The sequence below is a fragment of the Burkholderia sp. AW33-5 genome, assembly GCF_053427615.1.
In genome coordinates, this window is record NZ_JBSAXA010000006.1 from 1 (window position 1) to 55418 (window position 55418).

53 protein-coding genes (1 of these 53 running past the window's edge) are annotated in these 55418 nt (G+C 69.0%); 19 read left to right on the forward strand and 34 right to left on the reverse strand.

Features of this window, described 5'->3' with window-relative positions; all coding sequences use genetic code 11:
- The 4 genes from glmU to ACV22V_RS12885 form a co-directional block, all read right to left on the reverse strand.
- Positions 1 to 1361: bifunctional UDP-N-acetylglucosamine diphosphorylase/glucosamine-1-phosphate N-acetyltransferase GlmU (gene glmU / locus ACV22V_RS12870; protein WP_059691377.1), on the reverse strand; the 1361-nt coding region annotated here is incomplete at its 3' end.
- 134 nt (positions 1362 to 1495) lie between these two features.
- A complete protein-coding gene (gene ttcA, locus ACV22V_RS12875) occupies positions 1496 to 2491 on the reverse strand; it encodes a tRNA 2-thiocytidine(32) synthetase TtcA (protein WP_448014099.1) in 996 nt (331 codons plus the stop codon).
- Positions 2488 to 2892, reverse strand: coding sequence for a dihydroneopterin aldolase (locus ACV22V_RS12880; RefSeq protein WP_059450683.1), 405 nt, complete (start codon positions 2890 to 2892; stop codon positions 2488 to 2490). The genes ttcA and ACV22V_RS12880 overlap by 4 nt, the downstream gene beginning before the upstream one ends.
- Before the next feature lie 78 nt (positions 2893 to 2970).
- Positions 2971 to 3714 carry an SDR family oxidoreductase gene (locus ACV22V_RS12885; RefSeq protein WP_448014100.1) on the reverse strand — a complete coding sequence of 248 codons (744 nt, stop codon included), beginning with the start codon at positions 3712 to 3714 and terminating at the stop codon, positions 2971 to 2973.
- Positions 3715 to 3727: 13 nt separating this feature from the next.
- Between ACV22V_RS12885 and ACV22V_RS12890 the strand changes: the two genes are divergently transcribed.
- A complete protein-coding gene (locus ACV22V_RS12890) occupies positions 3728 to 4918 on the forward strand; it encodes a class I SAM-dependent methyltransferase (RefSeq protein WP_448014101.1) in 1191 nt (396 codons plus the stop codon).
- A gap of 13 nt (positions 4919 to 4931) precedes the next feature.
- Positions 4932 to 5126, forward strand: a complete 195-nt coding sequence (locus ACV22V_RS12895; protein ID WP_059523874.1) for a DUF2905 domain-containing protein — start codon at positions 4932 to 4934, stop codon at positions 5124 to 5126.
- Between the two features lie 77 nt (positions 5127 to 5203).
- Here ACV22V_RS12895 and ACV22V_RS12900 read toward each other — a convergent pair whose 3' ends face one another.
- The 6 genes from ACV22V_RS12900 to ACV22V_RS12925 all read right to left on the reverse strand — a co-directional run bounded on the left by ACV22V_RS12900 (position 5204) and on the right by ACV22V_RS12925 (position 12086).
- On the reverse strand, positions 5204 to 5425 hold the full coding sequence (locus ACV22V_RS12900; RefSeq protein ID WP_059523876.1) for a hypothetical protein: 222 nt from the start codon (positions 5423 to 5425) through the stop codon (positions 5204 to 5206).
- A gap of 98 nt (positions 5426 to 5523) precedes the next feature.
- Positions 5524 to 6432: a carbohydrate kinase family protein gene (locus ACV22V_RS12905; protein WP_175981844.1), complete on the reverse strand. Its 909-nt coding sequence runs from the start codon at positions 6430 to 6432 to the stop codon at positions 5524 to 5526.
- Complete coding sequence (locus tag ACV22V_RS12910; protein WP_175981842.1) at positions 6429 to 7709, reverse strand: AGE family epimerase/isomerase; 1281 nt, start codon at positions 7707 to 7709, stop codon at positions 6429 to 6431. The genes ACV22V_RS12905 and ACV22V_RS12910 overlap by 4 nt, the downstream gene beginning before the upstream one ends.
- Complete coding sequence (locus ACV22V_RS12915) at positions 7706 to 8725, reverse strand: LacI family DNA-binding transcriptional regulator (protein WP_448014104.1); 1020 nt, start codon at positions 8723 to 8725, stop codon at positions 7706 to 7708. The genes ACV22V_RS12910 and ACV22V_RS12915 overlap by 4 nt, the downstream gene beginning before the upstream one ends.
- A gap of 271 nt (positions 8726 to 8996) precedes the next feature.
- Positions 8997 to 10835 (reverse strand): EAL domain-containing protein, encoded by a 1839-nt coding sequence (locus ACV22V_RS12920; protein WP_448014105.1) that lies wholly within the window; start codon positions 10833 to 10835, stop codon positions 8997 to 8999.
- 207 nt (positions 10836 to 11042) lie between these two features.
- Entirely contained in the window at positions 11043 to 12086 is a 1044-nt protein-coding gene (locus tag ACV22V_RS12925) for a bile acid:sodium symporter family protein (protein ID WP_059523886.1), read from the reverse strand.
- Positions 12087 to 12433: 347 nt separating this feature from the next.
- Between ACV22V_RS12925 and ACV22V_RS12930 the strand changes: the two genes are divergently transcribed.
- From ACV22V_RS12930 to ACV22V_RS12940, 3 genes are all read left to right on the forward strand, one after another.
- Positions 12434 to 12931: a hypothetical protein gene (locus ACV22V_RS12930; protein ID WP_059691467.1), complete on the forward strand. Its 498-nt coding sequence runs from the start codon at positions 12434 to 12436 to the stop codon at positions 12929 to 12931.
- A gap of 346 nt (positions 12932 to 13277) precedes the next feature.
- A complete protein-coding gene (locus tag ACV22V_RS12935) occupies positions 13278 to 14354 on the forward strand; it encodes a porin (protein ID WP_059523888.1) in 1077 nt (358 codons plus the stop codon).
- Positions 14355 to 14525: 171 nt separating this feature from the next.
- A complete protein-coding gene (locus tag ACV22V_RS12940) occupies positions 14526 to 15488 on the forward strand; it encodes a LysR family transcriptional regulator (protein ID WP_059523890.1) in 963 nt (320 codons plus the stop codon).
- Between the two features lie 119 nt (positions 15489 to 15607).
- On the opposite strand, the gene ACV22V_RS12945 is transcribed toward ACV22V_RS12940, so the two are convergent.
- Positions 15608 to 16567, reverse strand: coding sequence for an NAD(P)H-dependent flavin oxidoreductase (locus tag ACV22V_RS12945; protein WP_448014107.1), 960 nt, complete (start codon positions 16565 to 16567; stop codon positions 15608 to 15610).
- 279 nt (positions 16568 to 16846) lie between these two features.
- On the opposite strand from ACV22V_RS12945, the gene ACV22V_RS12950 reads away from it, so the two are divergent.
- Positions 16847 to 17743, forward strand: a complete 897-nt coding sequence (locus tag ACV22V_RS12950) for an alpha/beta fold hydrolase (RefSeq protein ID WP_059691383.1) — start codon at positions 16847 to 16849, stop codon at positions 17741 to 17743.
- 48 nt (positions 17744 to 17791) lie between these two features.
- Here ACV22V_RS12950 and ACV22V_RS12955 read toward each other — a convergent pair whose 3' ends face one another.
- A complete protein-coding gene (locus ACV22V_RS12955; RefSeq protein ID WP_059523896.1) occupies positions 17792 to 18286 on the reverse strand; it encodes an Lrp/AsnC family transcriptional regulator in 495 nt (164 codons plus the stop codon).
- A gap of 113 nt (positions 18287 to 18399) precedes the next feature.
- On the opposite strand from ACV22V_RS12955, the gene ACV22V_RS12960 reads away from it, so the two are divergent.
- Positions 18400 to 19302, forward strand: a complete 903-nt coding sequence (locus tag ACV22V_RS12960) for a DMT family transporter (protein ID WP_223964895.1) — start codon at positions 18400 to 18402, stop codon at positions 19300 to 19302.
- 273 nt (positions 19303 to 19575) lie between these two features.
- Here ACV22V_RS12960 and ACV22V_RS12965 read toward each other — a convergent pair whose 3' ends face one another.
- From ACV22V_RS12965 to ACV22V_RS12995, 7 genes are all read right to left on the reverse strand, one after another.
- Complete coding sequence (locus ACV22V_RS12965) at positions 19576 to 20061, reverse strand: hypothetical protein (protein WP_448014109.1); 486 nt, start codon at positions 20059 to 20061, stop codon at positions 19576 to 19578.
- Entirely contained in the window at positions 20061 to 20813 is a 753-nt protein-coding gene (locus tag ACV22V_RS12970; protein WP_448014111.1) for a hypothetical protein, read from the reverse strand. Before ACV22V_RS12970 ends, ACV22V_RS12965 begins: the two co-directional genes overlap by 1 nt.
- Before the next feature lie 294 nt (positions 20814 to 21107).
- Positions 21108 to 21314, reverse strand: coding sequence for a DUF1289 domain-containing protein (locus tag ACV22V_RS12975; RefSeq protein WP_006762224.1), 207 nt, complete (start codon positions 21312 to 21314; stop codon positions 21108 to 21110).
- Positions 21311 to 21817: a YbaK/EbsC family protein gene (locus ACV22V_RS12980; protein WP_059523903.1), complete on the reverse strand. Its 507-nt coding sequence runs from the start codon at positions 21815 to 21817 to the stop codon at positions 21311 to 21313. Before ACV22V_RS12980 ends, ACV22V_RS12975 begins: the two co-directional genes overlap by 4 nt.
- A 22-nt stretch (positions 21818 to 21839) precedes the next feature.
- Positions 21840 to 22772 carry a hydroxymethylglutaryl-CoA lyase gene (locus ACV22V_RS12985; protein WP_059523908.1) on the reverse strand — a complete coding sequence of 311 codons (933 nt, stop codon included), beginning with the start codon at positions 22770 to 22772 and terminating at the stop codon, positions 21840 to 21842.
- Positions 22773 to 22801: 29 nt separating this feature from the next.
- Positions 22802 to 23743 carry a 2-hydroxyacid dehydrogenase gene (locus ACV22V_RS12990; protein WP_448014112.1) on the reverse strand — a complete coding sequence of 314 codons (942 nt, stop codon included), beginning with the start codon at positions 23741 to 23743 and terminating at the stop codon, positions 22802 to 22804.
- A gap of 4 nt (positions 23744 to 23747) precedes the next feature.
- A complete protein-coding gene (locus ACV22V_RS12995) occupies positions 23748 to 24185 on the reverse strand; it encodes a VOC family protein (RefSeq protein ID WP_059599989.1) in 438 nt (145 codons plus the stop codon).
- A 214-nt stretch (positions 24186 to 24399) separates the two neighbouring features.
- Here ACV22V_RS12995 and ACV22V_RS13000 point away from each other — a divergent pair, with 214 nt between their 5' ends.
- Positions 24400 to 25023 (forward strand): RBBP9/YdeN family alpha/beta hydrolase, encoded by a 624-nt coding sequence (locus ACV22V_RS13000; protein ID WP_059523910.1) that lies wholly within the window; start codon positions 24400 to 24402, stop codon positions 25021 to 25023.
- Between the two features lie 54 nt (positions 25024 to 25077).
- Here the strand turns inward: ACV22V_RS13000 and ACV22V_RS13005 are convergent, their stop codons facing one another.
- The 3 genes from ACV22V_RS13005 to ACV22V_RS13015 form a co-directional block, all read right to left on the reverse strand.
- Entirely contained in the window at positions 25078 to 27198 is a 2121-nt protein-coding gene (locus ACV22V_RS13005; protein WP_059523911.1) for a phosphocholine-specific phospholipase C, read from the reverse strand.
- Positions 27199 to 27249: 51 nt separating this feature from the next.
- Positions 27250 to 27534 carry a hypothetical protein gene (locus tag ACV22V_RS13010; RefSeq protein WP_448014114.1) on the reverse strand — a complete coding sequence of 95 codons (285 nt, stop codon included), beginning with the start codon at positions 27532 to 27534 and terminating at the stop codon, positions 27250 to 27252.
- Positions 27535 to 27694: 160 nt separating this feature from the next.
- Positions 27695 to 28615: a LysR substrate-binding domain-containing protein gene (locus ACV22V_RS13015; protein WP_059691389.1), complete on the reverse strand. Its 921-nt coding sequence runs from the start codon at positions 28613 to 28615 to the stop codon at positions 27695 to 27697.
- 114 nt (positions 28616 to 28729) lie between these two features.
- On the opposite strand from ACV22V_RS13015, the gene ACV22V_RS13020 reads away from it, so the two are divergent.
- Complete coding sequence (locus tag ACV22V_RS13020) at positions 28730 to 29368, forward strand: glutathione S-transferase family protein (RefSeq protein WP_059523917.1); 639 nt, start codon at positions 28730 to 28732, stop codon at positions 29366 to 29368.
- Positions 29369 to 29465: 97 nt separating this feature from the next.
- Here the strand turns inward: ACV22V_RS13020 and ACV22V_RS13025 are convergent, their stop codons facing one another.
- Positions 29466 to 30722, reverse strand: a complete 1257-nt coding sequence (locus tag ACV22V_RS13025) for an MFS transporter (protein WP_448014116.1) — start codon at positions 30720 to 30722, stop codon at positions 29466 to 29468.
- 108 nt (positions 30723 to 30830) lie between these two features.
- On the opposite strand from ACV22V_RS13025, the gene ACV22V_RS13030 reads away from it, so the two are divergent.
- The 3 genes from ACV22V_RS13030 (at position 30831) to ACV22V_RS13040 (ending at position 32532) form a co-directional block, all read left to right on the forward strand.
- Entirely contained in the window at positions 30831 to 31877 is a 1047-nt protein-coding gene (locus ACV22V_RS13030) for a LysR substrate-binding domain-containing protein (RefSeq protein WP_448014117.1), read from the forward strand.
- A gap of 104 nt (positions 31878 to 31981) precedes the next feature.
- The gene (locus ACV22V_RS13035; protein WP_059691391.1) at positions 31982 to 32191 is read left to right on the forward strand and encodes a hypothetical protein; all 210 of its coding nucleotides are present in this window, start codon (positions 31982 to 31984) and stop codon (positions 32189 to 32191) included.
- A complete protein-coding gene (locus ACV22V_RS13040; RefSeq protein WP_448014119.1) occupies positions 32191 to 32532 on the forward strand; it encodes a type II toxin-antitoxin system VapC family toxin in 342 nt (113 codons plus the stop codon). The genes ACV22V_RS13035 and ACV22V_RS13040 overlap by 1 nt, the downstream gene beginning before the upstream one ends.
- 92 nt (positions 32533 to 32624) lie before the next feature.
- Here ACV22V_RS13040 and dapA read toward each other — a convergent pair whose 3' ends face one another.
- On the reverse strand, positions 32625 to 33518 hold the full coding sequence (gene dapA, locus ACV22V_RS13045) for a 4-hydroxy-tetrahydrodipicolinate synthase (RefSeq protein WP_448014120.1): 894 nt from the start codon (positions 33516 to 33518) through the stop codon (positions 32625 to 32627).
- A 452-nt stretch (positions 33519 to 33970) separates the two neighbouring features.
- Here dapA and ACV22V_RS13050 point away from each other — a divergent pair, with 452 nt between their 5' ends.
- Positions 33971 to 34990 carry a sulfate ABC transporter substrate-binding protein gene (locus ACV22V_RS13050; RefSeq protein WP_448014122.1) on the forward strand — a complete coding sequence of 340 codons (1020 nt, stop codon included), beginning with the start codon at positions 33971 to 33973 and terminating at the stop codon, positions 34988 to 34990.
- Positions 34991 to 35146: 156 nt separating this feature from the next.
- Positions 35147 to 36115 (forward strand): ion channel, encoded by a 969-nt coding sequence (locus ACV22V_RS13055; RefSeq protein ID WP_448014124.1) that lies wholly within the window; start codon positions 35147 to 35149, stop codon positions 36113 to 36115.
- Between the two features lie 74 nt (positions 36116 to 36189).
- On the opposite strand, the gene ACV22V_RS13060 is transcribed toward ACV22V_RS13055, so the two are convergent.
- Positions 36190 to 36804: a glutathione S-transferase family protein gene (locus ACV22V_RS13060; RefSeq protein ID WP_059523931.1), complete on the reverse strand. Its 615-nt coding sequence runs from the start codon at positions 36802 to 36804 to the stop codon at positions 36190 to 36192.
- Positions 36805 to 37186: 382 nt separating this feature from the next.
- Here ACV22V_RS13060 and ACV22V_RS13065 point away from each other — a divergent pair, with 382 nt between their 5' ends.
- The 3 genes from ACV22V_RS13065 to ACV22V_RS13075 all read left to right on the forward strand — a co-directional run bounded on the left by ACV22V_RS13065 (position 37187) and on the right by ACV22V_RS13075 (position 43303).
- On the forward strand, positions 37187 to 37744 hold the full coding sequence (locus ACV22V_RS13065) for a sugar O-acetyltransferase (RefSeq protein ID WP_448014126.1): 558 nt from the start codon (positions 37187 to 37189) through the stop codon (positions 37742 to 37744).
- Entirely contained in the window at positions 37741 to 37875 is a 135-nt protein-coding gene (locus tag ACV22V_RS13070; RefSeq protein WP_448014127.1) for a hypothetical protein, read from the forward strand. Before ACV22V_RS13065 ends, ACV22V_RS13070 begins: the two co-directional genes overlap by 4 nt.
- 1855 nt (positions 37876 to 39730) lie before the next feature.
- Positions 39731 to 43303, forward strand: a complete 3573-nt coding sequence (locus ACV22V_RS13075) for an indolepyruvate ferredoxin oxidoreductase family protein (protein WP_448014128.1) — start codon at positions 39731 to 39733, stop codon at positions 43301 to 43303.
- A gap of 90 nt (positions 43304 to 43393) precedes the next feature.
- Here the strand turns inward: ACV22V_RS13075 and ACV22V_RS13080 are convergent, their stop codons facing one another.
- Positions 43394 to 45061, reverse strand: coding sequence for a Na+/H+ antiporter (locus ACV22V_RS13080; RefSeq protein WP_448014130.1), 1668 nt, complete (start codon positions 45059 to 45061; stop codon positions 43394 to 43396).
- A gap of 291 nt (positions 45062 to 45352) precedes the next feature.
- On the opposite strand from ACV22V_RS13080, the gene ACV22V_RS13085 reads away from it, so the two are divergent.
- Both ACV22V_RS13085 and ACV22V_RS13090 read left to right on the forward strand, forming a co-directional pair.
- A complete protein-coding gene (locus ACV22V_RS13085; protein WP_059691398.1) occupies positions 45353 to 46639 on the forward strand; it encodes a sensor domain-containing phosphodiesterase in 1287 nt (428 codons plus the stop codon).
- 76 nt (positions 46640 to 46715) lie between these two features.
- Positions 46716 to 47441 (forward strand): copper homeostasis protein CutC, encoded by a 726-nt coding sequence (locus ACV22V_RS13090; RefSeq protein ID WP_448014132.1) that lies wholly within the window; start codon positions 46716 to 46718, stop codon positions 47439 to 47441.
- Positions 47442 to 47537: 96 nt separating this feature from the next.
- Here the strand turns inward: ACV22V_RS13090 and bioB are convergent, their stop codons facing one another.
- From bioB to can, 8 genes are all read right to left on the reverse strand, one after another.
- Entirely contained in the window at positions 47538 to 48557 is a 1020-nt protein-coding gene (bioB, locus tag ACV22V_RS13095) for a biotin synthase BioB (protein WP_059523944.1), read from the reverse strand.
- Between the two features lie 36 nt (positions 48558 to 48593).
- The gene (gene bioD, locus ACV22V_RS13100; RefSeq protein ID WP_448014133.1) at positions 48594 to 49313 is read right to left on the reverse strand and encodes a dethiobiotin synthase; all 720 of its coding nucleotides are present in this window, start codon (positions 49311 to 49313) and stop codon (positions 48594 to 48596) included.
- Complete coding sequence (gene bioF, locus ACV22V_RS13105; protein ID WP_448014135.1) at positions 49310 to 50539, reverse strand: 8-amino-7-oxononanoate synthase; 1230 nt, start codon at positions 50537 to 50539, stop codon at positions 49310 to 49312. Before bioF ends, bioD begins: the two co-directional genes overlap by 4 nt.
- Positions 50540 to 50562: 23 nt before the next feature.
- Positions 50563 to 51909 carry an adenosylmethionine--8-amino-7-oxononanoate transaminase gene (gene bioA, locus ACV22V_RS13110; RefSeq protein ID WP_448014136.1) on the reverse strand — a complete coding sequence of 449 codons (1347 nt, stop codon included), beginning with the start codon at positions 51907 to 51909 and terminating at the stop codon, positions 50563 to 50565.
- A gap of 525 nt (positions 51910 to 52434) precedes the next feature.
- The gene (locus ACV22V_RS13115) at positions 52435 to 53694 is read right to left on the reverse strand and encodes a dienelactone hydrolase family protein (RefSeq protein ID WP_223965428.1); all 1260 of its coding nucleotides are present in this window, start codon (positions 53692 to 53694) and stop codon (positions 52435 to 52437) included.
- A 107-nt stretch (positions 53695 to 53801) separates the two neighbouring features.
- A complete protein-coding gene (locus ACV22V_RS13120; protein ID WP_059691402.1) occupies positions 53802 to 54239 on the reverse strand; it encodes a YchJ family protein in 438 nt (145 codons plus the stop codon).
- Positions 54240 to 54278: 39 nt separating this feature from the next.
- On the reverse strand, positions 54279 to 54956 hold the full coding sequence (locus tag ACV22V_RS13125) for an SDR family oxidoreductase (protein WP_059524034.1): 678 nt from the start codon (positions 54954 to 54956) through the stop codon (positions 54279 to 54281).
- 116 nt (positions 54957 to 55072) lie between these two features.
- Positions 55073 to 55418 carry the final stretch of a carbonate dehydratase gene (gene can, locus ACV22V_RS13130; RefSeq protein ID WP_059691403.1) on the reverse strand. Its footprint extends 422 nt past the window's final position, so only the last 346 of its 768 coding nucleotides appear in the window; the start codon falls outside the window, past its right edge; its stop codon occupies positions 55073 to 55075.

A 55418-nucleotide genomic window follows, 5' to 3' on the forward strand; every position in this document is an offset into this window, starting at 1 on the left:
CAGCTCTTCTTCTTGACCGGGCGGACGTAGCCGCTTTTCGCGGTCTGCGTCTTCTCGTTCAATGCGAGGACGCCTTCGGCGACGTCCTTCCAGATCGTCGTGCCGGCAGCGATCGTCACGCCGCGGCCGACGCGCACCGGCGCGACGAGCTGCGTGTCGGAGCCGACGAACACGTCGTCCTCGATCACGGTGCGGAACTTGTTCGCGCCGTCGTAGTTGCAGGTGATCGTGCCCGCGCCGATGTTCACGCGCGCGCCGATGTCGGCGTCGCCGATGTAGGTGAGGTGGTTCGCCTTCGAGCCGTGGCCGATCACCGCGTTCTTCACCTCGACGAAGTTGCCGACGTGCGCTTCGTCGGCGAGCTGCGCGCCCGGACGCAGCCGCGCGTACGGGCCGATCACGGTGTTCGCGCCGAGCTCGGCGCCGTCGATGTGCGTGAATGCGTCGATGCGCGTGCCCGCGCCGATCGAGGCGTTGCGGATCACGCAGTTCGCGCCGATCGTCACGTTGTCGGCGAGCGTCACGTTGCCTTCGAACACGCAGTTCACGTCGATCGACACGTCGCGGCCGCAGCGCAGCGTGCCGCGCACGTCGAGCCGCGCCGGATCGGCGAGCGTGACGCCGTCGACGAGCAGCGCATCGGCGACGTTGCGCTGATGGATGCGCTCGAGCTCCGCGAGCTGCGCCTTGCTGTTCACGCCGAGCGTTTCCCATTCCTCGTCGGGCTGCGCCGTGACGATCTCGAAGCCGGCCTCGATCGCGAGCTCGACGACGTCGGTCAGGTAGTACTCGCCCTGCGCGTTCTCGTTCTTCAGCGCGCCGAGCCACATCGACAGCTGCGCCGTGGGCGTGACGATGATGCCGGTGTTGATCTCGGCGATCCTCAACTGCTCGGGCGACGCGTCCTTCTGCTCGACGATGCGCGTGACGAAGCCGGACGCGTCGCGCACGATGCGGCCGTAGCCGGTCGGGTCGTCGAGCGTGACGGTCAGAATTCCGTAGCGGCCCTCGCGCGCGGCGTCGACGAGACGCCGCAGCGTCGACGCGCGGGTGAGCGGCACGTCGCCGTACAAAACCAGCGTCGGTTGCGCGGGATCGAGCAGCGGCAGCGCCTGGCGTACCGCGTGGCCGGTGCCGAGCTGCTCGGCCTGCACCGCGAACTGGACGTCGGGCGCGGCGACGGCGGCCTGGACCTGCTCGGCGCCGTGACCGACGACGACGACGAGCCGCGACGGCTGCAGCGTGCGCGCGGTGGCGATGACGTGGGAGAGGAGCGGCCTGCCGGCCAGGGGATGGAGCACTTTCGGCAGCGCGGAACGCATGCGCTTGCCGGTGCCTGCCGCCAAAATCACGATATTCATGGCGCCAGCTTGTCAGAGGAGTTCGAAGCCGTCCATTTTAGCATGCGGCCCCCGTCGTTCCGGGCCTGTCGCTGCGGGGCGACAGCGCCGGAACGAGGCCGCGGCCCCGGTTCCGGCGGGTGTTCGGACCCTGCTTACAGGTCGTCGAACTGGACGATCGAGATCGGTTTCGCCGAGCCCGGCGCGGCGGTCTCGTCGCCGGACGCGCACGGCTCCTCGTCAAACGCGATGTCGCCCTGCGGATCGGCCTCGCCGGTCGCGCGCAGCGACGCGAACGGGAACTGGGTCGTATCCATCAGGTGCGACGGCACGACGTTCGCGAGCGCGCTGAACATGTTGTCGACGCGGCCCGGGAAGCGCTTGTCCCATTCGCGGATCAGCGCCTTCATTTCCGCGCGCTTCAGGTTCGGCTGGCTGCCGCACAGGTTGCACGGGATGATCGGGAATTCGCGCAGCTCGGCGTATTTCTCGAGATCGGTTTCCTTCACGTAAGCGAGCGGGCGGATCACGACGTTCCTGCCGTCGTCCGACTGCAGCTTCGGCGGCATTCCCTTCAGCTTGCCGCCGTAGAACATGTTGAGCAGCAGCGTCTGCAGGATGTCGTCGCGGTGGTGGCCGAGCGCGATCTTGGTCGCGCCGAGCTCGCCGGCCACGCGGTACAGGATCCCGCGGCGCAGCCGCGAGCACAGCGAGCAGGTCGTCTTGCCTTCGGGCACGAGCCGCTTGACGATGCTGTAGGTGTCCTGGTTCTCGATGTGGAACGGCACGCCGACCTGCGTCAGGTATTCGGGCAGCACGTGCTCGGGGAAGCCCGGCTGCTTCTGGTCGAGGTTGACCGCGACGATGTCGAAGTCGATCGGCGCGCGCTCGCGCAGGCGCAGCAGCACGTCGAGCATCGCGTAGCTGTCCTTGCCGCCCGACAGGCACACCATCACCTTGTCGCCCTGCTCGATCATGTTGTAGTCGCCGATCGCCTGGCCGACCTGGCGCACGATCCGCTTGAACAGCTTGTTGTTCTCGTACGCTTCCTTCTGCTCGCGGCGCGTCAGCGCGCGGCGGCCGGTGTCGGCGGCGATGGCTTCGATGGCGGCGCCATCGGCCGCCGTGTCGTTCATGTGGGGGGCGTTCATGCGCGCTCCTCGTCCTTGATGCGAAAGACTTCGACGCCGACGGCGTCGCAGTCCGGATAGGCGTCCGGTTTCTCGGTACAGACGCGTACCGCGCGCACGGCGTCGTGCGCCAGCAGGTTCGCGGCGATCGCGTCGCACAGTGTTTCCTGCAGGTGGATGTGGCCGCGCGCCACGCACTGCGCGACGCTCTGCTTCATCAGGTCGTAGTCGACGACTTCATGCAGCCGGTCGTCGACGGGGGTGGACAGCGCGAGCGGCACGAACAGGTCGACGTTGATGACGACGCGCTGCTCGCCGCGCTTCTCGTGTTCGAAGGCCCCGATGTTGATGTGCACCTCGTAGTCGCGCAGGTAGAGCCTGCGGCAGTCCGCGAGGCGGGGGTGCAGGAGAGCGGAAAACATGGTCGTCCCAGTCAAATTGGCGTGCGCGCACGCAAAGCGGCGCGGGCGGCGGCGATCAGGCCGCGCGGTCCGCGCAGTTCATTCATTCGGGCCGGCGGCGTGCGGCACCAGGTGCTCGCCGCCGTCGACGGTCAGCGTCGCGCCCGTGACGCCGGGCGCGCTCGCGAGATAGCAGGCCGCCGCCGCGATGTCGTTCGCGTGCGGCGCATGGCCGCGCACGAGCGCCGCCACGCGCACTTTCGGCGCGAGGGCCAGCGCCAGCGCGGCGGTCGCGCGGTTCAGCGCGGCCTGCATCAGCGCATGCGACAGCCGCGCCGGCGCCGGGTGAAACAGGGCCTGATCCAGCACGTGGATCGCGCACGCGCGCAGCGATTCGTCGTCGCGCGCGGCGTCGGGCGTCGCGTCGGCAAGCGCCCGGGCCAGCGCGAGCGGCGCCGTCACGTTGCGCGCGAGCGCAGCGGCGAGCGATGCGCCGTCCACGGTGTGCGCGTCGTCGGTGCCGGCGCAGGCACTCACGAACACCGCGCAGGCGGGCCGGCCGAGCGCCGCGCCGCACGCGGCGACGAGCGCGGTCGCGTCGGTTTCCAGGGCCAGATCGGCGTCGAGCACGGCTGCACGGCGGCCGTGGGCGGCGACTTCGGCGACGAGCGCATCGGCGGCCGCGCGCGGCGCGCCGGGGCTGCGCTGCAGCGCGACGTCCCAGCCGCGCTGCGCGAATCCGGTCGCGAGCGCACGACCGAGCGACGCGGCGTCGGCCGCGCTGCCCAGCGCGCCGGCGACGAGCGCGATGCGCGGGGTCGACGTATCGGCTGAAACGGTCATTTACAATGCCGGGATGAACCCGAAAGCTCACGAACCCGCTAGTTTACCTGCTCCCGGCCCTGACGCGCTCGCGCAGTCCGAAACCCTTGCCGCGCAACTGCGCGACGAGATCGCGGCGGCCGGCGGCTGGCTGCCGTTCGACCGCTTCATGGAGCGCGCGCTGTATGCGCCCGGCCTCGGCTATTACAGCGGCGGCGCGCGCAAGTTCGGCCGCCGCGCCGACGACGGCAGCGACTTCGTGACGGCCCCCGAGCTGTCGCCGCTGTTCGCGCAGACGCTCGCGAATCCCGTCGGGCAAGCGCTGGCGGCAAGCGGCACGCGCCGCGTGATGGAGTTCGGCGCGGGCACGGGCAAGCTCGCGGCCGGGCTGCTCGCGGCGCTCGATGCGCTCGGCGTCGAACTCGACGAATACCTGATCGTCGACCTGTCCGGCGAGCTGCGCGAACGCCAGCGCGACACGATCGCGGCGGTCGCGCCGGCGCTCGCCGGGAAGGTGCGCTGGCTCGACGCGCTGCCCGAGCGCTTCGACGGCGTCGTGGTCGGCAACGAGGTGCTCGACGCGATGCCGGTGCGCCTCTTCGCGAAAGCGGACGGCGCGTGGCTCGAGCGCGGCGTCGCGCTCGACGCGCGGCACGCGTTCGCGTTCGACGACCGGCCCGCCGGTGCGGCCGGCCTGCCGCCGGTGCTCGCGACGCTCGACGTCGACGACGGCTACGTGACGGAGACGCACGAAGCCGCGCTGGCGTTCACGCGTACCGTATGCACGATGCTCGGGCGCGGCGCGGTGCTGCTGGTCGACTACGGGTTCCCCGCGCACGAGTACTACCATCCGCAGCGCGACCGCGGCACGCTGATGTGCCATTACCGCCACCACGCACATGACGACGCGTTCCTGTACCCGGGGCTGCAGGACATCACCGCGCACGTCGAATTCACCGGCATCTACGACGCGGGCGTCGCGACCGGCGCGGACCTCCTCGGCTACACGTCGCAGGCGCGTTTCCTGTTGAACGCGGGCATCACCGACGCGCTGGCCGCGATCGATCCGTCCGACATCCACCAGTTCCTGCCGGCCGCGAACGCGGTGCAGAAGCTGATCTCGGAAGCCGAGATGGGCGAGCTGTTCAAGGTGATCGCATTCTCGCGCGGGATCGACGGCACGCTCGACGCATTCGCGCGCGGCGACCGCTCGCACGCGCTCTGACGGGGAGTCCGGGATGCTGCGCTGGCTGATGGCGTCGTTCGTCGCGGTGATGATCCTGACGCGCTGCTGGCCGTGGCTCGGCAAGGTCGGCATCGGGCGGATGCCGGGCGACGTCACGCTGACGCTCGGCGGGCGGCGCTACCCGTTCCCGTTCATGTCGACGCTGGTGCTGACGATGCTGGTGTCGATGGTGGCGCGGCTGCTCTGAGCCGCGCCGAATGCGGCGGCGCGCCGCGACCGCGCCGCGGCGCGCGTGTGAGGGTTCGGCGCGTCACGGTTCGCGCGTCACAGCTCGATTTCGCCGAGGATCCGGTGCGCGAGCGCCTTCGCTTCGTTGAACGCCTCCTCCTCGCTCGGACTCGTCGTGTGGACGTCGTAGCGCATGTTTTCCGTCTCGTCGCCGTCGTCCCGGGCGAGGATCACGTAACCCTGGAACTGTCCGTTGGCGGCGTGCTGCGTGTGCGCCTTGGCCGTGTAGATGCCTTTCGTGAACGTGTTCGTGTCCATCGTGCCTCTCCCGCAATAGGACACTTCATCGTAGCACTGCGGCGCAGCATGTACAGCGCCGCTAATCGGCGACCGATCAGCGCGCCGTCATCGTCCCGTCACCGTTCGAGCAACGCGACCACCTCGTCGAGCGTCGGCGCATGCGCGCCCGTATGCCGGCACGCGGCGGCGCCCGCCGCGAGCGCGAACGCGAGATGCTCGCGCCACGACCGCTGCGGCGCGGCCATCAGGCTGAACAGCATGCCGCCGATCGACGCGTCGCCCGCGCCGACGGTATCGACGACCTCGACGCGCGGCGGACTGGCTTCGAGCACGTCGCCGTCCGCGTAAAGCGTCGCCGGCTGCGCGCCGCGCGTGACGAGCACGGCCGCGCGCGGATTCAGCGCGCGCACCGCGGCGACCGCATCCGGGCCGTCGCCGCCGAACAGGTGGCGCAGGTCCTCGTCGGACACCTTGATCAGGTCGGCGAGCGCGGCCATCTTCTCGAGCGTCGGCCGGTACGCGGCCGTCATCAGGTTCCGGTAGTTCGGATCGAAGCTGATCTTCACGCCGCGCGCGTGCAGCTCCGCCGCGAGCGCGACGAGCGTGCCCGCGAGCGGTTCGCGCACGAGGCTGATGCAGCCGAAGTGCGCCCACTTCACGTGTGCGGCCCAGCCGGCCGGCAGCCGCGCCGGGTCGAACGCGAGATCCGCGCTCGCTTCGCCGATGAAGAAGTACGCGGGCGGCCGCGTCTCGTGGACGATCGCGAGCAGCGGCGCACGCGGCACGCGCTGCAGGAAGCGCAGGTCGAGCCCGGCCGCCTCGCTGGTGCGCCACAGCACGTCGGAGAAGCAGTCTTCGCCGATCGCGCCCGCGAGCGCGCTCGGCACGCCGAGCCGCGCGACCGCGCGCGCGACGTTCCAGCCGGCGCCGCCCGGCACCGAGGTCCACTGCGCGTCGCCCGCGCGCACCATGTCGGTCAGGATGTCGCCCGCCGACACGAAGGCCGGAAAGGTGCCGCCGCTCATTGCGTCGGCTCGCTGCGCGCCGCGCGCGCGAGGGTCGCGAGCACGTCGTAGCATGCGCCCATCGTGTGATAGTCGGTCTTGCCGGCCGGGCTTTTCTCGTCGCTGTACTTGCGGTTGTCGCAGGTGAGGATCCGGTACCACGCGCCGTAGCGGTGATCGACGAAATGTGCCCAGCTGTAGCGCCAGATCTCGTCGTACCAGTCCCAGAAGCGCTCGCTGCCGGTGCGCGCGCCGAGCATCGCGGCCGCCGCGAAGGTTTCCGCCTGCACCCAGAAATACTTGTTGTGGTCGCAGATCGTGAAGTCGGGGCCGAAGCCGTAGCAGAGACCGCCGTGATCGGCGTCCCACGCATGCGTGAGCGCCGCGTCGAACAGCTCGGCCGCGCGCGGCACGAGCCAGTCGAGCGGGCGGTGCCGCTCCAGGATCAGCAGCAGCTTCGCCCATTCGGTCTGGTGCCCGGGCTGGAAGCCCCACGGACGGAAGATGTTCGAGCTGTCTTCCTTGTTGTAGTCCCAGTCGACCGACCAGTCCGCATGGTAGTGCTCCCACACGAGGCCGCCCGACAGCGAAGCCTGGCGCTGCGTGATGTGGGTCGCGAGTTTTTCCGCGCGATCGAGATAGGTGAGATGGCCGGTCGCCTCGTATGCCGCGAGCAGCGCTTCCGTCATGTGCATGTTCGCGTTCTGGCCGCGGTACGACGACACGTTCCAGTTCGGCGTCGCGTCGTCCGCGTAGAGGCCGGCGGCCGCGTCCCAGAAGCGGTGCTCGGCGAGCTCGTAGGTCGACGCGATCAGCGCGCGCGCTTCGTCGATGCCGGCCATCGTCGCGTGCGCGGCGGCCAGCAGCACGAACGCGAGCCCGTAGCAGTGGCGCGTGCCGTCGAGCGTCGCGCGTTTCGTGCCGTCGCGCCAGTCGAGTTCCCAGTCGTAGCCCTGCAGCGCTTCGTCCCAGTGCGCGTCGCGCAGGAAGCGCAGCCCGTGGCGGGCGTAGTCGAGGTGGCGCGGATCGCCGAAATGCCGGTACGCCATCGCGTAGTTGAAGACGAACCGGCAACTGCTGACCAGATGCCGCGACGTGCGGTTGTAGATGCTGCCGTCGTCGCGGAAGTAATGGTAGAAGCCGCCCGTCGGGTCGAACGCGTTCTGCGCGTAGAAGCGCAGCGTGTCCTCGATGTGCGACAGCAGGAACGACGGATCGCGGAAGCTCGCGACGAACGGTGCCGTTTGCGCGTGGGCGGCCGGCGCGGCCGTGCTGGATTGGACCGGGGGCATGTTCATGATTCGGTGACCGTGGCGGTATCGAGTGCCGGTGAGCCGGCGGGCTGGCTGCTGGCCCGTACGATCAGTTCGACGGGCAGGGAGATCTCGGTGCGCTCGGGCGATTCGGCGAGCAGCAGTTCGACGCCGCGGCGGCCGAGCGCTTCCTTGTCGACGGCGAGCGTCGTGAGCGGCGGATTCGCGTGCGCGGCGGCCGGGATGTCGTCGAAGCCGACGATCGCGATGTCTTCCGGAATCCGCACGCCGCGCGCGATGCACACGCGCTGCGCGGCCAGCGCGGCGGCGTCGTTGTACGCGAACACGGCGTCCGGGCGCGGGCCGGGCGCGTCGAGCAGTTGCTGCATCGCGTGCGCGGCGCCGGTGTCGGGGTCGAGCCCGGCGTCGATCGTCACTTCGTACGCGGGATCGAACAGCCGCCCGGCCTCGAAGAACGCGCGGCGATAGCCGATCGCGCGCTGCGCGATGCTGAAGTGCGCGGCCGAGCCGCCGATGAACGCGATCCGCGAGCGGCCGATGGCGAGCAGGTGGCGCATCGCGAGCGCCGCGCCCGTCGCGTTGTCGATGTTCACCGAGCGCAGGCCGGGCGCCCACAGGTCGATCAGCACGAGCGGCCGGCCGGTCGCGGCGAGCGCCTCGATCGTCTCGGGCTCGATGAAGCCGGCCACCGCGATCGCGTCGGGCGCGTGCGGGCGCATCTGGCGCAGCACGTCGTCGTTGGGGCCGACCGTGAGCAGCGTCGGCACGATGCCGCGCTCGCGGCACGCGTCCTCGACGCCGTGCAGCACGTGCGAGAAGAACGGGCTCGCGGGAAAGCGGTTGTGCTGGCGGTGCAGCAGGAAGGTGAGCCGGCGGATGCGCGGGCGCAACTGGGCCGGGTCGTAGCCGAGCTGCTGCGCGATCTCGACGATGCGCGCCCGCGTGGCTTCCGACAGGCCCGGCTGGTTTTTCAGCGCGCGGGAGACGGTGCCGATCGAGACCTCTGCCGCCCGCGCTACGTCGCGAATGGTGGTGCCCATCGTTCGGGTCCGGTTTGTTTAGGGTGACGGCGATTGTATAGTAAAACGCCGAGCCAAATTCGGGCCGGATAACCGGGGAATACCCGGAAATAACGGGTTTTTACGCGCTAATCTGCGAAAACGACGTTACTAAAAATACTAAACAAAACGCGGAAAAGGCAAGGTGATCGCACGAACGGCAGGCCGTTACCGGCAATCGGGCGCGCGAGACACCGTCGTCGCCGTTCTTGCCGGCCGGCAGCCCGCTTGCATCCGGCAACCGCCCGCCGGTTCAGCCCGCCGCCGCCTGCGGCGGCCCGCCGCGATCGCGCAGCGCCGCGCGTCCGGCATCGAGATCGACGACCGCGAGCCCGCCCGGCTGCTGTTTCGCGCGCCGCTTCGCGAGCGCCGCGACCGACGCGATCTCGTCGCTGCCGTAGCGCATCGCGCCGTTCGCGCCGGCCGGCACGCCGACCGCGCCGATCGCCATCGTGACGAAACCGAAGAATGCGGGGTTGCCGTGGCGGTCCTCGCCGCGCAGCCCGCCCGCCAGCCGGTCGGCCTGCGTGTAGAAACGCCGCGCGCCGTCGTTGAAGTGCGCGATCGCGTCGGCCGCGCGCGCGTGCCAGTCGTCGCGCTGGAACAGCACGAGGAAATCGTCGCCGCCGACGTGCCCGAGAAAGTCGCGCTGCGGATCGCACACGCCGGCCAGCACCGTCGCCGCGAACTTCAGCACTTCGTCGCCCTGCCAGTAGCCGTACTGGTCGTTGAACGGCTTGAACTGGTTCAGGTCGACGTAGCACGCGTGGAAGCCGGCGTCGCGCGCCAGCAGGCGCTCGATGTGCGCGCTGATCGGGATGTTGCCGGGCAGGAAGGTCAGCGGATTCGCATAGCGCGCGGCCTCGATGCGCATCTCGGTCACCGCGCGCACGAGGCTCTCGCCGGTGCCGAGCCCGACGTAGCGGCCGTGCTCGGTGATCACGAAGCCGTCCGCGAGGTAGCGCTGGTCGTGGCTCGCGAGCAGCATCGCGAGCTGCTCGACCGTCGTCGCATTGTCGATCATCAGCGGCGCGTCGTTCGCGAACTGCAGGCACGGCTTCTTTCCGAACACCTCGCGGTGGTAAGGCAGCGTGAAGCGGTCGATGAAGCCGCGCCGGTTCACGAGCGCGACCGGCCGCCCGCGTTCGACGAGCGCGACCGCGTGCAGGCCGGGCATCCGGTTGAACAGGTCGAGCACGTCGTTGCTGGTCGCGTCGCGCGGCAGCGCCGGCGCGGGGACGAGCATCTTCGCCGCGATCGTGCTCGCGGGCCGCACGGCGCGGGTCGCACCGGGGAACACCGCGATGTGCGGCGCGCGGATCGCGTCGCGCGCGGCCGGCGCGACGACCCGCGACGGTTGCGCGTCCGGCCGGCCGAGCAGGAAGCCCTGCACGCAGCAGATGCCCATGTCGCGCACGACGATCAGGTCGCACTCGTTCTCGATCCCTTCCGCGATCAGCTTCGCGCCGCTCGCGTGCGCGAAGTGCTGCATCGCCCGGACCGCCTCGAACTTGAGCGGATCGCGCGCGATGTCGTGGATGAAGAAGCGGTCGATCTTCACGACGTCCGGGTGCAGGCGCAGCCACAGGTTCATGCTCGCGTTCGCGGTGCCGTAGTCGTCGAGCGCGAACTGGATGCCGGCGTCGCGCAGCGATGCGACCGCCGGCCCGATGTGCGCGACGTCCGGCATCGCGGTCTGCTCGGTCAGCTCGATCACGATGCGCTCCGCGCCGACCCGCGCGCGACCGAGCAGTTGCCGCGCGCGCTCGCGTTCGCGCGCGAGTTGCAGGATCGTGTTCGCGCTGAAGTTGAGGAACAGCTTGCCGTCGCAGCCGAGCGCCGCGAACGCGTCGAGGCAGGTGAGGGCAGCCGCCTGTTCGAGCGCGACGGTCGCGCCGTCGCGGGCGGCCTGCGCGAACAGCGCGGCCGGCGTCTCGAGGTCGGTGCCGCGCGGGCCGCGGATCAGGCCTTCGTAGCCGACGACCGTGCCCGACCCGAGGTCGACGATCGGCTGGAACACGGCCGCGAGCGCACGCTCCGCGATCAGGCGCGTGGTGGAGACGGCGGACGGGACGGGATGAGGCGCGGGCATGGGCGAGGGCGGCCGAGGCGACGGGACGCCCGACTTTAACGGCAGCGCGCGCGGAGAATTGAATGAAGATTTCGTGACGCGATGCGCGTCGATGGTGCATGCGTCGCTTTGGGCGGGCGGTGGGGCGGCGGAGAAAGCGGAAAGCGTAACGAGAAAGACGCGAATCCACCCGCGCGGCCAGCCATGCCGGCCGCGCAGCCTCCCGCGTCAGCGTTTGCCCGCGCTCAGCGCGCCGCGTCCGCGTGCGGCGCCGGCCGCACCCTCGTCGCCGTCACGCTCGCCGCGCATGTCGCGCGCGCCCCAGCGCTGCGCGAGCGCCGCGCACGCCATCAGCTGGATCTGGTGGAACAGCATCAGCGGCAGCACGATCGCGCCGACCGCCTGCGCGGAGAAGATCACCTTCGCCATCGGCACGCCGGCCGCGAGGCTCTTCTTCGAGCCGCAGAAGATGATCGTGATCTGGTCGGCGCGGTTGAAGCCGAGCCGCTTGCTGACGAACGTGGTCAGCACCAGCGCGATCGCGAGCAGCACGACGTTGACGACCAGCAGGCCGCCGAGCGCGCGCGCCGGCATCTGGTGCCAGAGCCCCTGGTTCACGGCCTCGCTGAACGCGACGTAGACGACGAGCAGGATCGAGCCCTGGTCGACGAAACGCAGCACGCCGCGATTGCGTTCGATCCAGCCGCCGATCACGGGCCGCAGCAGCTGGCCGGCGACGAACGGCACGAGCAGCTGCATCACGATGCTCCCGACGGTGCTCCACGGCGACGCGGCCGCGGCCGACTGCGACGTGATCATCAGCCCGACGAGCGCCGGCGTCACGAAGATTCCGAGCAGGCTTGACGCGGATGCCGCGCACACGGCGGCCGGCACGTTGCCCTTCGCGATCGACGTGAACGCGATCGACGACTGGACCGTCGACGGCAGCGTGCACAGAAACAGCACGCCGGCGTAGAGCGCCGGCGTGACGAGCGGCTGCAGCACGGGCTTCAGCGCGAGGCCGAGCAGCGGGAACAGCGCGAACGTGCTGAGCAGCACGACCGCATGCAGCCGCCAGTGGGTCGCGCCCGCGACGACGGCTTCGCGCGACAGCTTCGCGCCGTGCAGGAAGAACAGCAGGCCGACCGCGATGTTGGTCGCCCAGTTGAACGCGTGGGCGGCCGGGCCGCGGCACGGCAGCAGGCTCGCGAGCACGACGGTGCCGACCAGCGCGAGCGTGAAGTTGTCGGGAAGGAAACGGGGACGGGCCATCGGGGAACTCGATTCGGAAACGGCAGGCGCGCACGTCGCGCGCGCGAAGCCGATATTGTCCCGGTTGGTCATTCAATACACAAATTCATTGTGCGAATCGATTGATGAATCGACGGCATAGGGCGGCGGGCGCCAGGGAGGGGTGGCCGATGCGCAAAACGGCAGAAGAATGTTCTGCCGCGATTGCGCCCTGAAGTGAAAAAACCTAGCAGTAACATGGTGTTACACCGATGCCCGCGACCTAACACTTTTTGGCTCGACACCGTTTCAGGCCGCTCATAAATTACTGCTGAAAGGCTTGCGTCGGCCGGAAACGCCCGGCGGCGAGCGGTAACAGGCACTGAATGATGACGGAACGGGTGAAACGGAAGGTCGGACGATGGGTGGCAGGCGTGCTCGGCGCACTGCTGATGCCGCTCGCGCTCGCGCAACCGCCGCACGGCGGTCAGGCGTTCGGCGGCGGTCACGGCTTCGGTCACGGTTTCGGTGGCGGCGACATGCGCGCTTTCGGCCAGCCGGCCGGCAACGCGCCGGTCTGGCGCCGGGCGCTGCCGCCGGGCGGCGCGCGTGCCGGCGGCGTGAGCGGTTACGGTTCCCGCTGGGGGCTGCGGCCGACGCCGTCCTACGGCCATTACGCCGCGCAAAGCCCGTATCGTCCGATCAGCGCCGACTCCCGCCAGATGCCGCGCCCGCAGGCCGGCGGCAACGTGCCGCTGCGCGCCGGCTCGATCCGCGCCGACGTCGCGCGCTACAACGAGGAGCGCGGCGGCCGTCCGATGCCGCCCCCCCGCGCGCAGGAAGAACCGTCGCACTCGCCGTTTTTCTCCCCGTTCTACCGAAACTGAGCGCCCCGCGCGTTCGTCCCCCCGCCGGCTGTGATGCGAATTCGCCACAGTCGCGCGCATATTTCCGCTGATTTTCCCGCCGCATTGCGCTATCTTTCGCGCCCGGCACGCGCGCGCCCCGCGGCCGTCCCGTCGCGTGCCCGCTCCGCGCGCGGCCGCTGCGGCGCGCCTGGCCATGTGCCGATTCCGCGAAGTTAATGCCGCTGCTATACCCGCAATAAGTGTGCGCAATTTTGACCGGACGCACGATCCGTAAAGATGGCTGCGCCCCGAACGACGCAAGCAATCGGCTCCAAAAAACAACGCTCGCGCCACTCATCGACATTCGACAAAACCTGGAGATCCCATGAAAGCATTCGCTCGCCGTGCGTCGCGCACGTCCGTCAAGCTGATCGCCGCGGCCGCCTGCGTGGCCGCAACCGCACCCGTCCACGCGCAGTCGAGCGTCTCGCTCTACGGTCAGGTCGACGAATGGGTCGGCGCAACCAAGTTCCCGGGCGGCGATCGCGCATGGAACGTGTCGGGCGGCGGGATGTCGACGTCGTACTGGGGCCTGCACGGCGCAGAGGATCTCGGCAACGGCTACAAGGCGATCTTCACGCTGGAGAGCTTCTTCCGTGCGCAGAACGGCCAGTTCGGCCGCTTCCAGGGCGACACGTTCTTCGCGCGCAACGCATACGTCGGCGTCAGCTCGCCGTACGGCACGGTGACGGCAGGCCGCCTGACGACGCACCTGTTCCTGTCGACGATCCTGTTCAACCCGTTCTACGATTCGTACACCTTCTCGCCGATGGTGTACCACGTGTTCCTCGGCCTCGGCACGTTCCCGACCTATCCGAGCGACCAGGGCGCGGTCGGCGATTCGGGCTGGAACAACGCGCTGTCCTACACGTCGCCTTCGTTCGGTGGCCTGAATTTCGCGGCGATGTACGCGCTCGGCAACACGGCCGGCGACAACCGCTCGAAGAAGTGGAGCGCGCAGTTCAACTACGCAAACGGCCCGTTTGCCGCGACCGCCGTCTACCAGTACGTGAACTTCAACAACGGCCCGCAGGACCTGAGCTCGCTCGTGACCGGCATGAAGAGCCAGGGCATCGGGCTGGTCGGCGCGACCTACGACCTCAAGTACGTGAAGCTGTTCGGCCAGTACATGTATACGAAGAACGACCAGGTTGCCGGCAGCTGGCACGTGAACACCGCGCAGGGCGGCGTGTCGGTGCCGCTCGGCGTCGGCAACGCGATGGCGTCGTATGCATACTCGCGCGACGGCGGCGGCCTCGACCAGACGCGCCAGACCTGGGCCGTCGGCTACGACTATCCGCTGTCCAAGCGCACCGACGTCTACGCTGCCTACATGAACGACCACATCAGCGGCCTGTCGAGCGGCAACACGTTCGGCGCGGGCATTCGCGCGAAGTTCTGACGATTCGTTCGCCGGACGCGCACACGCAGCGCGTCCCGCCTGCCGGTCTTCCGCCCCCGAAACGGCGCCGCTTCCCGCGGCGCCGTTTTGCCTTTGTTGACCTTCTTGTTTCCTTGCCTTTGTTACCCTATCTCGTAATTGCATGATTACCAGGAATTGCGAGCTAGTTCGATGGATACCCTCGTCAGCATGAATGTGTTTCGCTACGTCGTCGAAGTGGGCAGCTTCGTCGGCGCGGCCGAGCGCATGCAGATGTCGGCCGCGATGGCGAGCAAGCACGTGATGCATCTCGAGCAGCAGCTCGGCGCGCGGCTGCTGCATCGCACGACACGACGTGTCGCGCCGACCGAGGCGGGACGCGAATACTATGAGCGCCTCGTGCAGGCGCTGTCGGAACTCGACGAAGCCGGACAGGCGGTCGGCGCCGCGAGCGTCGTGCCGCAGGGCCGCCTGCGCGTGACGTCGCTGTCCGCGTTCGGATTGCGGCACGTGATGCAGGCCGTCACCGATTATGCGGGCCGGTTCCCGGACGTGACCGTCGACATGACGCTGTCCGATCGCGTGGTCGACCTGATCGAGGAAGGCTACGACGTCGCGGTGCGCGCGGCGCCGAACGGGCTGAAATCGTCGTCGCTGGTCGCGCGGCAGATCGCCACCGCACACATCCTGCTGGTCGCGTCGCCCGAGTATCTGGAGAAGCACGGCACGCCTCAGACGATTGCCGATCTCGCGCATCACAATTACCTGCGCCGCGATTCGAATTCGACGATGCTCGATTCGCTGGTGATCGACGCGGCTGCCGCGTCGCGCGTGAACCTGAACGGCAACCTGATCGTGAACCATCTCGAGGGGCTGCGCGCGGCGGTGCTCGCCGGCGCGGGCATCGCGCTGCTCGGCACCGAGGTGATCGGCGACGACATCGAATCCGGCCGTCTCGTGCCGGTGCTGCTCGACTCGGTGCCGCCGCACGAGGCGCCGATCTACGCGGTGTATGCGAGCCGCCGCCACGTATCGGCGAAGGTGCGTTCGTTCGTCGACTTCCTCGCCGCACGTTTCGAAGGTCAGTCGCTGTGCCCGTCGATCGAGGCGCGCTTGCGCGTGCTGCCGATTACGCGGATCAAGCGCGCGGGCTGATCGCCGTCTGCCGCCCGCGCGGCGGACATGAAAAAAGCGCGAGCCGTTGCGGTTCGCGCTTTTTTGTTTTTGCCCGACGTCATGCGCGGCCGCGACGCAATCCGCCGCCCGCGTCAGCGTCAGCGTGCGATGCCGAGCCGTGCCTTCGCGTCGTCGTACTCGCGCTTCAGCCGCTCGACGAGCGCGCCGACGCTCGGCAGGTCGTCCATCAGCCCGACGCCCTGGCCGGCACCCCAGATGTCCTTCCACGCCTTCGCCTTGTCGCCGCCGAAATTCATCTTCGACTTGTCCGATTCCGGCAGCGCGTCCGGATCGAGGCCGGCCTTCTCGATGCTCTCGCGAATGTAGTTGCCGTGCACGCCGGTGAAGAGGTTCGTGTAGATGATGTCGGACGATTTCGCATTGACGATCGCGCGCTTGTAGTCCTCGGCCGCGTGCGCTTCCTGCGTCGCGATGAAGCGCGTGCCCATGTACGCGAGGTCGGCGCCCATCGCCTGCGCGGCGAGGATCGAGCCGCCGTTCGCGATCGAGCCCGACAGCACGATCGGCCCGTCGAACATCTTGCGCACTTCGCCGACGAGCGCGAACGGCGACGTCGTGCCCGCGTGGCCGCCGGCGCCGGCCGCGACGAGGATCAGCCCGTCGACGCCGGCTTCGAGCGCCTTCTGCGCGTGGCGCAGGTTGATCACGTCGTGCAGCACGATGCCGCCATAACTGTGCACGGCGTCGACGATCTCGCGCGCCGGCGCGCGCAGGCTCGTGATGAAGATCGGCACCTTGTGGTCGACGCACACGCGCACGTCATGCTCGAGCCGTACGTTCGACTGGTGGACGATCTGGTTGACCGCGATCGGGCCGATCACCGCATCCGGGTGCTTCGCCTTGTGGTCGGCGAGCTCGGACTGGATCTGCGTGAGCCACTCGTCGAGCAGTTCGGCCGGACGGGCGTTGAGCGCGGGAAATGATCCGACGATACCCGCCTTGCACTGCGCGAGCACGAGTTCGGGGTAGCTGACGATGAACATCGGCGACGCGATGACGGGCAGCGTCAGGTTCTGCAGGACGGCGGGCAATGCCATGTGATGTCTCCAGTCTCGAGGGGCGGCCGGATGCGGCGCGGTCGCGCCGATGCCGGCATCAATGCTTGGCGGTCGAACGGTGCTTCGAGTGTAGCGGTGCAGCGATGCGCTCATATTAATACGAACGGTCGTGCGATTCTACGCGAGCTTAGCAAACGGCGCGGCATGGCGACAATCGAGTGAGTGTTCTCTTTCTACGCATTCGGGCATCTGCCGCGCGCAGCAGTCGGCCGGGCGCTCCTACAATACCCGCCATAACAAACCAATGAGAAACAAACCATGTCGTTTGAGGCGTTTGCACCGTTTCGCGTGACGGTGCAGGACACCGACATCTTCGGTGTCAAAGGAGGCGCGGGGCCGCCGCTTCTGTTGCTGCACGGCCATCCGCAGACCCACATGATCTGGCATCGCGTCGCCGCGACGCTGGCGAATCACTTCACGGTGATCGCGACCGACCTGCGCGGCTACGGCGCGTCGGGCAGGCCGCCGAGCGACGCGCGGCATGCGCCGTATTCGAAACGCGCGATGGCGGCCGACCAGGTCGCCGTGATGCGGCATTTCGGCTTCGAGCAATTCCACGTCTGCGCGCACGATCGCGGCGCGCGCGTCGCGCACCGGCTCGCGCTCGATCATCCGGCGGCCGTCGAACGGATGATGCTGCTCGACATCGCGCCGACGCTCGCGATGTACGAACAGACCGACCGCGCGTTCGCGACCGCGTATTTCCACTGGTTCTTCCTGATCCAGCCGGCGCCGCTGCCCGAAACGCTGATCGAAGGCCGCACCGATGCGTACATCGAGCGCGTGATGGGCAACCGGTCCGCCGGGCTCGCGCCGTTCGCGCCGGAGGCGCTCGCCGCGTATCGCGCCGCGCTCGCGCAGCCGGGCGCGGTGCATGCGATGTGCGAGGACTACCGCGCGTCGGCGACGATCGATCTCGAGCACGACCGCGCGGATCTCGAGCGCGGCAACAAGGTCGCGTGCCCGCTGCGCGTGCTGTGGGGCGAAAACGGGATCGTCGGGCGCTGCTTCGATCCGCTCGACGAATGGCGGCGCGTCGCGCGCGACGTCAGCGGCCGCGCGCTCGATTGCGGGCACTACATTCCGGAGGAGGCGCCCGTCGCGCTGATCGACGAGCTGCTGGCGTTCTTCGAGGCGCGCGACGCGGCCGCGTGAGCGACGCCGGCCGCCGCGGCCAGCGCGGTGCTTGCCGCGCGGCGACGATCAGCGGCGCGTGGCGGCATCGTCGTCGACGAGCGGCGGCAGGCGGCGCGGCACCGGCGTCGATTTCACGATCGCCGTGCTCGTTTCCGCGCGCTCCGTCACCTTCGACAGGATGTCGTCGAGGTGCTCGATCGTGCGTAGATAGAGCCGGCAGATGAAGCAGTCCTCGCCGGTCACCTTGTCGCATTCGACGAACTCCGGAATCCGCCGCAACACTTCCTCGACGAGATGCAGCTGCCCGGGCAGCGGCTTCACGCGCACGATCGCCTGCAGCGTGTAGCCGAGCGCGCGCGGGTCGAGCTCGACGGTGAAACCCGCGATCACGCCCTGCGCTTCGAGCCGTCGCACGCGGTCGGCGGTCGCGGGCGCCGACAGCCCGATCTGGCGCGCCAGTTCGCTGGTGGCGATGCGCGCATCCTCGGCGAGCGCGGCGAGGATCGCGCGGTCGGTCGCGTCCAGCGACGCGACGGCGGGCGGGGAAAGGCGTTTCGACATGATCGCTTTGCTTTCGAAGGTGAATCGATGTTTTCGCTTCAGTTTAGTCGTGGATGCGCGGAAAGCAAGTTCCTAGAATCGAAGTCATCCCCTCTCGTCAAACGGAGTCCATGATGGCCTCGAACGAAATCCGCCGCGGTGCCGCCGAGATGGTCGTCGCGATGATGATGTCCGGCACGATCGGCTGGCTCGTGATGTCGTCGCAGCAACCGCTCACCAACGTCGTGTTCTTCCGCTGCCTGTTCGGCGCCGCGACGCTCGCGATCGTCTGCGCGGCGCTCGGCTTCCTGCGCCGCGCGCTGTTCTCGCCGCGCATGCTCGTGCTCGCGACGCTCGGCAGCGTCGCGATCGTCGCGAACTGGCTGCTGCTGTTCGCCGCGTATTCGCGCGCGTCGATCTCGATGGCGACGGCCGTCTACAACACGCAGCCGTTCATGCTCGTCGCGCTCGGCGCGATCGTGTTCCGCGAACGGATCAGCGCGTCGACGATCGCGTGGCTCGCGCTCGCCTTCTTCGGGCTCGTGTGCGTGGTGCGCGTCGAGCCGGCCGTGCTCGCGGTGCCCGGCGAATATCTCGAAGGCGTCGCGCTGTCGCTCGGCGCGGCGTTCCTGTACGCGGTGTCGTCGATCGTCACGAAGCATCTGAAGGGCACGCCGCCGCACCTGCTCGCGCTGCTGCAGGCCGGCCTCGGCATCGTGCTGCTCGCGCCGTTCGCGCACTTCGACACGTTGCCCGCGACGGCCGCGCAGTGGGTCGATCTCGTCGTGCTCGGCGTCGTGAACACCGGCGTGATGTATGTGCTGCTGTACGGTGCGATCCAGAAGCTGCCGGTCGCGATGACGGGCGCGCTGTCGTTCGTCTATCCGGTCGTCGCGATCATCGTCGATCGCGTCGCGTTCGGGCAGACGCTCGCGTGGACGCAGGTGCTCGGCGCGCTGCTGATCCTGCTCGCGGCGGCCGGCGTGAACCTCGGCTGGCGCATCGTGCCCGCGCGTCGCGCGGCGGTCGGCAACTGAAACGGTCGTGCGATTCGGCTTGCGGCCACGGCAGGTTGCCGACACCCGCCGGCGCCGCGTCCGGGAACGAAGGTTGCGCGCGCAAACCGCTGTAAGAAGTTGTAGGGAAACACCCGATGCGACGCTGCAGCGTCGCTCGTATGATGCGGGCTGTGACGTTGATCACGTTCACAGGATTCCGATCTCATGCCGTTCGCCAAGCAGGCCGAACGGCATTTTTTTATGCGTGAACCTGGCGTCGGCCGTGTACGGCCAGTTCGATGCCGGATCGCTTTACGCGAGCGAGTCGGGGTCGATCCGGCCACCCTCGATCACAAAGTGCGGACCGTCGATACCCGGCGCAAAGAGCCGCCAGTCCTCTTCGTCCGCCGTGCCGATGGGCGTGACGACCAGGCTCAGGCCAGCGGACAGCGTAAGCCATACTTGCCCCGATTCGCCTCCAAGCGCACGTTCAACGGTCGTCGGGCCGTGCTTGATTAATAGCGCATCGAGACGTTCCAAGATTTTGCGCGCTTCGTCGTCGGACCCGGAAACATCGTCCTGGGTCGCGACGATGTCATTTTGTCGCCGTATTTGCCAGTTGCATTGAATGTGCAGCGCCCATGCTCCGACCCATTTCAGCGTACCTTTTCGTGTGTTGGTTTGCCGCATCGGACCGAACTGCATCGTAAGCATGCCGGCTGCATGATGGATACCGCCTATGTCGAGACCCTCGAGAACGGCAAGGTGCCGGGTGATCCGTTCGTGAACGCTGGCCATTAGCTTCCCCCAAACATGTCTTGTGCGCGCTCGAGGATTTCACGGTATCCGAGCCCTTCTCCGCTTATTTCTTCGTGAAGCAGTCGTGCCTGACGCTTATTCAGTTCCATCATTTTGACAACGGCTTTGAATTGCCTGTTCTGTGCCTGATTATTGCCGGGCAGGCCGTCGCTGCCGGCCAGTTGAACTGCTTCATTAACAATCGATACGCCGGATTGATAGTCGAACGGTTGCGTACAACCGAGTGCTCTTGCCGTGGTGCCGTCCGGCAGACTGTCTCCCGGATTTGCTTGCCATACTGCAATTCCATCTTCGGCGGGAAGCTTGTGTCGCGTTCGGAGGGGAGCGCCGAAATTGGCCGCCTTACGGGGCGTGCGCTTGAATAACTGAGATGGCGTAAATGTGATCGAGTACGGCCGCGGTTCGTCGCTGGTGCGGCCGGGCGCTCCGGACGGGTGTGCCAGTTCGAAGAGCACGACGACATCACCGTTGCCGACAGCGCGCTGTAACGCCTGCGACAGTCGCTGCGGATCGGCACTATCGACATAGTGGTCGAGGCGGCAATCCTGAAGAAACCTGTGAAGGCGTGCCAATTGCGTCGTATCGCGCGTCAGGTCTCCCGCGCCGATCAACTGCGCCCGTTCCTTCCCCGCCTTTTCATCCGGTGAGCCGGCGGGGAAGCGCGAACAATATTCACTGCGACTGTAAAGCGAACAGCGTTGACCAACTCCCACAGAAAGTTCAAAGGACACGGACCCTCTCTTCGAGGAGGGTTCAACAACATATGACGCTCGTTGTTATCCCTCGTCGTAATTCACAGAGAGGGGCATCGTGAAGCAATTACCCGTGCCGCCAGTATTCGCGGCGTCGATCGTGCTGGCCAGGATCCATGACCGGATTCACGAAATGCCGGCGCGGTGCGGCTGCACACGATTTTTTTGAGTTCGATGCCGGGTAATGCCAAGGTTAGCGAGTGTCATGGTCGTTATCGTGCGGTAGCGGCGCGGATGGTCCTGTTCTTGGACGACACTCACGTCCGGACATTTTTATGCGCCGCTCCGCGCGAGCAGGCGCCGCCGCGCGTCGAGCCGGGCGAGCAACGCGCGCCTCGCGTCGTCGTCCGACGCGCGCCATCCCTTGATCTCGTCGCGCGTGCGCAGGCAGCCCGCGCACCAGTCGGTGCGCGGATCGATCCTGCATACGTCGGTGCACGGCGACGCGACCGTGCCGACCGGTACCGGCACGTCGCTCATGCGTCGTTGCGCAGCGCGACGTCGGCGACCGGCGCGCCGGTCAGCGAGACGAGTTCCTGCGGCGACAGGTTGAACACCGCGTGCGGATGGCCGGCGGCCGCCCACAGGCTGTCCAGTTCGAGCAGGTCGGCGTCGATCAGCGTGACCGGTTCGACGAGATGGCCGATCGGGCAGACGCCGCCGATCGCGTAGCCGGTGTTGTCGCGCACGAACTTCGCATCGGCGCGGCCGACCGCGCCCACTTGCGCGGCGACCTTCTTCTCGTCGACGCGGTTCGCGCCGCTCGCGACGACGAGCACCGGCAGGCCGTCCGATTCGCGGCGAAACAGGATCGACTTCGCGATCTGCGCGACCTCGCAGCCGAGCCCGGCCGCGGCTTCGGCGGAAGTCTTGCCGGTTTCGGCGAGCATCACGATCCCTTTCGCGTGCCCGCGTTCGCGCAGCAGCAGCGCGACGCGTCGCGCGGAATCGGGGAGAGAGTCGAATGAAGCGGGTGTCGTCATGGAGAATCCGTCAGTGTCGGGGTCAGACGCAGCTCGGCGTGTCGGCCGCGCTCTGCGCCTTGGCGAGCAGTGCGCGACCGGCGCGCGACACGTTCGCGCGGCCGATCGCATTGGAGATGAAGTCGCCGGCGGCGACCACCTGCGCGAGGTCGATGCCGGTGTCGATGCCGAGGCCCTGCATCAGGTACAGCACGTCCTCGGTCGCGACGTTGCCGGTCGCGCCCTTCGCATACGGGCAGCCGCCGAGGCCGGCGACCGACGCGTGAAAGATCTCGATCCCTTCGAACAGCGCCGCGTAGATGTTCGCGAGCGCCTGGCCGTAGGTGTCGTGGAAGTGGCCCGACAGCCGCTCGCGCGGAAACACCCGCGTGACGGCCGACAGCACTTCGCGCGTGCGCTTCGGCGTGCCGACGCCGATCGTGTCGGCGATGTCGATCTCGTCGCAGCCGAGCGCGGCGAAGCGTTCGACGACGTCGACGACCGAGGCGACCGGCACCTCGCCCTGGTACGGGCAGCCGAGCGTGCACGACACGCTGCCGCGCAGCCGCAGGCCGGCATCCTTCGCGGCCTTCGCGACCGGCTCGAAGCGCGCGATGCTCTCGGCGATGCTGCAGTTGATGTTCCGCTGCGAGAACGCCTCGCTCGCCGCGCCGAAGATCACCACTTCGTCGGCGCGCGCGGCGAGCGCGTTCTCGAAGCCCTTGAGGTTCGGCGTGAGCACCGAATACACGGTGCCCGCGCGCCGCTCGATGCCGGCCATCACGTCGGCGCCGTCGGCCATCTGCGGCACCCATTTCGGCGACACGAACGACGCGGCCTCGATATTGCGGAAGCCGGCGCGCGACAGCCGGTCGACGAGCGCGATCTTCACGTCGGTCGGCACGAAGGTCTTTTCGTTCTGCAGCCCGTCGCGTGGGCCGACTTCGACGATCTTGACGGCGGTGGGGAACGTCATGGTTGTCTCCAGTTTGGTATAGGCGGAATTCAGTAGCCGCGCGCGTAGTCGACGATGCCGCCGACATGCTCGCCGCGCTCGAGCGCGCGGATCTTGCCGGCGATCTGCTCGACGGCTTCGTCGCGCAGCGTCTCGGCCGAGCTGTGCGGCGTGATCGTGATGCGCGGCGCGTGCCAGAACGGGTGATCGACGGGCAGCGGCTCGTGCTGGAACACGTCGAGCGTCGCGGCGGCGATCCGGCCGCTCGCGAGCGCGTCGAGCAGGTCGGCCTCGACGAGATGCGCGCCGCGTGCGACGTTCACCAGGTACGCGCCCGGCGCCAGCCTCGCGAAGGTCCGTGCCGACAGGATTCCGTCGGTATCGCGCGTGCTCGGCAGCAGGTTCACGAGCACCTTCGCGCCGTCGATGCACGCGTCGAACGCGCCGTCGCCCGCGAAGGTCTCGACACCGTCGAGCCGTTTCGGGCTGCGGCTGTAGCCGCGCACCGGCAGGCCGAGCGCCGCGAGCGCCTGCGCGACCTGCCCGCCGAGCACGCCGAGACCGAGCACCGCGACGGTGAAACTCGCGCGCGGATGCGGCTCGAGCACCTGCCAGCGGCGCTCGCGCTGCAGCGCGTCGTATTCGTCGAAGCGGCGCAGGTAGCGCAGCACCGCGTGCGTCACGTATTCGATCATCTGCCGCGCCATGCCCGAATCCTCGAGACGCACCAGCGGCACGTCGCGCGGCAGCGTGCCGGGATGCGCGCGGTCGAGCGCGAGCAGCGCGTCGACGCCCGCGCCGAGATTGAAGATCGCGCGCAGGCCGTCGCGCGGCGCGAACAGCTCGCGCGGCGCGCGCCAGACGAGCGCGTAGTCGGCGGCGCCCGCGTCGCCCGGCTGCCACGCGCGCAGCTCGGCCTCGGGCAGCGCCCGCGCGATCGCGTCGCGCCATGCGTCGGCTTCCTGATGCGGCGAGTAGAACAGGATCTTCATGCGCCTACTTCGCGAACAGCTGGCCGATGTCGGCGAACGCCTTGAACTCCAGCGCGTTGCCGCACGGATCGAGGAAGAACATCGTCGCCTGCTCGCCGACCTCGCCCTTGAAGCGGATGTGCGGCTCGATCACGAAGCGCGTGTGCGCGGCCTTGAGCTTGTCGGCGAGCGCCTGCCATTCATCCATCGACAGCACGACGCCGAAATGGCGCACGGGCACGTCGTCGCCGTCGACCGGGTTCACCGCGCTCTTGCCGGTTTCGTCCGGCGCGAGGTGCGCGACGAGCTGGTGCCCGAAGAAATCGAAGTCGACCCAGTGTTCCGAGCTGCGGCCTTCGGGGCAGCCGAGCAGGCCGCCGTAGAACGCGCGCGCGCCGGCGAGGCTCGACACGGGAAAGGCGAGATGGAACGGGCGCAGCGCGCCGGCGGGCGTAGCGGACATCGGGCGTCTCCTGTCGATCGAACCGGCGCGGCGGCGCCCGGTTCGATCCGATGCAAGGCAAGCGGGAAGCCCACATTCTACGGTTTCGTGGCGCGTTGCGCCGCCGCGAGGCGGCCGGCCCGCGCAAAAGCAAAGCACAAAATATTGGTTCGGCCGCCGCGCGCGGCACGCCACAATCGAATCCCGTCTTCAAGCAAAGCAAGCGAGGGCAATCATGCGCGCATGCAGCAAATCGGCGTGGCCGCCGCGGCTCGTGACCGTTCCGGGCCTGCACGGCAGCGAAGGCGCCCACTGGCAGACCTGGCTGGAGCGGCAGTTCCCGCGTTCGCTGCGGGTCGAACAGGCCGACTGGGATGCGCCGGACCTCGCGCGCTGGGCGCAGTCCGTACGCGCGCTGCTCGACCGCGAGCGCGGCCCGTTCGTGCTGGCCGCGCACAGCTTCGGCTGCCTCGCGGCCGCGCATGCGCTCGCGCAATGGCCGCCGACGGCCGACGTCGCGGGCGTGCTGTTCGTCGCGCCGGCCAGTCCGAAGAAATTCACCTTTGCCGGGCCGTTCGACGCGCGCCGGCTCGCGGTGCCGTCGATCGTGATCGGCAGCGAGACCGATCCGTGGATGCCGCTCGCCGATGCGCGCACGCTCGCGCGGCGGCTCGGCAGCGCATTCGTCAACCTCGGCGACGCGGGACACATCAACACCGCGGCCGGCTTCGGGCCGTGGCCGCGCGCGAAGTACTTCATCGACACATTGGTGCATTGCGCGGCGCCGCTGCGCTTTCGCGACGCGGACGACGGCTTCGACGCCGCGCTCGTCGACCGCGCGCTCGCGCACGCGATCTGACACTCACACGCACGCGGTGCGCGGCCGGGGCCGCGCACCGCCGTGCCGCTGCGCTTACGACGCGGAAACGGGCCGCACCGCGGCCGGATCCGAGTAGCTCGGCCGGCCGTTCTCGACGTGGCCCGCGAAGCGGCGCGAGAACGTGCCGTTCGCGCCGTCGCTCACCGTCACGTCATACCAGTGATGGCTCGACGCGAGCGCCCATTGCTCGACGTGTTCGTCGCCGCCGTGCAGCGTCACCTGGCGCGCGGGCGTGCCGTATGCGTTGTCGGCCAGCGTCAGCGTCACGTGGCCCGCGCCATGGTTGCGCAGCTTCAGGTACAGGTTGCCGTTCGCGATGTCGTAGCCGGCCTTCACTTCCGGCTGCGCATGGTTGCGGCGGCGCGCCGTCGCGGCCGACACGTTGCCCGCGAACATCCGCACGAAGCCGTTCGGCCCGTACACCGAGAACGCATACGCGCCGTTCGTCTCCGTCAGGTCGAAGTCCGCGTGCAGCACGCGGCGCGCGCCGACCGTGTAGCGCCACGGGCCGTCGGTGCGGTTCGTCGCGTACACCTGGAAGTGCGCGCCCTGGTTGCCGCGGTTCGCGAACTCGATGCGCAGCGTGTTGCCGCCGTAGAGGCTCGCGTTCACGTGCAGTTCGTACGGCAGCGCGCGCGCGGGCCGCACGCCGGGTTCCTGCGGATCGATCGGCGACGGCGTCGCGGGCACGGTCGGCGCGGGTTGCGACGTGCATTGCTGGTCGGCGATCGAGCGGTACTGGCTCGTGTCGGGCAGCGTCGGGAACGACGCGTCGGACGAACGGAAGTCGAACGCGGCGGTGAGGTCGCCGCAGACGGTCCGGCGCCACGGCGTGATGTTCGGTTCGTCGACGCCGAAGCGCTCGCCGATGAAGCGGATCACCGACGTGTGGTCGAACACCTGCGAGCATACGAAGCCGCCTTTCGACCACGGCGACACGACCGTCATCGGCACGCGCGGCCCGAGGCCGTACGGCAGGCCGTCGGCCGTGTAGCTGCCGCCGCGGCCGGGATTCACGACCGTGTGCAGCTCGCCGTCGGTGGTCACGGTCGATGCGCCCTGCGCGGCCGACGTCGGCGGCTGCGGCGGCACGACGTGATCGAAGAAGCCGTCGTTCTCGTCGTACATGATGAACAGCACCGTCTTCGCCCACACGTCCGGATTCGCCGTGAGCGCGTCGAGGATCTGCGACGTGTAGTTCGCGCCGTATGCCGGCGTGTATTTCGGGTGCTCGGAGAACACGGCGGGCGGCAGCAGCCACGACACCTGCGGCAGGCGGTCGTTGATCACGTCGTCCTTCAGGTTGTCGAGCGTGCGCACCGTCTGCGCGCGCTGGTACAGCGACGAGCCCGGCTTCGCGTTGATGAAGTTCGTGAAGTTCTGCAGGATGTTCGTGCCGTAATTGCCGTTGTACGGATCGGCCCACGTGAGCCCCTGCTGGTAGATCTGCCACGACACGCCGCGCGCCTCGAGCCGTTCGGGGAAGGTCGTCCACGACAGCAGCTGATACGCGGGCGGCAGGTCGCCGTCGACGTAGTCGGCGTTGTCGAGCAGCGGGCCGCCGAACTTGCCGGTCGGGTCGACCGTGCCCGTCATCAGGTACGAGCGGTTCGGGTGCGTCGGCCCCGGCAGCGAGCAGAAGTAGTTGTCGCACACGGTGAACGCATCGGCGAGCGCGTAGTGGAACGGGATGTCCTCGCGCACGTGATAGCCCATCGTCATGTCGGTCTTGTTCGCGGGCCACTGGTCGTAGCGGCCGCCGTCGATCGCCGCGTGGGTTTTCGCCCACGAGTGGTCGAGCGCGCCGAGGCACTGCGCGCTGGTCGTCTTCGTGTCGAGCCGGAACGGCAGCACGGGCTTCGCCGGATCTTCCTTCGACGGCTGGTACCACACCGGCTTGCCGTTCGGCAGCGGGATCGGGAAGCGGTCGTTGTAGCCGCGCACGCCGCGCAGGTGTCCGAAGTAATGGTCGAACGAACGGTTTTCCTGCATGAACACGACGATGTGCTCGACATCGCGGATCGTGCCGGTGCCGCGCGCGGCCGGAATCGCGAGCGCGCGGCGGATCGACTCGGGGAACGCGTTGAGCGCGACGGCCGCGCCCGCGGATTGTGCGACGGTATGCAGGAAACGGCGGCGGCTGGATGACGTCATGTTATTTCACCTCGGTTCTGCGATCGGGGGGCAGGGACAGGAACGGCGGGATCAGTGCGCCGACGATGCGGCGACGCCGGACGCGCCCGCGTTCGCCGCGGGCTTCGTGTCGTCGTCATCGTCGGGCGGGTAGTGGACGACGGGCGGCGCGAGCGGTGCGGCATCGGACGCGGCGGCGTGCGCGCCCGCGTCGCTGTTGAACGCGCTCGCGGAGCCGGGCGATGCGCCGGCCTGTTGGGAGGTGTCGGCCGCGTGCGCGTCGTGCGGCGCGTCGTCGCTGCAGGCGGCGATGACGGTGGCGGCACATAGAACGACGACGAGGGCAACGCGACGCATGACTTCTCTCCTGGCAGGCGGATCGGGAAACGTTTTCGAGTATGCCGGTGTGATGCGACGATTCGGTGAATCGTTTGCGACCGGAGCATGATCGCGAACGGCTTTCGTCGAGCCGACTAAATGCTTTCGCGCGCTTCGCCGCGCAGGCGGGCGCCGTGTGTCAGCGGCGCGGCGTCCGGCGCCGCACTTCGCTGCGCAGCCAGTCGAGCCACGTACGGATCGCCGCTTCGCGCGGATGATCGGGGCGCCACACCACGTAGTGCGCATACACGTCGGTCACGCGCACCGTCGACACGCGCACGAGCGTGCCGGCCGCGAGTTCGGGTTCGATCAGCGAGCGGCGCGCAAGCGCGACGCCGCGTCCTTTCAGCGTCGCGTCGATCAATGCGTTCGCGTCGGTGAAGCGCGGCGCGCGCGCGGATTCGGTCAGGTCGAGCCGCGCGGCCTGGAACCACGGTTCCCAAGGCTGCGCGGGATGGCGCAGCAGCGTCGCGCGCACGAGATCGGCCGGCGCGCGCGGCGCGATGCCGTCGCGATTGCGGTACGCGGGGCTCGCGACCGGGAACACCGTCTCGTTCATCAGCTTCTCGGCGACGACGCCCGGCCAGCTGCCGGGCCCGTAGCGCAGCGCGACGTCGATGCGGTCGCGCTTGCGCAGCGGCGCGAGCGCCGCGTCCGGATGCAGCACGATCGCGATGTGCGGATGCGCGGCCGCGAAGCGCGGCAGGCGTGGCACGAGCCAGCGCTCGGCGACGCTCGGCAGCACGCTCACGTTCAGCGTGACGTCGCAGGTACGCGGGCGGTTGCGCGCGGCGAGCGCCGGCTCGAACGCGCGTTCGAGCACACTCAGGCCCTGGCGCACCTGCAGCACGAGCGCATGCGCGGCATGTGTCGGCGTCGCGCCGCTGCGCTCGCGCGTGAACAGCGGATGGCCGAGCTGCGCTTCGAGCGCGCGGATGTGCTGGCTGACCGCGCCTTGCGTGAGCGCGAGTTCGTCGGCCGCGCGCGTGAAGCTCTGCAGCCGCACGGCGGCTTCGAACGCACGCAACGTCTGCAGCGGGGGAAGGTGAATGCGTCGCATCGCGCATTAGTATCACTAATGCCCGAGCACGACAATTCATCGTTTGCGGCGGCGGTCGATGCGTTCCTACACTCGGTGCCGTCTTTCAACAGGGGCCCACCGGGCAACGCCATCATGAACGCCTATCGTCTCTATCTTTCTCCGGGCGCATGTTCGCTCGCCGCTCACATCGCGCTCGAGGAAACCGGCGCGCCGTTCGACATCGAGATCGTGTCCGTGCGCGAGCAGCAGAACCTCGATGCGCGTTATCTCGCGATCAACCCGAAGGCGCGCGTGCCCGTGCTCGCGATTCCGGGCGAGCCGCGCGTGCTGACCGAAACGCCCGCGATCCTCACGTATCTCGCGCGCCGTCATCCGGACGCGCGGTTGCTGCCGCTTGACGATCCGCTGCGCGAGGCGCGTTGTCACGAATGGCTCGCCTGGCTGGTCGGCTGGGTGCATGGCGTCGGCTACGGCACGCTGTGGCGGCCGGGGCGCTTCATCGGCGATCCGGCGCTGCACGGTGCGGTCAGCGCGCACGGGCGTGACGTGATCGATGCGGCGAACGCCACGATCGAAGCCGCGCTCGCCGACGGACGCACGTGGGCCGAGCCGGGCGGCCATTCGATCGTCGATCCGTTCCTGCTGGTGCTGTATCGCTGGGGCGTCGCGATCGGGCTCGACATGGCGCGGCATCCCGCGTGGACCGCGCACGCGCAGCGCGAGGCCGAGCGGCCGGCCGCGCGGCGTGCGCTGGCGCGCGAGGCGGCATGACGGTGGGCGGACTTCGTGGCATGCGCGCGATGGGCTGAATGCATGTGCCGCAAGCGGGACGGCGTCCGCGCGTGCCGCGCGCTGGCGATCGTGGTCGTTACCGCGCGAACAGCGGCCAGGTCGCAGCCGCGATCAGCGCGGCCGCGAGCCAGACCACGCTCCACGAGCTGACGGCGAGCAGCGGCGGAATCGCGAGCGGCGTCGCGAACAGCCCGAGATAGACGATCGTGTTCGCCATCCCGAGCGCGGTGCCGGCGTGGTTCGCGCCCGCGAGCGTCGCGAGTTCGGTATACGCGACGCCGTGCCACGCCGACACGCAGATGCCGGCGAACACGAGGATCGCGACGATCGCGGCGAGCGGCACGTGCGGGCTGCCGGCGGTGGCGGCCGCGAGCAGCGCGAACGAACCGGCCGCGACGCACACCGACCCGCGCAGGTACGCCCGCCGGTTGCCGTGCCGGTCGGTATGGCGGCCGCTCCACACGCGCATCACCATCGCGCCGAGCTGCAGCGCGACCATCGCCGCGCTGATGCCGGCCAGGCCGAGCCGGCCGAAATCGTGCAGGAATACGGTCGCGAACGTGAGCACCGCGAACTGCGGCGCACACAGCGCGCCGATGCCGAGCACGATGCGCCACACGCGGCCGCTCGCAAGCGGGCTGCGCGCGGGCGCGGCCGGCTGCTGTTGCGTGACGGGGCGGTGCGCGCCGGCCGGCGCGTCGGGCGGTTCGTGCAGCCAGCGCCACGTCAGCGCGGCCGATCCGGCGCACAGCAGCATCAACGCGCCGTACACCGCGGCGAAGCCCGCATGCGACGCGAGCGACGGCAGCAGCGCCGCGCCGACACCGCCGCCGAGCGGCACGGCCGTCTGGCGGATGCTCATCGCGAGCCCGCGTTCGCGCTCGCCGAACCAGCGCATCACCGCGCGTCCGCTCGATCCGTTCACGCTGCCGCCGAGCAGGCCGACGCAGCACATCGCCGCGACGACCCGCATGAGCGGCGGCACCGCGTGCGCGGTCGGGACGATCGCGGCCACCATCAGCGCAAGCATCGCGGCCGTCGCGACGAGGCCCGTGAGGAGCACGCGACGATCGCCGAAGCGGTCGGCGGCGATGCCCCACGGCAACTCCGACAGCGCGACGCCGAAGCCGAGCGCGCCGAGCACGAGGCCGAGCGCGCCGTTGTCGAGGTGATAGGCCGAGCGCATCCACACGGCGGTGGTCGGAATGCCGGCCGCGGCCGCGGAAAAGCTCATGTTCGCGGCGACGCCGGCCGCGAGCACGCGCCAGCGATGGGCCGGGCCGCGCGCGGCGTGCGCGGGCGAGGACGGGGAAGCGAGGCAGGAGGTATCCATGGCGACAGGGCCCGTTCGGGAAATTGACATCGCCAGTGTGGCGACCTACATTCATCCTGAAAATCGGAAAGTTTTTGATGAATCATTCGATAAAACGGGATGATTGAAATGTCCGGACAAGACAATGCCCACGGCGCGGCGGCGCTCGCGGCACCCGACGCCACGCTGGCCCGGCCGAACTTCGACGTCGCGGCGTTGCGCAGCCTGGTGGCGGGCGTGGATCTCGGCAGCTTCGCGAAGGCCGCCGATCGCGTCGCGCGTTCGTCGTCGGCGGTGAGCGCGCAGATCCGCAAGCTTGAGGAACAGGCCGGCACGCCGTTGTTCGTGAAGGCCGGACGCGGGCTCGCGCTGACCGACGCCGGCGACGCGATGCTGCGCTATGCGCGGCGGATGATCGAGCTGAACGACGAAGCGGCCGCGGCGGTGCGCGGCGTGAATCTCGACGGCTGGGTGCGGGTCGGCCTGCAGGAGGACTTCGGCGAAGCGATCCTGCCGGACGTGCTCGGGCGTTTCGCGCGGGCGCATCCGAAGGTGAGGATCGAGGCGCGCGTCGCGCGCAATGCCGAGTTGCTCGAGCGGCTCGACGCGAACCAGCTCGATCTCGCGCTCGTGTGGGGCGATCCGGCGTCGGCGACGCTCGTGTCGCGCGCGGGCATCGGCAGCGACGCGATCGCGCAGGTGCCGATGCAGTGGATCGCGGCGGTCGGCGCGAGCGGCTTCGGGATGCCGGACGGCGACGGGCCGGCGGATGCGGCCGACGACGACGGCGCGTGTCTTCGTGCGATGCGCGCGTCGGGCGAGCCGCTGCCGCTCGTCGTGTTCGACCGGCCGTGCCGCTTCTTCGGCGCGGCGACCGATGCGCTCGATCGCGCGGACGTGCCGTGGCGCGTCGCGTTCACGACGCCGAGCCTGGCCGGGTTGTGGGCCGCGGCGGCGGCCGGCCTCGGGCTGACGGTGCGCTCGCATTACGGGCTGCCCGCGTCGGTGCGCGTGCTCGACGCGGCGGCGTCCGGGCTGCCGGTGCTGCCGAGCCTGCCGTTGATGCTGCTGCGGCGGACGTCGTCGGCGACGCCGACCGTCGAGCGGCTCGCGCGGATCGTCACGCAGGCGGTGCGGGACGCGACGGCGGGGGAGGGGGTGGCGCTGGCGGCGTGACGAAACCTTTCGTGGCAGCGCGTCGGCGTCCCTCTGCTGATCGGCCGAATGGAACGATCGGGTGAACCCGACTACAGTGATGGACACCTGTACCGGAGGTCATCATGCAAAACGCGAAGCTGCCTAATGGATGTTCGATCGCCTCGTCCCAACTGGGCGACGTATCGAGCCCGGCTGACGGAATTCCCGTCGATCCCGTCGAATCGGCGAAGCTGCCGGTGCGATTCGGCGTCCTGCAAGGTCAGGCCTGGATCGCAAACGACTTCGATGCACCGCTGCCGGATTATCTGCTGGACGCATTCGAGGGACGCTGATGCGCTTGTTGCTCGATACGCACATCTTTCTATGGATCGTGACCAATGACCCGAAGCTGAGCACGCGGGCGCGCAAACTGATTTCCGCAGCCGACGAGCGCTTCGTCAGCAGTGCGAGCATCTGGGAGGCCGCCATCAAGGCGGGCCTCGGGAAGCTCGACATCGACGTGGGGCGATTGATCGGCTCGATCGGCACGAGCGGGGTGCGCGAACTGCCGGTTCGTGCCGTGCACGGGGCCGCAGTGCGTGATTTGCCGCACCATCATCGCGACCCGTTCGATCGCTTGCTCGTCGCGCAGGCTCGGCATGAACCGCTGAAACTCGTGACGGCCGACGCCTAGCTTGCACGCTACGGCCTGTCGGTGATTCTGACTGTTTGAAACAATTCGGGTGCAGAACTCGTTGGTTGCCGAGCCGCGCAGCGCGTCGCTGCCTATGCCACGGCAATGTCCGGCTCGATCTCGTCGAGTGCAGCAAGCGTTGCTGCCAGCCTCTCCTGCAACCCCTCGCTCGCCGGCACGAACGGCAACCTCAGCCCGTCCTCGCACCACCCCTGCGCAGCCAGCACCGCCTTCACCGGCGCCGGATTCGGCTCCGCGAACAGGGCCGCGACGAGCGGCTGCAGCGCGACCGACAGCCGTCGCGCGTCGGCGAGCCGGCCGTCGCGCAGCAGCGCGTGAATGCGCACATGCCATTCGGGCAGCACGTGCGCACTGCTGGCGATCGCGCCGTGCGCACCGGCACATAGCGCGGCGAAGTTCTGGTTGTCGTCGCCGGAGAGGATCGCGAGCGGCGTGTCGTGCACGAGCCGGCTCATCCGGTCGAGCGTCCCGCCGCACTCCTTGATGCCGGCGACGCGCGGATCGCGCGCGAGTGCCTGCAGCGTTTCCAGTTCGACGTTCACGCCGGTGCGGTACGGGATGTTGTAGACGAGGACCGGCAGGTCGGCCGCATCGACGATCGTTTCGACGTGGCGGCGGATTCCGTCCTGCGTCGGCCGAACATAGACGGGCGGCGTGACGAGCAGCCCGTCGGGTCGCAGCGCGGCGAGTTCGCGTGCGCGGGCGGCCGCGAAGTGCGTTGCGCTCGCAGTGAGCCCGACGACGATCGGCAGGCCGGGCACGGCATCGCGCAGCGTCGCGAACACGGCGTCCTGTTCGCGCGCGTCGAGCAGCACGCCTTCACCGGTCGTCGCGCCCGCGACGAAACCCGCGATGCCCGCCGCCGCATAGCGACGCGCGAGCCGCGCGAGCGCACCGTGGTCGACCTCGCCGTCGTGGAACGGCGTGATGATCGGCAGCCAGATACCTTCGAAACGTGTGTGCATGAAAAGCCTCAAGGTGGAAACGGAGTGGGAAGGAACCGTTCCGCCGGCGGTGCGCCGGAGCGAGGCATGCGAGCAAGGAGAATGAAACGACCTGCGTGCATCCCGTCCGGCATTCGCCTGACGGGACGCGACGTCCCCGTCAGTCGAGGAGTCGTTTTTTCAGTTTCAGCCCGGCCGCGCGCGCACCGGCCGCGATGGCGGCAAGGATCGAGGGCGAGCGCAGGGCAGCGGACATGGATGAACCGTGAAATGGGCTGAGCGGCGATCTTAACATCGGATCCGGCGCGTACGCGAGCGACGCGCGCCGTTTAGCAGAATTCGAGATTTGCTTTGCACGACAGATTGGAAAGCGCGCGGCGTCCGGCCGCTAGAATGCCCGCTTACGTTTCGATGACAGCGCGTACGCGTGCCGTCACGCACATTCACCACCACTGGAAACGGGGCATATCACGATGGCAAGCATCAACGGGATCGGCCGCTGGCTGCATACGGGCGCCGCAGCGGCGCTGGTCGTGGCGGCAACGGCCGCGCACGCGGACACGTCGATCCTGAACGTGTCGTACGACGTGACGCGCGAGCTGTACAAGGACATCAACACGAGCTTCGCCGCCGCGTACAAGCAGCAGACAGGCGAAACCGTGACGATCAAGCAGTCGCACGGCGCGTCGAGCGCGCAGGCGCTGTCGGTGCTGCAGGGGCTGCAGGCCGACGTCGTGACGATGAACCAGCCGAACGACATCGACCTGCTCGCCGAGCGCGGCCAGCTGCTGCCGAAGGACTGGCGCGCGCGCTTCCCCGACGGCAGCTCGCCGTACTCGACGACGATGGTGTTCCTCGTGCGCAAGGGCAATCCGAAGGCGATCAATGACTGGAGCGATCTCGCGAAGCCGGGCGTGCAGGTGATCATCGCGAACCCGAAGACGTCGGGTAACGGCCGCTACGCGTATCTCGCCGCGTGGGGCTACCAGAAGCAGAAGGGCGCGACCGACCAGCAGGCGCTCGACTTCGAGAAGGCGGTGTTCCGCAACGTCCCGGTGCTGGACTCGGGCGGCCGCGGCGCGACGACGACCTTCACGCAGCTCGGCATCGGCGACGTGCTCGTCACGTTCGAGAACGAGGTCGCGCTGATGGACACGGGCGCGTCGGGGGCGGAATTCGACGCCGTGTACCCGTCGGCGAGCATTCTCGCGGAGCCGCCCGTCGCCGTCGTCGACAAGGTCGTCGACAAGAAGGGCACGCGCAAGGTCGCGCAGGCGTATCTCGACTACCTGTACACGCCGCAGGCGCAGGAGATCATCGCGCGGCACCATCTGCGTCCGCGCGACGCGAACGTGCTGAAGAAGCATGCGGCCGAGTTCAAGCCGCTGAAGACGTTCAGCGTCGAGCAGGTTTTCGGCAGCTGGGCGAACGCGCAGAAGACCCACTTTGCCGACGGCGGCACGTTCGACCGCGTGATCGTCGACCGCAAGTAAGTACGCCGCACGCCGCGCGCGTGCCGGCGGGACGACCACGAAACCGGCCGCCCATGCGGCCGGCTTTTTGCGCCTCAGGCGAAAAGCCTGCGCCGCATCCCCGGCCGCCGCCTTCGCGTGCTACGCTCATCGCCTTCCTGCTTCAGGCCTCGCGCGATGAACGACGATCCGTCCTCCCCAGCTTCCCGCGGCCGCGGCCGCAAGATCTGGTCGGGCACCCGCCCCGTGGTTGCATACGGGATGCCGCCGCTCGGCTGGCGCGACCTCTATCACCGTGCGCTGACGGTGAGCTGGCCCGTATTCTTCCTGTCGCTCGCGGTGCTGTTCCTGCTGCTCAACGGCGGCTTCGCGACGCTTTACCTGCTCGGCCACGCGCCGATCGCGAACCAGTCGCCGCCCGGGTTCGTCGGCGCGTTCTTCTTCAGCGTCGAGACGCTCGCGACGGTCGGCTACGGCGACATGCATCCGCAGACCGTCTACGCGCACCTCGTCTCGACCTTCGAGATCTTCATCGGGATGTCGGGCATCGCGCTGGCGACCGGCCTCGTGTTCGCGCGCTTCTCGCGGCCGCAGGCGAAGATCCTGTTCGCGCGTTACGCGATCGTGCGCCCGCTGAACGGGCAGATGACGCTGATGGTGCGGGCCGCGAATGCGCGCCAGAACGTGATCGCCGAAGCGCAGGCAAAACTGCGGCTGATGCGCCTGGAAGGCACGCACGAGGGCTATACGCTGCGCAAGATCCACGACCTGCCGCTCGTGCGCAGCGAGCATCCGATCTTCCTGCTCGGCTGGAACCTGATGCACGTGATCGACGAAACGAGCCCGCTGTTCGGTGAAACCGCCGAGTCGCTCGCCGCGCACGACGCGTCGCTGCTGATCACCATCGAAGGTTCCGACGAGACGACCGCGCAAGTCATGCAGGCGCGCTACTCATGGGCGCATGCGGAAATCCGCTGGCGTCACCGTTATGTCGACCTGATGCACGACGAAGGCGGCATCACGCACATCGACTACACGCATTTTCACGAAATCGTGCCGGTCGACGCCGATACGGACGAGCGGGGCTCGCCGGGCGTGGTGGTCGGGGCCGATGCGGCGACGCAGGCGCCCGGGCCGGCTGCATGACACTGGCGAGCGGCGCGAACCGGCGCCGGCATTCGGTCGCGGCAGCCGCGATCGAATGCCGTGCCGTTCATGCGTCACGCATGCAGCAGACGCGCCGCTTCCCGCTGTTCGACCGCGACCGCGCGGCGATGGCCGTCGCGATCCTCGGCGCGCGCGACATAGTCGCCGAGCACGCCTTCGTGCGGCAGCAGGTGCGCGTCGAACGCGATCTTCAGCGTGCTGGCGAGCAGCAGGTCGGCCGCGGTGAAATGATCGCCGACGAGCCAGCGGCTGTGGGCGAGCGTTTGCGCGAGCGCACGCTGCACGCGCGTGATGTTGCCCCAGCCGAAGGCGACGGGATTGCCCGACGCACCGGTGAATTTCTCGGCCATCGCGGGTTCGAGGCAGGTGGGCGTGAAGAACATCCATTGCAGGAAGCGGCCGCGCAGCGGATCGTCCGGCGCGATGCCGAGCCCGGCGTCCGGGCAGCGATCGGCGAGATAGAGCAGCACGGCGCCGGATTCGGCGAACGGTTCGCCGCCGTCGTCGAGCGCGGGCAGCTTGGCCATCGGATTGACCTGGACGAACGCGTCGCTGCCCTGTTCGTGCGAATGCAGGTCGATCGGCACGAGCTCGTAGACGGCGCCGATTTCCTCCAGCATCCACAGCGCCCGGAATGCCCGGGTCTTCGGCCAGTAGTAGAGCTTCATCGCGCCTCCGCGTCTCGGTGTGCGTGTCGGTTCGGTGGATGCTCAAGCGTACCCGAGCGGGAGAGGTTCGGACAGGGGCGAAAGGCGGAAGCGGGTAACGAATTTCCCGCAAAGCCCGGTGCCGCCGAAGTTCATGAAATAACTAGTTATTGATTTACTAGTTGTGAATTGATGTGTGGGCGCCCGGCCGAGGCGGCAGCATCGGTGACGGGGCGCGCGAGCCCGGACGACATTCGTCGACCGCGCGCGAAACACGAAAACCCGGTCACCCCGCGCGGGGCGACCGAGAGATTGAAGTCAGGCCAGGCGATCGCATTCGGCGAGTCAGGTGCTGCGTGATGCGCAGCGTGCCGGTGCGATCGCGCACGGAGAACAGCAACGAATGGCGAACGACGATCGCACCACGATCATTCCGCGACGCACGCCGGAATCGGCCGCGATGCGCGCGGAGCTCAAGCGGACGATGGCGATCACCGCGCGGCTCAACCGTCTGACCTTCGACGATGCGGACGAAGTCCGCTCATTGTTCGGAGAACTGATCGGCAAGCCGTTGGACGACGGCTTCCTGCTGATCCCGCCGTTCTATGCGACGGGTGGCGCCGATACGCGGATCGGCCGCAACGTGTTCGTCAACCAGAACTGCACGTTCTACGACCTCGGTGGCCTCGACATCGGCGACGACGTGATGATCGGCCCGAACGTCAGTCTCATCACGTCGGGTCATCCGGTCGAGCCGTCCCGCCGACGCGACGCCGTCGTCGCCCGGCCGATCGCGATCGGCCGCAACGTATGGATCGGCGCGGGCGCGACGATCATCGGCGGCGTGACGGTTGGCGAGAACGCGGTCGTCGGCGCGGGTTCCGTCGTGACGCGCGACGTTCCGCCGAATACGCTGGTCGGCGGAAACCCGGCGCGGATCATCCGTTCGATTGCCGAATGACGGCGCTTGCGGGTGCGGCCCGCTGCGCAGCGAATGTGGACAACCGGCTGAGCCGTTCACTCGAAATGCTGTGGATTCGAACGGTGAGCGAGCACCCGGAGGTCGAATTGGCGGGGCTTTCCGGCATGTGACGCCGATCGCTGGCAGGGGCAGGAGCCGACGTTGCCGATGTGCCGGCGGAAAATGTTCGCGCCGGGCCGGTTGTGGATATCCCGGCCTCGAAACCACTCGGCATGCTGTGCATTCCACCGGTGAGTGCGACGTCGTGCGACCGGATGCGCGGGGCAGGGTGTGGACAACCGGGCTCCCGACGACGAAAAAAGCTGTGCCCTCGAACGGTGAGCGCCGTCGACCGATTGCGCGTGAGGCTTGCCGGGTGCGGATTTCCGGGCGTCGCGCGAAATCCGGAACGCCGCGCATTCTAACGGCGCGCGCGGATCGGCGATAGCTCCGCACGCGTTATCGCGGTGTGGATATCCTGCCGCGCGATTCACTCGAAGCGCTGTGTATTTCAATGGTGAGCGTCGCGCCCGGCCGAACCGGGTGTCGGCTTGCGCGCTTGTTCGTGATCGTCGATCGCGGCTTCGAGGGTCGCGCATTCTAACCGCACTCGTGATCGCGCGTTTCATTCGAGTATGTGCCGCGATGTGGATATCTGGTCGCCGAATCCAGTCGACGTGCTGTGTATTTCAGCGGTGAGCGCGGGCGCGTACGGCTCGGCCATGTCGGTGCGAGCCCCGACCGACGGGCCTCGGCGGGGTTGCGGGCACCGCTGTTCACGGCTGAATCGGCGACTGCGTGCGACACCGTGCCGACGCTCACCGTTGAATTTCACAGCGTTTCGAGTGGTCGTGGGTCGGGCTATCCACACCCGGATCGGCGTCCTTGCTCGATCGCCATCCTGCCGCTCACCATCGGAATTCACAGCGTTTCGAGTGGTCGTGGATCGCGCTTTTCACACCGGGATCGGCGCGCTTTTTCGATCGAGGGCCGTCGCTCACCGTCGAATTTCACAGCGTTTCGATTCGTCGCGAGGTGGGCTGTCCACACCTGAATCGGCATATTCGCTCGGTCGCGTGCCGGCGCTCACCATCGAAATTCACAGGGTTTTTAGTGTCTGGTGGCGACGATATCCACACGCGGATCTGCGCCGCGTTCGACTGCGCGACGGCATGTTCCGGTGAACGCCAAAGCCGCGCCAGTGCTCGCGCAGAGACGCCTATCCGCGAGAAGCCGGCACCCGACGCGAGCCCGCCGCACCCATGCCTGCATTGCCGTGACGACCGGACCGCCGCTCCCGAGCAACGCGAGCGCGGACAGCGGTGTGGATATCGCACCGCCGAATCGACTCGCAAATCTGTGCATCCGACAGGTGAGAGCGAACGTCGCAGTGGCCGGGCGGGAATCCGGCGGTGTGGATATCTCCCGCCGGCATCGACTCGTCGCGCTGTGAATTTCAACGGTGAGCGTCGGCATCCGCCTGAACCGTGGAGCGATCGAGGTGTGGACATCCGGCCTTCGACGCGACTCGAAACCCTGTGCAATCGACCGGTGAGCACGCCAAACCGCTTCGCCCGCAGCCCGCGGCCCCCGGCATTGTGGACATCCGGCATCCGCGACCAATCCGAACGCTGTGCATCCGACGGGTGAGGACGCGCCCGTTCCGCCGCGCAAACCCTTGCCGCACGGCCCGCGAGCGCCCACCGCCGGGCCCGCGGGCCGCCTCCCGCACGTCCCCGCGTTTTCGACGCAACCGCTTCGCCCACGCCGATGCGCCTCCGGAAGCCGTCCGCCACCCCGCGCGAAAACTCACTCAATTCCCGGCCAAAACCTGCGCAGTTTTTCTCACTCCGGCGTCGCCCGAGCAAGATGAGAAAAAACTTTCTCGCCTTCCCGCGAAAAAATAGAGCCATCCAGTTGCTCCCTGGCCGGCGTCGCCCGACGCCCCGGTGCACGGCATAGAACACACAATCAGGAGACATCCCCATGACCGCCCGACTGCCCGTCGACGGCACGCCCGCTCTGTCCGACTACCGCCTGACCGACAACCTGACCGCCACGCGCGGCCGGATCTTCCTGACCGGCACGCAGGCGCTGGTGCGCCTGTTGCTGATGCAGCGCGCGTCCGACACCGCGCAGGGCCTGAACACGGCCGGCTTCGTCAGCGGCTACCGCGGCTCGCCGCTCGGGATGGTCGACCAGCAGCTGTGGAAGGCGAAGAAACTGCTCGACGGCAGCGGCGTGCGCTTCCTGCCCGCGATCAACGAGGAACTCGGCGGCACGGCGGTGCTCGGCACGCAGCGCGTCGAGGCCGACCCGGAGCGCACCGTCGATGGCGTGTATGCGATGTGGTACGGCAAGGGCCCCGGCGTCGACCGCGCCGGCGACGCGCTGAAGCACGGCAACGCATATGGTTCGTCGCCGCACGGCGGCGTGCTGGTGGTGGCGGGCGACGACCACGGCTGCGTGTCGTCGTCGATGCCGCACCAGAGCGACTTCGCGATGATCGCGTGGCACATGCCGGTCGTGAACCCGTCGAACATCGCCGACATGCTCGAGTTCGGCCTGTACGGCTGGGCGCTGTCGCGCTTCTCGGGGGCGTGGGTCGGCTTCAAGGCGATCTCGGAGACCGTCGAGTCGGGCTCGACCGTCGATCTCGACGCGCTGCAGACGCAATGGCCGGCGCCGGCGGGCTTCACGCCGCCGGCGGGCGGCCTGCACAACCGCTGGCCCGACCTGCCGAGCCTCACGATCGAGGCGCGTCTCGCGGCGAAGCTCGACGCGGTGCGCCATTTCGCGCGCACCAACAGCATCGACAAGTGGATCGCGCCGAGCGCGCACGCGAACGTCGGCATCGTCACGTGCGGCAAGGCGCACCTCGACCTGATGGAAGCGCTGCGCCGGCTCGACCTCACCGTCGCCGACCTGGAAGCGGCCGGCGTGCGGATCTACAAGGTCGGCCTGTCGTATCCGCTCGAGATGACGCGGATCGAAACCTTCGTCGACGGCCTGTCGGAAGTGCTCGTCATCGAAGAGAAGGGCCCGGTGATCGAGCAGCAGATCAAGGACTACCTGTACAACCGCGCGGACGGTGCGCGCCCGCGCGTGCTCGGCAAGCACGATGCCGAAGGCGCGTGCCTGCTGTCCGAGCTCGGCGAACTGCGCCCGTCGCGCATTCTGCCGGTGTTCGCCACCTGGCTCGCGCGTCACAAGCCGGCGCTCGATCGCCGCGAGCGCGTCGTCGATCTCGTCGCGCCGCAGATCCTGTCGAACGAGGCGGACGCGGTGAAGCGCACGCCGTACTTCTGCTCGGGCTGCCCGCACAACACGTCGACGAAGGTGCCGGAAGGCTCGATCGCGCAGGCCGGCATCGGCTGCCACTTCATGGCGTCGTGGATGGAGCGCGACACGACGGGGCTGATCCAGATGGGCGGCGAGGGCGTCGACTGGGCCGCGCACGCGATGTTCACCAACACGAAGCACGTGTTCCAGAACCTCGGCGACGGCACCTACTTCCATTCGGGCATTCTCGCGATCCGCCAGGCGGTCGCCGCGAAAGCGAACATCACGTACAAGATCCTCTACAACGATGCGGTCGCGATGACGGGCGGCCAGCCGGTCGACGGCAGCATCTCGGTGCCGCAGATCGCGCGGCAGGTCGAGGCGGAAGGCGTGTCGCGCTTCGTCGTGGTGTCCGACGAACCGGAGAAGTACGACGGCCATCACGGCCTGTTCCCGAAGGGCACGACGTTCCATCACCGCAGCGAGCTCGACGCGGTGCAGCGCGAGCTGCGCGAGACGCCGGGCGTCACCGTGCTGATCTACGACCAGACCTGCGCGGCCGAGAAGCGCCGCCGCCGCAAGAAGGGCGAGTTTCCCGACCCGGACAAACGCCTGTTCATCAACGACGCGGTGTGCGAAGGCTGCGGCGACTGCGGCGTGCAGTCGAACTGCCTGTCCGTCGAGCCGCTCGAGACGCCGCTCGGCCGCAAGCGCCGCATCGACCAGTCGTCGTGCAACAAGGACTACTCGTGCGTGAACGGCTTTTGCCCGAGTTTCGTGACGGTCGAAGGCGCGGCGCTGAAGAAGGCTGCGGGCGCGGCGTTCGACGAGGCGGCGCTCGCCGTGCGCGTCGACGCGCTGCCCGTGCCCGCGACGCATCTCGACGCGGCGCCGTACGACATGCTCGTCACCGGCGTGGGCGGCACGGGCGTCGTGACGGTCGGCGCGCTGATCAGCATGGCCGCGCACCTCGAAGGCAAGAGCGCGTCGGTGCTCGACTTCATGGGCTTCGCGCAGAAGGGCGGCTCGGTGCTGTCGTTCGTGCGGATCGCGTCGAGCGACCGGTGGCTGAACCAGGTGCGCATCGACACGCAGCAGGCCGACGTGCTGCTCGCGTGCGACATGGTCGTCGGCGCGAGCGCCGAGGCGCTGCAGACGGTGCGCCACGAGCGCACGCGGATCGTCGTCAACACGCACCGGATTCCGAACGCGTCGTTCGTGCAGAACCCCGACGCAAACCTGCACGCGGATGCGCTGCTCGAAAAAATGCACCATGCGGCCGGTGAAGGCTACCTGTCGAGCTGCGACGCGCAGGCGCTCGCCGCGAAGTTCCTCGGCGATTCGATCGGCGCGAACATCCTCATGCTCGGCTACGCATGGCAGCTCGGCCTCGTGCCAGTGTCGCTCGCCGCGATGATGCGCGCGATCGAGCTGAACAACGTCGCGGTGCCGATGAACAAGCTCGCGTTCGCGATCGGCCGGATGGCGGCCGGCGACGCGGCGGGCCTCGATGCGTTGTGGAACGCGCGTCACGCGGTGGCCGCGGCGGTCGCGCCCGAGACGCTCGCCGAATTGATCGCCGATCGCGAAGCGCGCCTCGACGCATACGGCGGCGCCCGATACGTCGAGCGCTACCGTGCGCTGGTGAGCGCGGCGCGCGCGAAGGGCGACGATGCGCTGACGCGTGCCGTCGCGACGACGTTCTACCGGCTGCTCGCGGTGAAGGACGAATACGAGGTCGCACGGCTGTATGCGGACGGCGCGTTCCGCACGGCGCTCGAAGCGCAGTTCGAAGGCGTGCCGGGGCAGGACTATCGTGTGAAGTTCAACCTGGCGCCGCCGACGGTCGCGAAGGCCGGGCGCGACGGCAGCGCGCCGAAGAAGCGCGTGTTCGGCCAGTGGATGTGGCCGGTGCTCGGCACGCTCGCGCGCGTGCGCGGCCTGCGCGGCACGTGGCTCGATCCGTTCGGCCGCACCGCCGAGCGCAGGATGGAGCGCGCGCTCGCGGACGACTACGAGACGACGCTCACGCGCGCGCTCGCCGCGACGACCGCCGGCAACGCGGCGCAGGTCGCGCAGCTTGCGGATCTTCACGCCCGCGTGCGCGGCTTCGGTCACGTGAAGGTGCGCAACCTCGCGGGCGTGAAGCGCGCGGAGCGCGAGCTCGCGCTGCAACTCGGCATCGACGCGGCGACGAGCGCGGCCGTGCAGCACGCGCTCGACGAGATGAAGGGCGCGGGGATGCTGAAGGGAATCCCGGTCGTGATCGCGAAGTGACGCGAACACGCGAGGATGTGAAAACGGCGACGCCTGCGCGTCGCCGTTTTTTTATCGGCAAGCCGTGCAATCTCGCCGCGGCGCGGCCGCTCAGATGATCCCTTTCTTGCGCGTCGACAGCGCCGTTTCCGACAGATCGATCTCGCGGATCAGCTTCGTCAGCGTTTCGTCGGAAATCTTGCTTTCGCTGCGCAGCCGGTACAACACCGAACGTTCCGCGCGCACCGCCGCGATCCGCATCTGCAGCTCCATCGTTTCGGTCTGCTTGGCTTCCGCGCGAGGCGTCGGGCCGTCCTCGGCGAGCGCGGCCAGGCGGCGGCGATACTGGTCCATCACGCGCGCGGAGATGTCCGCGCAGCGCGCGGCGCCCGATTCGTCGAGAGCGGCCGAGATCGCGTCGTGCGACGAGTCGATCGCGCGAATCGCGGCCTGCGCGGCGGCCGCGCGCGCGGTGCGCTCCTCGTCGGCGAGCGGATTGCGCGTCGAGCGTACGCCGCGCAGCAGCAACGGCAGGCCGATCACCGCGACGACCAGCGAACCGAGGATCACCGCCGACGCGACGAAGATCGCGGTGTCGCGCCCGGGCAGCGGCGCGCCGTCGGACAGCGCGACGGGGATCGACAGCACGCCCGCGAGCGTGACCGCGCCGCGCACGCCGCCGACCGTCATCACCGCGATCGTGCGCACGCCCGCCATCGTGCCCGCGAGGCCGTGGCGCGCGGCGCGGCGGCTCGCGATCCAGCGCAGCAGCCAGACCCACAGGAAGCGGATCGCGTACAGCGCGAGCATCATCGCGCATACGTTGAAGATCATCCGGCCGACGAGCGCGTCGCTCGTGTGATGCGCGTCGACGAGCGCGCGGCCGATGATGTGCGGCAGCTGCAGCCCGAGCATGATGAACACCATGCCGTTGAACACGAACTCGATCATCGCCCACGTGCTCTCGGCGCGCACGCGCGACGCGACCGTGCTTTTGCGGGAGAAGCTCGTGTAGTTCATCATCATCCCGGCCGACACGGCCGCGAGCACGCCCGACAGCTCCAGGTGCTCGGCGAACAGATAGGCGGCGAACGGCACGAGCAGCGTCATCACGATGCCGGGGGCCGGGTCGCCTTCCTGCTCGGCGTTCAGGAAGCGCGTCGACAGCGCGCTGAACACCCACGACACGATCGCGCCCGTCGCGAGCCCGCCGGCGGCGACGATCACGAACGTGATCGACGCATCGCGCAGCGAGAACACGCCGGTCAGCGCGGCCGCGACCGCGAACTTCAGCGCGACCAGGCCGGACGCGTCGTTCATCAGCGCCTCGCCTTCGAGGATGTGCATCAGTTGCGGCGGAATCCGCCCCTTGCCGGCGATGCCCGACAGCGCGACCGCGTCGGTGGGCGACAGCACGGCCGCGAGCGCGAATGCGATCGGCAGCGGCAACTCGGGTATCAGCCAGTGCGCGAAGTAGCCGACTGCGAGTACCGTCATGAACACGAGCCCGAACGCGAGCATCAGGATCGCGCGGCGCTGCAGGTACAGCTCGCGTTTCGGAATCCGCCAGCCGTCCGCGAACAGCAGCGGCGGAATGAACAGCAGCATGAAGATTTCGGGATCGAACGTGACGTGCAGGTTCAGCTTCGGCCATGCGAGCATCGCGCCGAACGCGATCTGCATCAGCGGCAGCGGCAATTGCAGCGGCAGGATGCGCGTGACCGCGCCGGACAGCGCGACGGTCAGCAGCAGGATCAGGACTGTGAAGACGATTTCCATCGATACGGCGATTGTGGAGAATGAAACGACCGTACGGAGTTTAGCGTGGCCACGTGACGGGTGCGTTCGAGTGCGCCGGTGCGCATGCACGCGAACGGTGCATCCGGCCTGCGCCACGCTGGTGCGGCGGCGCCGCACGCAGGCGCGGCGCGCGTGTTCGGCCCTTGCACGGACCTTGCTTGATGCTTGCCTACCGTCCGGCACCGGCCGGACAACCGAGGATTCCACCATGACATTGCGCGCGCCGTTTCAAGCACTCGCCGCGTTCGGCTGCATCGCCAGGAGGGCGCCATGACGATCGTGCAACAGGAGCGTCCGGCCACCGCTTCGCCGTATCGTTTCGAGCGGGAGATGAGCTCCGGCCTCGAACGCCTCGCGACGCAGCATCGCGACCTGACGCTCACGACCGTGTTCCAGCCGATCTTCAGCCTGTCGCACCAGCGAGCGGTGGGCTACGAGGCGCTATTGCGCGCCCATGACGCGCTCGACCGGGCGGTGTCGCCGCTCGACGTGTTCGGCGAGGCCGCGCGCCAGGGCGAACTGCTGCAGCTCGACCGGCTCGCGCAGGCGCTGCATCTCGAGAACTTCGCGCTGCTCGGCGCCGAGCGCGAGTGGCTGTTCCTCAACGTGCATCCGGGCGTGCTCACCGACCCGTTCCAGGCCGCCGCGCTGCTCGCGAACCTGAAGCGGATCGGCATGCCGCCGCGCCGCGTCGTGCTCGAAGTGCTCGAGCAGCGCGCGGAGGACATCGAGCGGCTCGCCGAAGCCGTGCGCGAATTCCGCGCGCAGGGTTTCCTGATCGCGCTCGACGATTTCGGCGCCGGCCACTCGAACCTCGAGCGGATCTGGCAGCTGAACCCGGACATCGTGAAACTCGACCGGATCATGCTGTCGCACGCGGCGCACCGCACGGGGCTCACCGCGATCCTGCACGGGCTCGTCACGCTGCTGCACGAGGCCGGCAAGCTCGTGCTCGTCGAGGGGATCGAGACCGAGCACGACGCGCAGATCGCGCTGTCGTGCGAGGCCGATTTCGTGCAGGGCTATTACTTCGGCCGTCCGGCGCCCGGGCTGCCCGACAGCGCGACGGCGACCGGCTGCATCGGTGAGCTGACCGAGCGTTTTCGGCAACAAACCGAAGCGCGCGAGCGGCGCGACGCGCAGCGGCTCGCGCCGTACCTGCGCGCGTTCGAACGTGCGGCCGAGCGGGTGGCGGCCGGCGAGCCGCTCGACGAGGTGTGCTGGAACTTCCTCGCGCTCGACGCCGCCGCGCGCTGCTTCCTGCTCGACGCGCGGGGCCGCCAGGCGGGCCGCAACGTCGTGCTGCGCGCGGACCGCGCGCTCGCCGAGGCGCGCTTCTCGCCGCTGTCCGATGCGCAGGGGGCGAACTGGTTGCGCCGGCCGTATTTCCGCACGGCGATCGCCGAGCCCGGACGCGTGCAGGTCACGCGCCCGTACTTGTCGATCAACGAGGCGCAGCCCTGCGTGACGCTGTCGGTGGCCGTGCGCATCGGCGATGCGCAGCATGTGCTGTGCGGCGATATCGACTGGATCGACGAGGAAGCGGACGGCGCATAGCGACGGCGTCGCGCTGGCGCCGTTCACGCCGCTCGGCTAGGATGCGCGAATTGTCCTGACGATTCGCGAGCCGCCGATGAACCGAACCGCCGCTTCCTCCGTCCTCCTCGAAGTGATCGCCACCACCGTCGGCGACGCGAAGGCCGCCGCCCGCGCGGGCGCCGACCGCCTCGAACTCGTGACCGCGATCAGCGAAGGCGGGCTGACGCCGAGCGTCGGCCTGATCGAGGCCGTCGTGGCCGCCGTGGCGATTCCGGTGAACGTGATCGTGCGGCCGCACAGCCGCTCGTTCGTCTATGACGCCGACGACCTGCGCGTGATCGAGCGCGACGTGCGCACGGCCGTTGCGGCCGGTGCGAACGGCGTCGTGTTCGGTGCGCTCGATGCGCGCGGCGACGTCGATCTCGATGCGCTCGCGCGCGTCGCGGCGGCAGCGGACGGACGCGACCTGACGTTCCATCGCGCATTCGACGTGTCGCGCGACCTCAATGCCGCGTTCGACGCGCTGCTGCGCGTGCCGGCCGTCACGTCGGTGCTGACTTCGGGCGGCCATCCGTCGGTGCTCGACGCGGTCGCGACGATCACGCGGCTGGTCCGGCAGGCGGCGGGCTCGACCTGCACGGTGCTGGCCGGCTCGGGGCTCACGATCGACGCGGTCGGTGATTTCGTTCGCGCCACCGGCGTGCGCGCGGTGCATTTCGGCTCGGGCGTGCGGCCGCGCGGCGAAGTGCTGGCGCCCGTCGACGAACAGCGCGTCGAGCGCGTGCGCGCGGCGCTCGACGGTGCGGCGGCGCATGTGTGACGGGCGGCGCTGAAAGCCGCGCGCCGACGAGCGGGCGAAAAAAAGCCGGGGCATGCCCCGGCTTTTTCGTCTGCAAGCCAAACGCGCTGCAGTCGCTTACGCGTTCTCCGCCAGCGCGTCGGCCTGGCTCGCGCGGATGCCGAGGCGCTCGAACAGCGCGCGGTCGCGCTGCGTCTGCGGGTTGCTCGTGGTCAGCAGCTGGTCGCCGTAGAACATCGAGTTCGCGCCCGCGAGGAAGCACATCGCCTGCATCGCGTCGTCGAGCTGCTCGCGGCCGGCCGACAGGCGCACGACGGCCTTGGGCATCGTGATGCGCGCCACCGCGATCGTGCGCACGAACTCGAACGGGTCGAGCGGTGCGGTGCCTTCGAGCGGCGTGCCTTCGATCGCGACGAGGTTGTTGATCGGCACCGACTCCGGATACGGGTTCAGGTTCGCGAGCTGCGAAATCAGGCCCGCGCGTTCGCGGCGCGATTCGCCCATCCCGATGATGCCGCCGCAACACACGTTGATGCCCGCATCGCGCACGCGGTCGAGCGTGTCGAGACGATCCTGGTACGTGCGCGTCGAGATCACCTGGCCGTAGAACTCCGGCGACGTGTCGAGGTTGTGGTTGTAGTAGTCGAGGCCCGCGTCGGCGAGCTGCTGCGCCTGCTCGTTTTCCAGCATGCCGAGCGTCATGCAGGTCTCGAGGCCCAGTTCCTTCACGCCGCGCACCATCTCGGTCAGCGCCGGCATGTGGCGCTCCTTCGGGTTGCGCCAGGCGGCGCCCATGCAGAAGCGGCTCGCGCCGTTCGCCTTCGCCGCGCGCGCGGCGTCGAGCACCGTGTCGACGTCCATCAGCTTCTCGGCCTTCAGGCCCGTTTCGTGATGCGACGATTGCGAGCAGTAGCCGCAATCTTCCTCGCAGCCGCCCGTCTTGATCGACAGCAGCGTCGACAGTTGCACCGCGTTCGCGTCGAAGTGCTCGCGATGCACCTGCTGCGCGCGGAACATCAGGTCGTTGAACGGCAGCTCGAACAGCGCGACGACGTCGGCGACGCGCCAGCGCTGCGGCGCCGGAGCGGCCACGGGGATCGCGTCGGGTTGCACGGCGGCGGTCTGGGCTTGGGTCATGGTGGTTTTCCTGTCGTGAATGCGGGGATCGTGAGGTCAATGCCGCGCGTGGCGCAGCGTGTCGACGAGCGTGGCGATGTCGAGCATCGCCGCCGCGGATTCGGGGGCGGCCGGCGCCAAGTGCGCGATGCGGCCGAGGAGCGGCGCGCGGTGCTCGCGCGCGAGCCAGTCGCGGATCGTCGCGACGTTCTCGTCGGCGTACGACATGGCCGGGTCGACGTGGTTCGCGACCCAGCCGGCGAGCGTGAGGCCGCGCTGGCGAATCGCGTCGGCCGTGAGCAGCGCATGGCTGATGCAGCCGAGCCGCATGCCGACGACGAGCACGACGGGCAGGCCGAGCGCGACCGCGAGATCGGCCGTGTCCTGCGTGTCGTTCAGCGGCACGCGGAAGCCGCCGACGCCTTCGACGACGACGACGTCCGCGCGCGTCAGCGCTTCGCGGTGGCTCGCGACGATCGTGTCGAGGTCGAGCGTCACGCCTTCCTGCGCGGCGACGATGTGCGGCGCGGCGGGCGCCTTCAGCAGGAACGGCGTGCGCAGCGCGGGCGGCAGTACGACGTTCGCGGCCGCATCGAGCTGATCGGCGTCCTCGTTGTGCCAGACGCCGTCGCGTTCGTACGCGCCGGCGGCGACGGGCTTCAGCGCGGCCGCGCGCAGCCCGTGCCGCGCGAAGCCGTGCAGCATCGCGGCCGACACGAAGGTCTTGCCGATCTCGGTGTCGGTGCCGGTGACGAAGAGGGAAAGCGGGGCCGTCATGCCGCAGCTTCCTCGGGGGGCAGCGAACGCGCGTGAGCGTCGGAGTGCGCCTCCTCGCTGGCTTCGATCAGCGCGGTTTCGAGCCGCGCGAGATCGTCGAACGAATGCGCGGCCGACAGCGAGATGCGCAGCCGCGACGTGCCGGCGGGCACCGTCGGCGGCCGGATCGCGGGCACCCACAGGCCGTGCGCGTCGAGCGAGCGCATCGCCGCGAGCGTCGCGTCGTTGCTGCCGATCACGAGCGGCTGCACGGCCGTGTGCGAGTCGACCGGCTGCCAGCGCGTCATGCGCAGCAGCGCGCGCGTGCGCTCGATCAGCGCGGCGAGGTGCGCGCGTCGCGCATCGCCTTCGTCGCCGCCGATCACCTTCAGGCTCGCCGAGACCGCGTGCGCGACGGCCGGCGGCGCGGCCGTCGTGAAGATGTAGCTGCGCGCGCGCTGGATCATCCATTCGATCACGGTCTCGTGCGCGACGACGAACGCGCCCGCGACGCCGGCGGCCTTGCCGAGCGTGCCGACGTACACGAGGTTCGGCGAGCGCAGCGCGGCGGCCGCGAGCGCGCCGCGGCCTTGCGGGCCGAGCACGCCGAAGCCGTGCGCGTCGTCGACGACGAGCCACGCGCCGTGGCGTTCGGCGAGCGCGACGAGTTCGGCGAGCGGCGCGATGTCGCCGTCCATGCTGAACACGGTGTCGCTGACGATCAGTTTCGTTTCGGCGTCCGATGCATCGAGCAGCGCGGCGAGCGCGGCCATGTCCGCATGCGGGTAGACCTGCACGGTCGCGCGCGACAGCCGGATCCCGTCGATCAGCGACGCGTGGTTCAGCGCGTCCGAGAAGATCGTCGCGTGTTTGCCGGTGAGGGCCGTCATCGCGGCGAGGTTCGCCATGTAGCCGGTGCTGAAGTACAACGCGCGCGGTGCATCGGAGAAGCCGCCCGCGAACGCGGCGAGTTCGTCCTCGAGCGTCGCGTGCGCGCGCGAATGGCCGCCGAGCAGATGCGACCCGCCGCTGCCGGAGCCGTAGCGCTGCGCGCCTTCGGCGAACGCGGCGACGAGCGCGGGGTGCGCGGCGAGGCCGAGGTAATCGTTGCTCGCGAAGCCGACGATGTCGCGGCCGTCGACGCGCATGTGCGCGTCGCACGCGGTGTCGGCGGTGCGGCGCACGCGTCGCAGGCCCTGCGCGTCGAGTTCGGCGAGGCCGCGCTGCAGCGTGTCGAGCAGGGGCATGGTCGTTTCCCGTGAGGATTGCTTCATCGCGCCACCTCCGCGAGCGTCGCGTCGAGCGTGTCGCGCGTGCGTTGCGCGAGCCACGCGATGTCGTCGTCGCTCATCACGTACGGCGGCATCAGGTACACGGTCGTGCCGATCGGGCGCAGCAGCAGTTCGCGCTCCAGCGCGCGTTCGAAGAAGCGCCGCGAGAAGCCGCGTGCCGCGTCGCCGTCGAGCGCGACGTCGAAGGCGAACAGCGTGCCGCGCTCGCGCAGGTGACGCACCTGCGGGTGCGCGTCGAGCGGCGCGAGCGCGGCGCGCATCGCGGCCGACTTGCGCGCGTTGCTCGCGAGCACGTCGTCGCGCGCGAACAGGTCGAGCGTCGCGACCGCCGCGCGGCACGCGAGCGGGTTGCCGGTGTACGAATGCGAATGCAGGAAGCCGCGCGTCGTGTCGTCGTCGTAGAAGGCCGCGAACACGTCGTCGCGCGTGAGCACGAGCGACAGCGGCAGGTAGCCGCCGCTGATGCCCTTCGACAGGCACAGGAAATCGGGCCACACACCGGCCTGCTCGCAGGCGAAGAAGGTGCCGGTGCGGCCGCAGCCGACCGCGATCTCGTCGGCGATCAGGTGCACGCCGAATTCGTCGCACAGCGCGCGCAGGCCGCGCACGTACGACGGATCGTGCATCGCCATGCCGGCCGCGCATTGCACGAGCGGCTCGACGATCAGCGCGGCGATCCGGTCGGCGCGTTCGGCGAACAGGCGGCGTACGTCGTCGAGCGCGCGGCCCGCGACGTCGGCGGCCGTCTCGCCCGGCAGCGCGCCGCGCGCGTCGGGCGACGCGACCACGTGTGCATGGCGGATCAGCGGGTCGTACGCATCCTTGAACAGCGCGACGTCGGTCACGCCGAGCGCGCCGATGGTCTCGCCGTGATAGCTGTGCGCGACGCACACGAATTCGCGCTTGTCCGCGCGGCCGCGGTTGCGCCACGCGTGGAAGCTCATCTTCAGCGCGATCTCGACCGCCGACGCGCCGTCCGATGCGAAGAACGCATGGCCGAGCGTGCGCGCGGTGAGCGCGTGCAGCCGCTCCGCGAGCTCGATCGCCGGCTCGTGCGTGCAGCCGGCGAGCATCGCGTGCTCGAGCGTGTCGAGCTGGTCCTTCAGCGCCGCGTTGATGTCCGGGTTCGCATGGCCGAACAGGTTCACCCACCACGAGCTGATCGCGTCGAAGTAGCGGCGCCCGTCGCGGTCGTACAGCCACAGGTCCGCGCCGCGCGCGACGGGAATGAGCGGCAGGCGCTCGTGGTGCTTCATCTGGGTGCAGGGATGCCAGACCGCGCGCAGGCTGCGCGCGACCCAGTCGTCGGTGGCTGGCGTACTCAAGGCAACTCCGGGGGTAAAACGGCGGCGGGCATCGAACGGGATGCCGCGCGGCGACGGACGGAAAACGCGCTGAGATTAGCGTGTTCCGCCGCACGTTGCACTACCGGTTACAAACACCGCAAAGCCTTGCCGGACGGGAGTTCGGCGCAGATGCGGGGTGCTCGGGACGGTACGCGCCAGAAGCCCAGAAATGACCGCAGATGACGACGTTCGAGTGAGCCCCCCCGACAGAAAAAAATCGTGGGCAGGCGGATGCCGACGGGCGAAAAATCGGGGCGGGAAGCGCGACGCGACGTGCACGGTCGCCGGCGAATGGCACGCAGACTCAGGCGCGGCCGAGGTTCAGGAAACGCCCGAAAACGACCCTGGACGGCGTTGCGGGCCAGGCGCCCGTCGGCGGCTCATGCGGCCGCGTGAACGGGCGTGCGAACGCCGCCGCGGGCCGCGGCGCGCGTTCATGAAACGGAGAAGGGAGAAGGGGGAGACGCGGGCAGCGCCCGCCCCCGGAGCGCCGCGGCTCGCGCGTCAGCGCGAAGCCAGTGCGCGCGGGTTGGCGCTGCCGTCGTCGGCCGTCTGCGTCGCGTTCGCGTTCCACACGACGCGGTCGTTGACCGCATACAGCCGGCATGCGCCCGCGCCCTGCTTCGAGCAGTTGTCGAGCGCGAGCGCCATCGGATCGTCGCCGCCTTCGGCCCACGACCATGCGCCTTCGGCGGACACCGCGAAGGCACGGCTCGGATGCTGGTTCAGGAAGCGGCGATAGCCTTCGCGACCGGCCTCGTCGAGGAACGGCACCGCGTCGACCGCATCGATCGACGCATAGCCGGTCGCATTCGGTTCGTGCGGGTTGGCGACCGCGTAGCGCACCGAGGTCGGCAGGTTCAAATCCGCGAGGAACGCATTGACGGCCGGCCACCACACGGGCACGCCGTCGCGATCGACGATCAGCCGGTGCGCATCGTCCTTGTAGCGGCCGAAATCGATGAACTGCGCCTGCGTGCCGTGCGACACGTACGCGTCGTGCATCTGCGCGACGAGCGCGGGCGTCCATACCGAATCGTTGTCGCCGTACAGCCACAGCGACCGTACGGCCGTATGCGCGCCGTAATGGTCGAACGCATCGACGAGATTGCGCTGCCAGCCGTCGCACAGATCCTGGCGCAGCCCGCCGGAGAAGTTGATGATGCCGCGCACGCCGGGCGCCGCTTCGGTGCCGTACGCGACCGACACGAGGCCGCCGTGCGACGTGCCCGCGACGACGATGCGCGACGCATCGACGTACGACTGGCGCGACATGTAGCGAACTGTCGCGTCGACGTCGGCGGCCTGCGTGAGCCCGTTCTTGCCGACGTTGCAGCCTTCCTGCTGGTACGAGCCGCCCGACCCCGCGAAACCCTGGCGGTTCGGCGCGATCACCGCATAGCCGCGGCGCACGAATTCGCGCGCGAACGCGAGCGGCCGGCTGCGCGGCTGCTGATGGAGGTCACCGGTGTTCTTGCCGTGGTTGAAAACGACGAGCGGGAAGGGGCCGGGGCCGTTCGGCTTGAACAGCGTGGCCTCGAGCATCACGGCGCCCGAGGCATCGGCCGGAATGCTGACGATTTGTTCGTTGAGGTTGGCGGCGACCTGCGGGAGGCCCGAATCGCCGTAATCGAAGCGCTCGGCGTGGGCGAGCGAGCCGCCGGCCGTGGCCGCGCCGGCATTTGCGCCCGGCAGCGCACCGGCCTGAGCGGCCGACAGCGCACAGGCCGCCATCCATCCCACCAATACCTTGCTGAACGCCATTCGTAAGCCCTGCCATGCAACATGACCAATCTGAGGGCCATCCTAGCCCGACAAATTCAGGTTGTGCAATGCGGGAATTACCCGGCGTCTGACATGGCAACTATTTGTCAGCGTTCACTTACTTCTCCGTCGACATAGCGCCAGAAACCGTGCTCGTCTCGGGTGAACCGGCTCGTCTCGTGGAGCCGGTACGCCCGCCCGCCGACCTTGTAGCGGGCCACGAATTCGACCTCCGCGTGCCGTTCGTCGAGCGGCGCGTGGCGCTTGATCGCGAGGCCGAGCCAGCGCGGCGCGTCGGGCGCGTCCGGGTCCGCATCGAGATCGGCCGGGCAGGTGCGCGCGTCCCAGGTCGCGCGCAGGTAGTCGGTCGCGCCGAGCACGTACGCGCTGTACCGCGAGCGCATCAACTCGAGCGCGGTCGGCGCGGCTTCGCCGCCGTCGATGAAGCGGCCGCAGCAGGCCGCATAGCGCGGCGCCGGGGCTTTGCCGGCCGGCGCCGGGGACGCGCCGCCGCACGGGCACGCGTCAGGTCGGTTCAAAATCATGCGAATCGTGAATTAACGACGTCGGGTTGTGATGCCGGCTCACCAGCTGAGCTCGACGCCGTCGTACTGGAAGAAACGGCCGTTGGCCTGCGACACGTCCGCGCCGGCTTCGGCGATCACGCGGCGCATGCCGGTCACGCTGGTTTCCGGATCGATCGCGGCCTGCGCGCCGCCCATGTCGGTGCGCACCCAGCCGGGATGGAGCGAGATGCATGCGGCGTGGCGCGTCTGCAGCGACGCGATGCGCAGCACGTCGTTCAGCGCGGCCTTGCTCGCGCGGTACAGCCAGCCGGTCGTGCCGGTCGCCTCGGCGATGCTGCCCATCCGGCTTGAGACGACGGCCAGCACGCCGCGCGCGTCTTCGACGAGCGGCAGCAGGATCGGCAGCAACTGCATCGGCCCGCGCACGTTCGTGTGCATCACCGCGTCGAAATCCTCGGCGCCGATGGTTTCGACGCCTTCGGTGCGCGGCCCGTACACGCCCGACACGAGCACGGCGGCGTCGAGCCGTTCGCCGTCGAGCTTCCAGCCGAGCGCCGCGATCTGTTCGGGCTGCGCGATGTCGAGCGCGTGCGCGTGTGCGCCGAGTTCGCGCAGCGCGGCGAGCGACGCGTCGTCGCGCGCGGTCGCGATCACGTTCCAGCCGTCGCGCCGGTATTGCCGGACGAATTCGCGTCCGAGGCCGCGCGATGCGCCGACGATCAATACGGTTTTCATGTTCGCCGCTCCTTCGCAGTGCACCGCCGTCGCGGCAGTGTCGGTGTCAGATCAGTTCGATGCCCGTCGCGGCCGGGCGCGCGATGCGTCTTCGGCCGCGACGGCGCGGGCGCACGTTACTTCGCGTCGTCGCACGGCTTCAGCGTATCGGCGACCGCCTGCGCGACGTCGTCGAGCCGCGCGGCATCCGCCGCGACCATGTCGTTGTCGGGCGCGTGCTGGCCCCGCGCGGTCAGCGCCGCGACGCAGCGCTTGTAGGTCGCATCGAGCGCGTCGAAGTTCGACACCGACATCCCGAGGTTGCGCATCCGCCCGTCGTGCACGCCGTACACGAGCCCGTGCACGGTGAGCGACTGGCCGCGCGCCCACGCGTCGTTGACGATCGTCGTGCGGCACACGTTGACGACCTGCTCGATCGAGTTCAGCTCGATCAGGCGGCGATAGCGCGCCTCGCCGACCGGC

Bases quoted from the DNA above. Each gene is read 5' to 3' on its own strand.
- ttcA (WP_448014099.1), bottom strand. From the start codon at position 2,491: ATGAACGCCCCCCACATGAACGACACGGCGGCCGATGGCGCCGCCATC.
- ACV22V_RS12880 (WP_059450683.1), bottom strand. From the start codon at position 2,892: ATGTTTTCCGCTCTCCTGCACCCCCGCCTCGCGGACTGCCGCAGGCTC.
- ACV22V_RS12885 (WP_448014100.1), bottom strand. From the start codon at position 3,714: ATGACCGTTTCAGCCGATACGTCGACCCCGCGCATCGCGCTCGTCGCC.
- ACV22V_RS12890 (WP_448014101.1), top strand. From the start codon at position 3,728: ATGAACCCGAAAGCTCACGAACCCGCTAGTTTACCTGCTCCCGGCCCT.
- ACV22V_RS12895 (WP_059523874.1), top strand. From the start codon at position 4,932: ATGCTGCGCTGGCTGATGGCGTCGTTCGTCGCGGTGATGATCCTGACG.
- ACV22V_RS12900 (WP_059523876.1), bottom strand. From the start codon at position 5,425: ATGGACACGAACACGTTCACGAAAGGCATCTACACGGCCAAGGCGCAC.
- ACV22V_RS12905 (WP_175981844.1), bottom strand. From the start codon at position 6,432: ATGAGCGGCGGCACCTTTCCGGCCTTCGTGTCGGCGGGCGACATCCTG.
- ACV22V_RS12910 (WP_175981842.1), bottom strand. From the start codon at position 7,709: ATGAACATGCCCCCGGTCCAATCCAGCACGGCCGCGCCGGCCGCCCAC.
- ACV22V_RS12915 (WP_448014104.1), bottom strand. From the start codon at position 8,725: ATGGGCACCACCATTCGCGACGTAGCGCGGGCGGCAGAGGTCTCGATC.
- ACV22V_RS12920 (WP_448014105.1), bottom strand. From the start codon at position 10,835: ATGCCCGCGCCTCATCCCGTCCCGTCCGCCGTCTCCACCACGCGCCTG.
- ACV22V_RS12925 (WP_059523886.1), bottom strand. From the start codon at position 12,086: ATGGCCCGTCCCCGTTTCCTTCCCGACAACTTCACGCTCGCGCTGGTC.
- ACV22V_RS12930 (WP_059691467.1), top strand. From the start codon at position 12,434: ATGACGGAACGGGTGAAACGGAAGGTCGGACGATGGGTGGCAGGCGTG.
- ACV22V_RS12935 (WP_059523888.1), top strand. From the start codon at position 13,278: ATGAAAGCATTCGCTCGCCGTGCGTCGCGCACGTCCGTCAAGCTGATC.
- ACV22V_RS12940 (WP_059523890.1), top strand. From the start codon at position 14,526: ATGGATACCCTCGTCAGCATGAATGTGTTTCGCTACGTCGTCGAAGTG.
- ACV22V_RS12945 (WP_448014107.1), bottom strand. From the start codon at position 16,567: ATGGCATTGCCCGCCGTCCTGCAGAACCTGACGCTGCCCGTCATCGCG.
- ACV22V_RS12950 (WP_059691383.1), top strand. From the start codon at position 16,847: ATGTCGTTTGAGGCGTTTGCACCGTTTCGCGTGACGGTGCAGGACACC.
- ACV22V_RS12955 (WP_059523896.1), bottom strand. From the start codon at position 18,286: ATGTCGAAACGCCTTTCCCCGCCCGCCGTCGCGTCGCTGGACGCGACC.
- ACV22V_RS12960 (WP_223964895.1), top strand. From the start codon at position 18,400: ATGGCCTCGAACGAAATCCGCCGCGGTGCCGCCGAGATGGTCGTCGCG.
- ACV22V_RS12965 (WP_448014109.1), bottom strand. From the start codon at position 20,061: ATGGCCAGCGTTCACGAACGGATCACCCGGCACCTTGCCGTTCTCGAG.
- ACV22V_RS12975 (WP_006762224.1), bottom strand. From the start codon at position 21,314: ATGAGCGACGTGCCGGTACCGGTCGGCACGGTCGCGTCGCCGTGCACC.
- ACV22V_RS12980 (WP_059523903.1), bottom strand. From the start codon at position 21,817: ATGACGACACCCGCTTCATTCGACTCTCTCCCCGATTCCGCGCGACGC.
- ACV22V_RS12985 (WP_059523908.1), bottom strand. From the start codon at position 22,772: ATGACGTTCCCCACCGCCGTCAAGATCGTCGAAGTCGGCCCACGCGAC.
- ACV22V_RS12990 (WP_448014112.1), bottom strand. From the start codon at position 23,743: ATGAAGATCCTGTTCTACTCGCCGCATCAGGAAGCCGACGCATGGCGC.
- ACV22V_RS12995 (WP_059599989.1), bottom strand. From the start codon at position 24,185: ATGTCCGCTACGCCCGCCGGCGCGCTGCGCCCGTTCCATCTCGCCTTT.
- ACV22V_RS13000 (WP_059523910.1), top strand. From the start codon at position 24,400: ATGCGCGCATGCAGCAAATCGGCGTGGCCGCCGCGGCTCGTGACCGTT.
- ACV22V_RS13005 (WP_059523911.1), bottom strand. From the start codon at position 27,198: ATGACGTCATCCAGCCGCCGCCGTTTCCTGCATACCGTCGCACAATCC.
- ACV22V_RS13010 (WP_448014114.1), bottom strand. From the start codon at position 27,534: ATGCGTCGCGTTGCCCTCGTCGTCGTTCTATGTGCCGCCACCGTCATC.
- ACV22V_RS13015 (WP_059691389.1), bottom strand. From the start codon at position 28,615: ATGCGACGCATTCACCTTCCCCCGCTGCAGACGTTGCGTGCGTTCGAA.
- ACV22V_RS13020 (WP_059523917.1), top strand. From the start codon at position 28,730: ATGAACGCCTATCGTCTCTATCTTTCTCCGGGCGCATGTTCGCTCGCC.
- ACV22V_RS13025 (WP_448014116.1), bottom strand. From the start codon at position 30,722: ATGGATACCTCCTGCCTCGCTTCCCCGTCCTCGCCCGCGCACGCCGCG.
- ACV22V_RS13030 (WP_448014117.1), top strand. From the start codon at position 30,831: ATGTCCGGACAAGACAATGCCCACGGCGCGGCGGCGCTCGCGGCACCC.
- ACV22V_RS13035 (WP_059691391.1), top strand. From the start codon at position 31,982: ATGCAAAACGCGAAGCTGCCTAATGGATGTTCGATCGCCTCGTCCCAA.
- ACV22V_RS13040 (WP_448014119.1), top strand. From the start codon at position 32,191: ATGCGCTTGTTGCTCGATACGCACATCTTTCTATGGATCGTGACCAAT.
- dapA (WP_448014120.1), bottom strand. From the start codon at position 33,518: ATGCACACACGTTTCGAAGGTATCTGGCTGCCGATCATCACGCCGTTC.
- ACV22V_RS13050 (WP_448014122.1), top strand. From the start codon at position 33,971: ATGGCAAGCATCAACGGGATCGGCCGCTGGCTGCATACGGGCGCCGCA.
- ACV22V_RS13055 (WP_448014124.1), top strand. From the start codon at position 35,147: ATGAACGACGATCCGTCCTCCCCAGCTTCCCGCGGCCGCGGCCGCAAG.
- ACV22V_RS13060 (WP_059523931.1), bottom strand. From the start codon at position 36,804: ATGAAGCTCTACTACTGGCCGAAGACCCGGGCATTCCGGGCGCTGTGG.
- ACV22V_RS13065 (WP_448014126.1), top strand. From the start codon at position 37,187: ATGGCGAACGACGATCGCACCACGATCATTCCGCGACGCACGCCGGAA.
- ACV22V_RS13070 (WP_448014127.1), top strand. From the start codon at position 37,741: ATGACGGCGCTTGCGGGTGCGGCCCGCTGCGCAGCGAATGTGGACAAC.
- ACV22V_RS13075 (WP_448014128.1), top strand. From the start codon at position 39,731: ATGACCGCCCGACTGCCCGTCGACGGCACGCCCGCTCTGTCCGACTAC.
- ACV22V_RS13080 (WP_448014130.1), bottom strand. From the start codon at position 45,061: ATGGAAATCGTCTTCACAGTCCTGATCCTGCTGCTGACCGTCGCGCTG.
- ACV22V_RS13085 (WP_059691398.1), top strand. From the start codon at position 45,353: ATGACGATCGTGCAACAGGAGCGTCCGGCCACCGCTTCGCCGTATCGT.
- ACV22V_RS13090 (WP_448014132.1), top strand. From the start codon at position 46,716: ATGAACCGAACCGCCGCTTCCTCCGTCCTCCTCGAAGTGATCGCCACC.
- bioB (WP_059523944.1), bottom strand. From the start codon at position 48,557: ATGACCCAAGCCCAGACCGCCGCCGTGCAACCCGACGCGATCCCCGTG.
- bioD (WP_448014133.1), bottom strand. From the start codon at position 49,313: ATGACGGCCCCGCTTTCCCTCTTCGTCACCGGCACCGACACCGAGATC.
- bioF (WP_448014135.1), bottom strand. From the start codon at position 50,539: ATGCCCCTGCTCGACACGCTGCAGCGCGGCCTCGCCGAACTCGACGCG.
- ACV22V_RS13115 (WP_223965428.1), bottom strand. From the start codon at position 53,694: ATGGCGTTCAGCAAGGTATTGGTGGGATGGATGGCGGCCTGTGCGCTG.
- ACV22V_RS13120 (WP_059691402.1), bottom strand. From the start codon at position 54,239: ATGATTTTGAACCGACCTGACGCGTGCCCGTGCGGCGGCGCGTCCCCG.
- ACV22V_RS13125 (WP_059524034.1), bottom strand. From the start codon at position 54,956: ATGAAAACCGTATTGATCGTCGGCGCATCGCGCGGCCTCGGACGCGAA.